The following is a 43,833-nucleotide window of genomic DNA, read 5'->3' on the forward strand; positions in this document are numbered from 1 at the left end:
CCGGTCACCGGCCTCTCCTGGTACCTGCGGCGCGGCCGCAGCCGAGGCGCCCACCGGCGGCGGGGCGGCGGCAACGCGGCCAGGCTCCGACACGGCCGGACCACCGAGTGGCGCGGTGCCACCCGGCGCAGCCGGAACCCCGGCCCCGGCGAAGCCGGGTGCGTCCGGCGCGGACGCCCGGTGGGCGGCAGGTTCAGCGCCGACGGGCCCCCCGGCCAGACGGTCCGGCTCGGGCGCAGGCGGAAGCCCCGACGCGGCGGCGTCGCGCGTCACCGGCGGGCCAGGTATGCCTGGAACGCCCGGTACAGCGCGTGGTTGGCCGTGCCCTCCAACGGTTTCTCCCATTCCCCCAGGGTCTCGACGACCTCTCCCCCGGTGCCGAGCTTCCAGCGCAGCAGTCCGTACCCGCGGTCGTCGGGGTCGAGGGTGGAGGGTACCCCGCGCATGTCGTAGACGTCGGCGCCGAGGGCGTGGGCGTCCTGGAGCATGCGCCACTGGAGCAGGTTGGAGGGGCGCACCTCACGGCGGTGGTCGGCCGACGCACCGGTCTGGTACCAGACCCGGTGACCGACGCGGACCATGGTGTGGGCGGCGAGCGTCTCGCCCCGGTGGCGGGCCAGGTAGAGCGTCATCCGGCCCGGTTCCTCGGCGTTGAGGGCCGCGTACTGGCGCTCGTAGTACGCGAGCGAGCGGCCGAGCCGGAAGCCGTCGCGCTCCTCGGTGATCCGCAGCAGCCGGTAGAACTCGGGCAGGTCCGCCGCGCTGCCCACCACCGTCTCGACGCCCTCCTTCCGCGCCCGGCGCACATTGCGCCGCCACTCCTGGTTGAGGCCGGACCACAGGTCGTCGACGGTCCGTCCGGCGAGCGGCACGCGGAAGACGTACCGGGGCTGGGCGTCCCCGTCCTCCTCGCCCCCGCACCTGTGCCAGCCCCGGGCGCGCAGCCGTTCGGCGACGGCCGTGCCCAGCGGGTCGACCTCCCGGGCGAGTACGTCGGCGAGCCGCCGGCCCGGCCCGGCTGCCGCCTTGAGCCGGGCGGCGTCCCAACTGCGGTGCGCGGGCGCAGGACCGATCCGTACGGCGAACGCGCCCGCGGTGCGCAGCAGCCTCAGCAGCGGGGTGAGCCAGGCGTCGATGCCGGGGTCGGCCCAGTCGGCGACCGGCCCCTCGGGGAGGTAGGCGAAGTACTTGCGGGTGCCGGGGAGTTGGCGCAGGAGCACCAGTGCAACGCCACTGAGCTCCCCCGCCTCCGGCCGGGGCCCCCACCCGACGAGGAGGGAACGCCAGCCCTCCTTCACCTCGCCCCAGGACGGGCACTGGAGGAAGCCGGGCCCGAGGGCGCTCCCGGCACGGGAAGCGAGGAAGGCGCGGTACGCCTCCTCGGTGAGGGGACCGAGCGGTGTTTCCTGGCCGCGGTCGGCCGGCACGAGCAGCGCAGACACGGTGTGGGACCTCTCTGTGTTCGCGGAATGCCGTGGATGCTCACAGCCGTCCGTGACCGGTCCACGCGGCGCATGTGACCGGACGATGACCGTTCGACCCCAACCGCCGTCACATCGCCCCACAGCCCCTCACCTGCGGGTTCCTCCGTCCTACGCTCGCCGCATCCCGTCTGTTTCGCGTTGCCGGAGGATCCGTTGACCCTGATACGTGTGCGCATCGCGGCGGCCGCCGTGCTGCTGGCCCCGCTCGCCGCCTGCTCCCCCGGCTCTCCCGATGCCCCGGCCGCCGACGCGAAGCCCGGTGCCCGTGCCGCCGATGACCGTCCGGCGACCGTGACGGTCTCCCCGACCGGGCGCGCGGTCCGGGCCGGTCAGCCGGTGAGGGTGACCGCCTCGGGCGGCACGCTCACCTCCGTCACCGTCACCGACACCGAGGGCCGGACGCTGAAGGGCTCGGGGGGCGACGGCAGTTGGCAGTCCGACCGCAAGGCCGTCCCCGGTGCCACGTACACGGTGAAGGCCACGACCCGTACCGCGCGCGGCACGGAACGCACTACGTCCACGTCGTTCACCACCGCCCCGGCCGGCAAGGTCAACAAGGTGGACTGGCGGCCCGGCGCGGCCACCACCGTCGGCGTCGCCCAGCCCGTGTCGCTGGTCTTCGACAACCCGGTGACCGAGAAGGCGGAGGTGGAACGCCAGTTGAGGGTCACCACCTCCGACGGCACCGAGGGCTCGTGGGGCTGGATGAAGGACTGGTCGGGCCGCGACCGGATCGACTGGCGGCCGAAGGCGTACTGGAAGCCCGGCACGAAGGTCACCCTGGACGCCCGGCTGAACGGCACCGACTCGGGCGCCGGCGGCGGCTGGTTCGTCCGTGACTACACGACGTCGTTCACGATCGGCGCCCGCCAGATCGTCAGGGTCGACCTCGACCACCACAAGCTGACGTTGGAGCGCGACGGCCGGAGCGTGCGGACCCTCCCCGTCTCGGGCGGGACCCCCGGCGGCGACAAGCGTTCGTGGCGCGGCACGACGGTGCTGATGTCGAAGGAGGGCACGATCAACATGAACTCCGAGACGGTCGGCCTCGCCGACGCCTACGACAAGATGGTCGACTACTCGATGCGCCTGACCTGGTCGGGGATGTACGCGCACGCGGCGCCCTGGAACGCCAAGTGGATGGGCAAGGCCAACAGGAGCTCCGGCTGCATCGGCATGAGCGACGCGGACGCCGCCTGGTTCTACGCACAGGTCCGACCGGGCGACCCGTTCGAGATCACAGGCAAGGACACCAAGGGCGTCCCCGCCCCCGGCAACGGCTTCGGCGAGTGGAACCTCTCCTGGGAGGAGTGGAAGGCGAAGAGCGCGCTGGGCGGGCCGGTTGCCTGAGCCGGGGAAGTCCCTTGCAGCACTGTGTGCGTCGGCTTCCCCGGCAGGACTGAGTCACCCGGCGCCCATCTCCCACATCAGCACCTCGGCCGCCTCCTCGGCCACGACCTCCAGCCCCTCCGCGTCGGTGATCCGCGCCGCGTCGCCCGGACCCAACCGCTCGTACCCGAGCGCCACTTCGCCCCGCACCGCATGCACGTACACGAACGGCGCGTCGGGGACGGCGGTCCGCTCGCCGGGGACGAGGCGGCGGACGTGGAGCATCGCCCCGGCCTCGGGGAGCGCGTACGGCGTGGAGTCCGCGATGCCGCGCACGATCTCGTACGACGGCTCACCGCCCGGGTCCTTCGGCGCGAGCCACATCTGCACGAAGACCAGCGGGTCGGGGCCGTCGTTGCGTTCGACGTGCCGCACGCCGCCCGCCGAGCTGAGGCGCTGCACGTCGCCGGGGCGTACGACCGTCGCGTGACCCGCCGAGTCGCGGTGGGTCAGCTCGCCCTCGACGACCCAGGTGACGATCTCGGTGTGGCTGTGCGGGTGCTCGTCGAACCCGGCGCCGGGCGCGAGGCGCTCCTCGTTGCAGGCGAGGATCGCGCCGAAGCGCAGGTTGTCGGGGTCGTAGTGGCGCCCGAAGGAGAAGGCGTGCCGGGACTCGATCCCGGTCGCCGGGTCGCCTCCCGGGTAGCGGTCGGCGGAGCGCCGGATGGAGGTCCGGATGGCAGTCACGCGGACCACCGTAGCGGGGCCGCGGTAGTACACGTCGCGATGAGAGGAACCCCGGCACTTAGCCCACGCGTCCTGATAAGGCAGTCTTGTCCCCGTGCCCGAACCTGCAGCGAACTCCTCCCATCCGCATTCCGCGACCCTGCGCCGCCTTGAGCAGTCCTCCGGCCGGCTGGCCGCGAATGCCATCGCCCGCATGGACGAGTCGCTGCCCTGGTACCGGGCCATGCCGCCGGAGAACCGGTCGTGGATCGGGCTGGTCGCGCAGGCCGGTATCGCCGCGTTCACGGAGTGGTTTCGGCACCCGGAGACCCCGCAGGCGATCTCGACCGACGTCTTCGGCACGGCTCCGCGCGAGCTGACCCGGGCGATCACGCTGCGCCAGACCGTGGAGATGGTGCGCACCACCATCGAGGTCATGGAGGCGGCGATCGAGGAGGTCGCGGCCCCCGGCGACGAGTCGGTGCTGCGCGAGGCGCTGCTGGTGTACGCGCGGGAGATCGCGTTCGCCACGGCCCAGGTGTACGCGCAGGCGGCGGAGGCGCGTGGCGCCTGGGACGCACGGCTCGAGTCCCTCGTCGTGAACGCGGTGCTGTCCGGGGAGGCCGACGAGGGCGCGGTGTCCCGGGCCGCCGCGCTCGGCTGGAACTCCCCCGAGCACGTGTGTGTGATCCTCGGCACCGCCCCCGACGGGGACAGCGAACTGACGGTGGAGGCGATCCGCAGGGCCGCCCGGCACGCCAAGCTCCAAGTGCTGACCGGTGTGCTGGGCGACCGGCTCGTCGTCATCGCGGGCGGCAGCGACAATCCGCTGCACGTCGCGAAGGCCCTCATCGGCCCGTACGCCGCCGGGCCCGTGGTCGCCGGGCCCATCGTGCCCGACCTGCTGGCGGCGACCCGGTCGGCACAGGCCGCCGCCGCGGGCCTCAAGGCGTGTTCCGCCTGGCAGGACGCCCCCCGGCCGGTTCTCGCGGACGATCTGCTGCCGGAGCGCGCGATCGCCTCGGACCCTGCGGCGCGCGAGCAGTTGGTGGAGGAGATCTACAGACCGCTGGAGGAGGCGGGCTCGGCGCTGCTGGAGACTCTGAGTGTCTACCTGGAGCAGGCCAGCAGCCTCGAAGGGGCCGCGCGGATGTTGTTCGTACATCCCAACACCGTGCGCTACCGGCTCCGACGTGTGACGGACGTCACCGGCTGGTCACCCTCTGATGTCCGCTCGGCGTTCACTCTGCGGATCGCCCTGATTCTCGGGCGTCTGGCCGACGCGGACAGCCAGCCCTAGACTTTTGTGGAACACCGACAATTCCCCTGACGGTTCTTCGTCCCTGTCCCCACGGGCGGGTACGGCCGTCCACAAGAGAGAGTGTGAGGGTGCTCGTACTCGTCGCTCCCGGCCAAGGCGCTCAGACGCCCGGCTTCCTGACTCCCTGGCTCGACCTCCCCGGCGCCGCCGACCGCATCGCGGCCTGGTCCGACGCCATCGGGCTCGACCTTGCCCACTACGGCACGAAGGCCGACGCGGACGAGATCCGCGACACGGCCGTGGCCCAGCCGCTGCTGGTGGCGGCGGGTCTGCTGTCCGCATCCGCGCTCGGTATCGAGACATCCGCCGCTGACGCGGCGGGCGCCCCCGGTGCGGTCGCCGGGCACAGCGTCGGCGAGATCACCGCCGCCGCGTTCGCCCGAGTCATCGACGACACCGCCGCGCTGCGTCTCGTACGCGCCCGGGGCCTGGCGATGGCCGAGGCCGCCGCGGTCACCGAGACCGGCATGTCGGCGCTGCTCGGCGGCGACCCCGAGGTGACGGTCCCTCACCTGGAGAAGCTCGGCCTGACCCCGGCGAACGTCAACGGGGCCGGCCAGATCGTGGCCGCCGGCACCATGGAGCAGCTGGCCGCGCTGGAGGCGGACAAGCCGGAAGGCGTCCGCAAGGTCGTGGCGCTGAAGGTGGCGGGCGCGTTCCACACGCACCACATGGCCCCCGCGGTCGCGAAGCTGGAGGAGGCCGCGCAGGGCCTCGACCCCGCCGACCCCGCCGTCCCGTACGTCTCCAACAAGGACGGGCGGACCGTCGCCACCGGTGCCGAGGTCGTCTCGCGCCTGGTCGGCCAGGTCGCCAACCCGGTGCGCTGGGACCTGTGCATGGAGACGTTCGCGGAGCTCGGGGCGACCGCCCTCATCGAGGTGTGCCCCGGCGGCACCCTCACCGGTCTCGCCAAGCGCGCCCTCAAGGGCGTCCAGACGCTCGCGCTGAAGACCCCCGACGACCTCGACGCGGCCCGCACGCTCGTCGCCGAGCACTCCGCAGCCTGACAAGGAGCCGTAGCGCATGTCGAAGATCAAGCCCAGCAAGGGCGCCCCGTACGCACGCATCATGGGCGTCGGCGGCTACCGTCCGACGCGGGTCGTGCCCAACGAGGTGATCCTTGAGACGATCGACTCGTCGGACGAGTGGATCCGCTCGCGCTCGGGCATCGCCACGCGCCACTGGGCCTCCCCCGAGGAGACCGTGACCGCCATGTCGGTCGAGGCGTCCGGCAAGGCGATCGCCGACGCGGGGATCACCCCGGAGCAGATCGGCGGCGTGATCGTCTCCACCGTGTCGCACTTCAAGCAGACCCCGGCGGTCGCCACGGAGATCGCGGACCGGATCGGCGCGAACAAGCCGGCCGCGTTCGACATCTCCGCGGGATGCGCGGGCTTCGGCTACGGGCTCACGCTCGCCAAGGGCATGGTGGTGGAAGGTTCCGCCGAGTACGTGCTCGTGATCGGCGTGGAGCGCCTCAGCGACCTCACCGACCTGGAGGACCGTGCGACGGCCTTCCTGTTCGGCGACGGCGCCGGCGCGGTCGTCGTGGGCCCCGCGAACGAGCCGGAGATCGGCCCGACCGTCTGGGGCTCGGAGGGCGACAAGTCCGAGACCATCAAGCAGACCGTGCCGTGGACGGATTACCGCGAGGGGTCCGTCGACAAGTTCCCCGCCATCACGCAGGAGGGCCAGGCGGTGTTCCGCTGGGCCGTCTTCGAGATGGCGAAGGTCGCCCAGCAGGCGCTCGACGCGGCCGGCATCTCGGCGGCCGACCTGGACGTCTTCATCCCGCACCAGGCCAATATGCGGATCATCGACTCGATGGTGAAGACGCTGAAGCTGCCGGAGCACGTCACGGTCGCCCGTGACGTGGAGACCACCGGCAACACCTCGGCCGCCTCGATCCCGCTCGCCATGGAGCGGCTCCTGGCGACCGGACAGGCGAAGAGCGGCGACACCGCGCTCGTCATCGGCTTCGGGGCGGGTCTCGTCTACGCCGCGACGGTCGTTACCCTCCCCTAGGCACCCGTACGGATCTTCCGGACGGCTCCAGCCACACCCTCTGATACACACCGAAGGAGCGCCAACATGGCCGCCACGCAGGAAGAGATCGTTTCGGGTCTCGCCGACATCGTCAACGAGATCGCCGGTATCCCGGTCGAGGACGTCGAGCTGGACAAGTCCTTCACGGACGACCTGGACGTCGACTCGCTGTCCATGGTCGAGGTCGTCGTCGCCGCCGAAGAGCGCTTCGACGTCAAGATCCCGGACGAGGACGTCAAGAACCTGAAGACCGTCGGCGACGCCGCGGACTACATCCTCAAGCACCAGGCCTGACACTGACGCGCTCGTCGCCGCCCAGCGGTGGCGCCGTGCAGATTCCGCACCCCCTACACGTGGAGAAAGAATTCCTGTGAACTCGACCAATCGCACCGTGGTCGTCACCGGTATCGGCGCAACCACACCGTTGGGTGGCGACAGCGCATCGACCTGGGAGGGCCTGGTCACCGGGCGGTCCGGAGTACAGCTCCTGGAGGGCGAGCGCTTCGCCGACCTCCCGGTGCGCATCGCCGCGACGGCCGCGGTGGACCCGGGCGAGGTACTGCCGCGCCCGCTGGCCCGCAAGCTGGACCGTTCCGCCCAGTTCGCCGTGATCGCGGCGCGCGAGGCGTGGTCCGACGCCGGCTTCACCGCCCCCGCGGGCGAGGACGCCGCCATTGCCCCGGCCCGGCTCGGCACCGTCATCGCCTCCGGCATCGGCGGCGTGACGACCCTGCTCGACCAGTACGACGTGCTCAAGGACAAGGGCGTACGCCGCGTGTCCCCGCACACCGTCCCCATGCTGATGCCGAACGGCCCCTCCGCCAACGTCGGCCTGGAGGTGAACGCCCAGGCGGGCGTCCACACCCCGGTCTCGGCGTGCGCGTCGGGCGCCGAGGCGATCGGTTACGCCATCGAGATGATCCGCACCGGCCGCGCCGACGTGGTCGTCGCAGGCGGCACCGAGGCGGCCATCCACCCGCTGCCGATCGCCGCGTTCGCCAACATGATGGCGATGTCCAAGAACAACGACGAGCCGGCGAAGGCATCGCGCCCGTACGACACGGCCCGGGACGGTTTCGTCCTCGGCGAGGGCGCGGGCGTCGTGGTCCTCGAGTCGGCGGAGCACGCGGCCGCTCGCGGCGCGAAGGTCTACTGCGAGGCGCTGGGCCAGGGCCTGTCCGCGGACAGCCACCACATCGCGCAGCCGGAGCCGACGGGCCGCGGCATCGCCGCCGCGCTGCGGCACCTGCTGGAGACGACGGACCTCAAGCCGTCCGAGGTGGTGCACCTGAACGCGCACGCGACGTCGACGCCGCAGGGTGACGTCGCGGAGGTCAAGGCGCTGCGTTCGGTCCTCGGGGACGACCTCGACCACGTCGCGGTGTCCGCGACGAAGTCGATGACGGGTCACCTGCTGGGTGGCGCGGGCGGCATCGAGACGGTGGCGACGGTGCTCGCGCTGCACCACCGCACGGCCCCGCCGACGATCAACGTCGACGACCTGGACGAGTCGGTGGACGCGGACATCGTCCGCGGTGAGCCGCGCGCGCTGCCGGAGGGCACAATCGCGGCGATCAACAACTCGTTCGGTTTCGGCGGCCACAACGTGGTGCTGGCGTTCCGCACGGTCTGACCTCGCTTCTGCCCGAGGCCCGCGCCCCTTCGAGGGGCGCGGGCCTCAGGATTTTCCCGGGCTGAGCGAGATCCGGCCCCGCCGGCGTTTGAGGCGCCGGGGGTCCGGGCGCGGAGCCCTCGGTTCGGGATGGGGGTACCTCCCACGGCCGCCAGGCCGTAGGGGGAGGGCGGGGTGGGGAACAGTCCGCGCAGCGGAACCCCCGGTCACACCACCTGGTGGAGCCAGCGGACCGGCGCGCCCTCGCCCGCGTAGCGGAACGGCTCCAGCTCGTCGTCCCACGGCTTGCCGAGCAGCTTCGCGATCTCCGCCTCGAGCTCGGTCTCCCCCTGGGACGACCGCGCCAGCGCGGCACGCAGCCGGTCCTCGGGGACCAGGATGTCGCCGTGCATGCCCGTGACCGCGTGGAAGATGCCCAGCTCCGGGGTCGCGCTGTAGCGCTCGCCCTCCGCCGTCGCGCACGGCTCCGCCGTCACCTCGAAGCGCAGCAGGTGCCAGCCGCGCAGCGCCGACGCCAGCTTGGAGGCCGTGCCCGCCTCGCCGCGCCAGGAGAACTCCGCTCTCCAGGTGCCGGGCGATGCGGGCTGGCGGATCCAGTCGAGCTGGACCCGTACGCCGAGCACTCCCGCGACCGCCCACTCGACATGCGGGCACAGCGCGCGCGGTGCGGAGTGAACGTACAGAACGCCACGTGTCGTCACCGGGACCTCCAGTGTGGGACGAGGATCACCTTCCCAGCGGCCTCAGTAAACAGCATCGGGCGCGGATCTCCGCAAAAGGGACAGCATGTGACGTGATGTAATTTACTGGCGCCGATGGGCGGGGTGCCTCTGGGTCGACGGGAAAAAGCTACCGTGCGGGGACCTCCGAAGGGTGACGTACTGTCGGTCCTGGGTCCGTACGCACGAAGCTTTCACTCGGCAGGAGTCGGACCACCGGGCCGAAGGAGGGGAACACGGGGATGCGGCAGCGCGCGAGGACCCATCGCAGGCGCGGGGCAGGGCTCGTCGCCGTCATGCTCGCGGGGCTCTCGGCCGCCGCGCTCACGGCATGTGACTCCTCGTCACAGGACAAGCGCCCGGACTCCGCGACCTCCCGGCCCTCGCCGAGTCCCAGCCCCACCTCCCTGTGGGACCGCACGCCGCGCTCCCTCGCCGCGGTCGGTGACTCCATCACGCGCGGCTTCGACGCCTGCGAGCTCCTCGCCGACTGCCCGGAAGCGTCCTGGGCCACCGGCACGGACGCCCGGGTCAACAGCCTCGCGCTGCGCCTGCTCGGCCCCGCGGGCGCGGCCGCCCGCAGCTGGAACCACGCCCGTTCCGGCGCCGACATGGCCGACCTTCCCGCACAGATGACCCTGGCCGCCGCGCACAAGCCGGACCTGGTCACAGTGATGGTCGGCGCGAACGACGCCTGCGCCGACACGGTCGAACGGATGACCCCCGTCGACACGTTCCGCACGTCGTTCGAGACGTCGATGGCCCGGCTGCGCAAGGACGCGCCCAAGTCCCAGGTGTACGTGTCGAGCGTGCCGGACCTCAAGCGCCTGTGGTCGGCGGGCCGCGCCGATCCGCTGGGCAGTCAGATCTGGAGGCTGGGCATCTGCTCGTCGATGCTGGGCGACGCGGAGGACGACAGCCGGTCGGCGCAGCAGCGCCGGGAGACCGTCCGGCAGCGGATCGTCGCGTACAACAAGGTCCTCGCGGACGTCTGTGCCGAGGACGACCGCTGCCGCTACGACGGCGGCGCGGTGTTCGACTACCGGTTCAGCGGCGAGCAGTTGAGCCGGTGGGACTGGTTCCACCCCAGCAGGAACGGGCAGGGGCGGCTCGCCGAGATCGCGTACCGCAACGTGACGGCGGCCGAGCCGCCGGCCTGAAGTGCCGGGCCCTTCACCTGTGCGGGGTGTCACAGCCCTCCGGCTCCGCGTTGCTCCGGCACGATCAGAATCGCGTCCCGCTGGACGTAGCGGGGCGCCTCGGCGGCGACCTGGAGCGTCCAAACGCCGGGCGGCCCGGTCAGCGTGCCGCGCAATGCACCCGTGCCGTCCGGGCGGAGCGCGGTCCAGGGGGCCGTCGCCAGGCCCGGGCCGGTCAGGCGGGCGCGTACCCTGCGGCCCTTGCCGCAGCGGAGCGCCACGACCTCGAACGGCGCACCCGCGGTAGCGGCGTCGGGCGCTTCGAGGCCGAACTCCCCGTCGTCCGCCAGCGTGAGGCGGGCGGGCTTGTCCTGACAGATCGCGGCAAGCTGCCGGCCGGCGGTCTGTTCGCCGTGCATGGAGGCGTGGCGGTGCCCGTACCAGAAGGTCTCGGCCGTCGTGCGGTGGGCCCAGGCCGGGAACGCCGACTCGGCCGGGACCGTGCCGTCGCCGCGCCACTGCTGGGCGGTGTCGAGGGCGTTCACGAAGGTGAGACCCTCCGGCCGCGCCAGGACGCCGTGGATCGTCGTGTGGGCGTTGCCGGCGAGGGAGTGCACCGCGTACGGCATGCCGTCGGCGGCCCGGTTGCGGGTGAGGGCGTCCTGCAACTCCCGGTGGAACGCGAAGGTGTCCTGGACCCGTGCGCTGTCGAGACCGTCGAGCGGGCATTCGGCCAGGGTGTGGCGGTGTGACGGGTCGCCGGGCCTGAACACGGCCGCGTAGACGGGCAGGAGCTGCCACACGGACGGGAACGTCCGGCACAGTTCCGCCACGCCCTCGCCGAGCCACCGCAGCGGCCGGTGGGCCCCGGCCGCGTAACCGGTGAGGAAGCGGACCGCCTTGGCCGCACCGCGGTGCGGGGTGCCGATGGTCGTCAGGCTGCGGGTGGTTTCGCGGCCGCCCTCGCACTCGACGGAGTACCGGGCGACCAGGCCGCCCATGGAGTGGCAGAGGAAGACGACCTTGGGGTCGTCCTCCATGTCCGGGTAGTGCGCGGCCGCCTGGGCGCGCCACGCGTCGAGGCGGGTCTCGACCCATGTCTTGAGCAGCCGGGCCGTCGTGCGGTTGGACAGCCGCCAGTCGTAGGCGAATTCGCAGTACTGCCCGGGGGCGAGGTCCGCCAGGACGTCCCGGGAGCGCGGGTAGCCGATGTGGCGCAGCAGTCCGGCCATGACCAGCGGCTCACGCAGCAGTCCGTCGGCACGGATGCCGGACGTGTCCGGGACGCCGTCGCCCATCCCCGGTTCGAGGGCGAGCCGCTCCAGCAGCGCCTTGGGACGCGTCAGCCGGCTCAGTGCCCGCAGGGAGAGCTCCCATACATCCCTGCCCTCGCTGTCCACCAGCCGGCTTCCGCCGATGCCGGGGACGAAGACGACCAGATCGTGCTTCACGGGTTCTCCTGTCTGCTGCGCTGTGCCGGGACGCCGGGCGTCCACCGGCGTGTGAACTGGGCGGTGCCGAGCCCCAGTCGGGCGGCGAGCCGGTCGCCGGGGAGCAGGAGCTGGTCGCAGCGGTTCCTGCCCTCGAGGACGACGAGGACATCGCGCCCGTCATACCCGGCGGCAATCGTCTCGACGTCGTAGCCGCGGTACGGGATCACCATGTCCGTCCAGCGTTCGCCCACGACGTCGAAGAGTGCCGCCGATGCCCCTGCGCCCGTGCCGCACGCGAAGACGAGCGGGTGGCAGGGCGGGCCGGCGACGGCGAGACCGGTGGGCTGCGGCAGCCCGTCGGGCAGCGGGGCGAGCAGGGGCTCGCGGCGGCCGGGTGCGGTGAGCCAGAGGTGGTCGTCGGCGGTGCCGGCGATCAGGGGCACGGCTCCCCGCGGGCCGCAGACCACGCCGAGCGCCAGACGGCGTGCCGCCGCAGGGTCGCCGGAGGGCAGGACGTACGGCTCGCCCGGCTGTCCGTTCCTCCTGTCGAGCTGCCAGAGCTTCACCGAGGTGGTGCAGTCGGCGGCGAGCCACACCCTCCCGTCCGGGGCGTGGACCGACGCGGTCCAGCGCGCGTGCACGGCGTCCCTGAGCCAGACCGGGGCCTGCCGCCGCCACTCGCGCCGGCCGGCGGGCGCGTCGGCCGCGGCCGAGAAGTGGTCGAGACAGCGCCTGCCCGGTACGAACCAGTGCAGCTCGGGGCCGACCCGGCACAGGCTCCCGGCGAGGGGCTCGTCGCCGTGTTCGCCGGGCAGGGCCAGTTCCGTCTCCGGGGCCGGCGGCGTGGCCGGCAGGGGCGGCCGGCCCGGCGTGCAGCTCACGCTCCACAGGCGCGCGGTCCGTTCGGCGGCGCTCGCGACGATCCATCCGCCGGGCGTCGCCAGCGCGGTGACCGAGCCGACGTCGTGGGGGTGGGGCAGTGTCAGGGGGGTCTGACTTTCGGCGCGATCCGCGCTGTGCGCGGTGAGCAGCACATCGGGTCCGGAGACCCGGCACAGCAGGTGGCCTGCGCGGCCGCCGTCCGCCAGGTGCACCACGGCAGCGGCCTTCTGGGGGCGGGCGCGGTGCGTCCGGCCGGTGTGTGCGGCGGCGTACAGCACATGGAGGTACTCGCCGTCGGCCACCGCCAGTCGGCCGGAGCCCGCCGGGTCGAAGGCGAGCGAGGCGTGTCCCTCCCGGGCCGGGAAGCCGAAGTGGGATTCCGCGATCGCGTCCGTGCCGATCCGCCGGACGGTGACGAGCCCGTCCGTGCCGTTCTTGACGGCGAGCAGCGGCACGCCGCCGGCATGGCCCAGCGCGATGGCGCCGGCCCGCACCGGGACCACGCCGACGCGTTCGGCCGCGGCGCCTGGGCTGCCGGCGCCGGTCAGCCGCCACACTTGGACGGACCGGGCGTCGGCCGCGGCAAGCCACACACCGGCCGGCCCCGTCTCCTCGGAGGGGCCGATGCTCGTGGCGGCCACCGCTGTCACGCCGGTGAGTACGCCGAGGTCGAGGCTGACGTCGAAGGTGGCACCGCCGGGCGCCGCCCGCCAGGCGAATCGGTGGATGCCGAGGCGGCCGTCGCGGCTCGCGAGCAGCAGCAGGGCGTCCTCGTCGGCGACGAGGGCCAGCCTGTGCCCGGTCACCGAGCGGCCGTCGGCGTCCCGCAGCGGCACCCGGGTCAGTGCCTCGACGGTCAGCGGGCTGTCCTCCCGCCACCGCCAGAGCATCGCCTGGTCGCCGTCGGAGGCGGCCAGGTAGGCGGACCCCATGAAGGCGGCGGCGGTCAGGCTCTCGGGACTGCCGCCCCAGAACAGCCGGTACCGCGGGACGCTCTCGTCGCCGTGCCAGAGCAGGACCGCGCCCTGGTCGACGGCGGCAACGGTGCGGCCGTGGCCGCTGCCGAGTGCGCGGACGGCCCGGATCGGGGCGGGGACGTCCCACGGGTCGGAGGAGCTGCGGTGGACCCGTGTGGGCCGCCCGGTCTCGGAGCGCCGGCTGACGACTTCGCCGCGCCCGGAGACCTGGATGAGGCTCTCGTCGTGTGCCGTCCAGTGAACCGCATAGGCGCCCCCGGCCGGCCCGGGCCATCTGAGGTGGGGCGGCTGCGGCGGGGCGTCGGTCCAGATGTCCTGCCACAGCAGGCCGGGGGCCGGCCGGTGCCGCTCCGGGTAATGGACGAGGGTCTCCGCCCGCAGCAGCGCGCGGCGGTCGTCGGCGGAGCGTCGCCGGCGGAACGCGTCGGCGACCCTGCGGTACAGCTCGTCCCGCCAGTAGGCGCGGGGCCCGGCGTCGACCAGGGGCAGCAGCACGGCGGGGTCGGCACGGACGAGGAAGTCCTCGTCGTCGAGCAGCCGCTCCAGCAGGTCCCGGCCGCCCTGGGCGGCGTGCTCGGGGAGATGGCGAAGGACGTAGGACGGGGCGGTGCTCCAGGACGCGCCGTACGCGTCGTGGAGGTGGTCGAAGATCCGGCGGTGGGCGTCTTCGGCGGGGCCCGTGCCGGCGAGCAGCCAGGCGGCGAAGCCGGGGTGCAGGAGCCGGTGGGTCTCCTGGTCGCCTTGCAGGAACCGGACCGTGAGGGCGCCGTTGCTGCGTTCCACCACGGTGCGTATCTGGTCCTCGGTCAGCTCCTCGGTGAACGGGTCCCGCAGGACGTCCGCCATGCCGAGCCACAGGTCCACGTCCTGGAGTCCGCCGCCCTGGGCGAGGGCGAGCGGGCGCAGCACCTCCCGGGCCCGCAGGCGGGGCGTGCCGTGGGACACGTCGCCGGGGGCGCCGGTGTCGGCGCCCGCGTCGGCGACGAGGCCGAGGGCCGCGAAGGGGTCGGCGGCGGGCGGGTCCGCGGTGGGCGACTGGCTCACGGCGGCGGGGCCGGGTGCGGCGGCGGGGTCGACGGCCAGCAACTCCCGTTCCAGCAGCGGGCCGAGGTCGCCGGAGACGCCCCGGTCGACGAAGCCGTCGATCGCCTCCTCGGGCAGCGGCTCGTCCTGGCGCGCGAGTTCGCGGGCACACAGATGGGCGACGAGGAAGATGCGGTTGCTGCGGGCGGCGACCCGCTCGGCTGTCCTCACCCGTAACTCCTCGGCGTCGGAGCGGGCGTAGGGCGAGCCGGGCGTCGTGGCCAGCACCTGGGCGACGTGGCGGGCGATGTCCTCCTCGCTGTCCTCCTCCTGGTCGAGGGCCAGGGGCGGCACGGTCTGCCGCAGTGCCTCGTGCAGCGTCTCGTCGGCGATGCGGCCCGGCAGACTCCGGCGGGGCTGCACCCGGGTGCCGACGACGACCTTGACGCCGCGCAGGGCCGCGAGCGGGTTGACGAGCTCGCGCGCTATCTCCAGGGACTGTCCGGCCGCTGCCTCGTCGAGGCCGTCGACGACCACCGTGACACCGCCCGCACGCGGGACGAGCCGTGCCACCCAGGCCACATGGTCGCGCAGTTCGGCCCCGGGGCCCGGCGGCGGCTCGGCGTCCGGTGCGTCGCCGGCCAGGGGGACGAGGGCCCGGCACAGCTCCGCGGCCAGATCGTGCGCGGTCCTGCCGTCGCAGTGCAGCGCGGCGTGCACGGATCCGAGCCGGGGCCGCACGTCCACGCGCGGCGGAGCCGCGAGACCGGCGACGAACGCCCGGACGGTGAGGTGGACCAGGTAGCTGAGGAACATCGTCTTGCCCGACCCGGCCGGGCCGGTGACGGCGAGCAGTCCGTGGTCGTGGGCCTCCAGCCAGCGGGCCGCCCTGGCCAGTGCCTGCTCCCGGCCCGAGAACGTCTCCAGGCTGCGCCCGCCGGCACCGGGGGCCGAGGTGCGCAGGGTGTCGGCCCGCAGGCCCCGGCCCAGCCAGGTGCTGTCGTCTTCGGGCCTGCGCCGGGCGGGCAGCAGCAGGTCGCCGTGGAAGTGGGGGTTGCGGAGGAAGCCGCGGCGCAGCCGCCGTATCTCGGCCCCCACCGGCAGTTGGGCGTCCTCCGGGGCACCTGCGTCGCGGGCGCGGTCCTCGATGGCGTCCAGCAGGTCGCCGAACGCGATGAACTGCGCCGTCGGATGGAACAGCCGCTCCTGGTTGGCCAGCCGGGCATCGGGATTCCGGACGAGTTCGTCCAGCCAGTCGACCCAGCGGCCGGGCTCCGCGGTCTGGTCGGCGCCCGCTGTGCAGATGATCGCGAAGCCGGGGCCGGAGCCGGAAGCAGCGGCGGAAGGGTCCTCGTGCCTCGTCCGCTGCTGGTGGATCAGCTGCTGGGCACGGAAGACGTCGAGCGTGTCCTCGGCGAAGCAGGCGTCGACGATCAGGAGCACGTCGGCGGGGTCCTGGGACAGCTGTGCCGCGAGATCGGTGAAGGAGCAGGTGCGCCTGTTCAGTTCGCCGTCGGGGGTGTAGCCGTCCGCGTAGACGAGTTCGTAGCCGGCCGGGGTGACGGCGCCGTGCCCGGACCAGTAGAGGATCTTCCGCTCGGCCGGCGTGGCAGTGAAACGGCTCAGTCCCTCCTCGACGTCGGCGCGGGTGCCACCGCCCTCCAGCCGCTGCGGAACGCCGAACCCGAGCGTGCCGGCGAGCTCGGCGAAACGGGCGACCGCCTCCGCCACATGGGGCCGGTTCTTCTCCTCGCAGGCATAGGTGCTGATGCCGACGGTGCCGACGAGACCTCGCGCCGCCTGCTCCTCGCGATCCAGGAATGACCTCAACTCGCCCTCACCCCCGTCTATATGATGAAGCATCAGCGCGAGATCGACACCGGCAAGAGGAGAAGTGATCCATGGCGGTCCGGGACAGGTTCCGGCTGGTCGGCAGGGAGACGGACTGCCACATCTTCGAGGGCGACGGGACGCGTCCGATCCCCGAGGAGAACGTCCGGGTGCTCTACGAGCCCGGGCCGGTCGCCTTCCCGCCCGAGATCGCCGCCTGGCGCAGGGAGATCGAGGAGAAGCAGAAGCGCCTGGAGGCCGCCGGGCAGCCGCACGCGTGGAACAACGCCCGGTTCGCGCTGACGGGCATCGTGATCAGCCGGACGCATACGCGCGAGGAGCCCGTCGCGTCGCTGTCGCTGTGCGACGCGGACTACTACGACTTCATGGCCACGTCCCACAACCTGGACCGGGTCCGCTCCAACGGGCTCACCCTGCGCCAGGAGTACCTGGAGCAGAACGATCCTGTCGATGCTCCGCCGTTCATGACCTGCAGTTTCGGCGTGAACGTGGCCGTGGAGACGGGCCGGGACCGCAAGATGATCCTGTCGTTCCGCAGCGCGCACGTGGACGGCCCGAACCGGCGCCGGTGGAACTCCTCGGCCAACGAGGGCATCGCCTACGAACACGATCTGCCCAAGGACGGCAGCCCCATGAGCCTGCACGCGGTGGCCCGGCGCGCCCTCAAGGAGGAGCTGGCCGTCCAGTCCACCGACACGGTGGACCTGGAACTCCTCGGCTTCGGGCTCGACCTGCGCAACCACCAGTGGGCCGCGTTCTTCCGGGCGGTGCTCGACGACCTGAGCGAGGACGACCTGCGGGACCGGTGGAGCAAGGGCGTCGACGACAAGTGGGAGCACGAGAAGCACGAGTTCGTCGACGCGTCCCCCGAGTCGCTGCTGGGCTTCATCGCGGACGAACCGGCCGCGGCGTGGACGCCGTGCGCCCCGGCGCTGTTCCATCTGGCGCTGGTACGTGCGGCGGTACGGGCCCGGGCCGGGGACTCGGCGGCGCGGCTGGACGTCGAGGCCGCGGAGCGCGCGGTGATGAGGAGCCGCGTGTAGAGGCCGCAGGCCCGCCGGCACGGTAGCGACACCGGCGCCCCGCCCGCGATACTTCCGCCCACCCGACGGAAGGATTCCCGTGTCCCGCATACGCGCCCGCCTGGACGTGCTCGGCGTCGCCCTGCTCGCCTCCGCATCCCTCGCCCTCACCGTGTCGCCGGCCGCCCCGGCGCAACGCGCCGACGGGGCGCAGCCCCTCACCGTCGAGGAGCAGCGGCTGGAGCGGGCCGTTCCGCAGGAGATCCTGCGGCGCAGCGGGTTCGACGGTGTGGCGCCCGACTTCGGCCGGGCGCTCGCGGACGCCCGGTCCTTCGGGCAGGCCGAGAGGACGGTCGTGCGGCAGGGCGCGGCGCTGTGGGAGCGTGCCGTGGACCGGGCGCAGGGGCGCGGGCCCGCGCGGGGCGACCTGAGCCGCGACGACGACCGTCCGCTGTACTGGGCCCGGCTCGGCATGACGGCGCATCTGCGCCAGTGGGAGCCGTCGTTCGGTTTCGACGACGCGCAGCGGGCGCGCCTGCTGGACCGCCTGGAGCGCACCTCGCGCGGCCAGGACTCGATGGACTTCCCCGCGGGCAAGGGGGTCGAGCGCATCGTGATGACGGGCTTCGACCCGTTCACGCTGGACCGGGACATCCGGATCAGCAACCCGTCCGGGGCCACCGCGCTCGCGCTGGACGGCACCTGGATCCGCACGGCGGACGGCCCGGCGCGGATCGAGACGGCCGTCTTCCCGGTGCGCTGGCAGGACTTCGCCGACGGCACGGTCGAGCGGACGCTGCGGCCGCGGCTGCCGGAGGCCGATCTGTTCACGACGGTGAGCCAGGGCCGGGTGGGCCGCGTCGACATCGAGCGGTTCAACGGCGCCTGGCGGGGCGGCTTCCCGGACAACGACAACGTCTCCCGTACGGAGACGGTGCCGGTCGGCGACCCGGCGACCCAGCCGCAGTGGACGACGACCACGCTTCCGTATGCGGCCGTCACCGCTGCCGACACGGGCCGTTTCCCGGTGTACGACAACACGTCGGTGACCGAGGTCCCGGCGGGCGGGGGCGCCGCGGTGGTGCGGCCCGACGGGCCGACGCCCGGATCGTCGGCGCGCGCCGGGGGCGGCGGCAACTACCTCTCCAACGAGATCGCCTACCGCGCGACGCTGCTGCGCGACCGGCTGGGACTGACGATCCCCGGCGGCCATGTGCACACGCCGGTGCTGCAGTTCGGGGCCGGCAACACGACGGAGGTCACCGACCCCGCGTTCGTACGCAACCGGCTGGACATCATCGCGCAGGTGCGGGCGATCATCCGCGTGTCGGCGGAATCGACCGACTGATCCCGGGGGTCCGGCACCGCCGGGTCCGTGATGGCGCCGCCGGCCCGCACCGCCGCAACCGCGATGCGGGCCGACGGCCGCTCCGCGAGGGGCCGTTGCCCGGCCCTGACTAGACATGTACCGTTCAACAAAAGACCGCCCGCCTGTGCGCCGGCCGCATTTCTACGCGCGCAGACTCGACGCCCGCACCGCCTCTCCCCCCGCCTTCAGGAGGTATGCCGGATGCTCGGACCCAGACGCCCCCGACGCGGACCCGCCCGTGTCCTCGCCCTGTTCACCGCCGCTCTGGTCGTCGCCGGAGCCCTCCAGGCCGCCGGCGCCCCCACCGCGGCGGCCGCGGAACCGCACCGCGTCCTGTTCGACAACAGCAAGGCCGAGACGGCGGGCAACGCCGACTGGATCATCAGCACCAGTCAGCCGGACCCGCTCGGCCAGAACCCGTCCCCCTCGACGGAGACCAGCTGGACCGGCGCCATCTCCGCCTGGGGCGTGGCCCTCCAGAGGACCGGCGACTACGCGCTGAAGACCCTGCCGCCCGGCAGCACCATCAGCTACGGCTCCGGCGCCGCCCTGGACCTCGCGAACTTCGACACTTTCGTGCTGCCCGAGCCCAACGTGCTGCTGACCGCGGCCGAGAAGACCGCGGTCATGCGCTTCGTGCAGAACGGCGGCGGCCTCTTCGTCATCCCGAACCACAGCGGGGCCGACCGCAACAACGACGGCTACGACGGCGTCGAAGTCGTCAACGACCTCATGAGCAACAACAGCGTCGACAGCACCGACCCGTTCGGCTTCTCCGTCGACTCGCTCAGCATCGGCAGCGAGAACCCGAAGGCCATCAGCAGCAGCACCGACCCGGTCATCAACGGCCCCTTCGGCAAGGTCACCGGCAGCATCATCCGCAGCGGCACGACCGCGACGCTCAAGCCGTCCGCCAACTCCTCGGTCAAGGGCCTGGTCTACCGGCCCGGCCACTCCGGCACCACCGGGGCCTTCTTCGTCACCAGCACGTTCGGCAGCGGCCGGGTGGCGTTCTGGGGCGACAGCTCACCGATCGACGACGGCACCGGCCAGTCGGGCAACACCCTCTACGACGGCTGGAACGACCCCGCGGGCACCAACGCCGCCCTCGCCCTGAACGCGACCGAGTGGCTTTCCGGCGGCACCGGCGACGGCGGCGGAGGGGGCGGCACCTGCACCGCCGCCCAGCTGCTCGCCAACCCCGGCTTCGAGTCCGGCGCGACCTCCTGGACCGCCACGAGCGGCGTCATCACGAACGACCCCGCCCGCCCGGCCCGTACCGGGTCGTACAAGGCGTGGCTGAACGGGTACGGCTCCGCCCACACCGACACGCTGGCCCAGTCGGTGACGGTCCCGTCGGGCTGCACGTCGGCGGCATTCACCTTCCACCTGCGCGTCGACACGGCGGAGACCACGACGACCACGGCCTACGACACCCTCAGGGTGCAGGTCCTGGGCAGCAGCGGCACGGTCCTGTCCACCCTCGCGACGTACTCCAACCTCCATGCCTCGAGCGGCTACGTGCAGCGCGGATTCAGTCTCGCCGCGTACGCGGGGCAGACCGTGACCCTCAAGTTCACCGGCACGGAGGGCTCCCGGCTCCAGACGTCGTTCGTCGTCGACGACACGGCGCTCCAGGTCGGCTGACCGTCCGCGCACCAGGCCCCGTCCGGCGTCCCGGGCGGGGCCTTCGCGCTCAGCGGGCGAAGCCCAGCGAGACGCCGAGGCCGACGAGCACGGAGCCGATCGCCCGGTTGAGGGCGCGCTGGCGGCGCAGCAGGGCGGCACGCAGCCGCGACTGCGAGAAGAAGAGCGCGACGAGCCCGAACCAGCCGAGGTGCGCCACCGACATGAACAGCCCGTACCCGGCCTGCTGCCAGGTCGCCGTATCGGGACCGACGACCTGCGTGAAGGTGGAGACCACGAACAGGGTCGTCTTGGGGTTGAGGACGTTGGTGAGGAAACCGCCGCGCAGCGCGCCCAGGGGGGTCAGCCCCTGCTTCTGCGCCTGAAGGTCGACGGTGACCTCGGTGCGGGCGGTGAAGGTCCGGAAGCCGATGTAGACGAGGTAGGCGGCCCCGGCGATCTTGATGGCGGTGAACAGCTCGGTGGACGAGGCGATCAGCAGTCCGACACCGAGCATCGTGTACGTGACGTGCACGAGCACGCCCGCGGCGACACCCGCGGCGGCGAACAGGCCCGTGGTGCGGCCGTACAGGCAGCTGTTGCGCACGACCATGGCGAAGTCGGCGCCGGGGCTGATGACGGCGAGGACGGTGATGACGGCCACTGCGATCACTTCGGTCATACGGCGATGTTGACGAGCGGCGCCCGGGCGTTCAACCCGTCCGGACTTTTCTCCCGGATGATCCGGGGTTCCCTCCCGGCCGGCGAGACCGGGATGATGACCCGTATGAAGATCGCAGCAGCGCAGTTCCCGGCCGTTCCCGGCGACGTCGCCGCCAACATCGGCAGCATGGCAGATCTGATCCGTGAGGCTGCCGGGCGGGGCGCCCGGTTCGTGGCCTTCTGCGAACTCGCCGCGCAGGGCTACGCCCTGGCGCCGATCGCCGCGGACCCCGGGCTGTGGCTGGCCGAGGACGACCCCCGGCTCGCACCGGTGCGGGAGGCGTGCCGTACGACCGGGACGGCGGCCCTGGTCGGCTGCGCGGCCCGCACGGGCGGCGACCGGCCGGCGATCACGGCGCTGGTGATCGGCCCGGACGGCGAACTGCTCGCCCGCTACGACAAGACCCACCTGTACGGCGAGGAGCTGGAGGTGTTCGCGGCGGGCACCGGGGAGGGCCGTTTCGTGCTCGACGGGGTCCGCTTCTCCGTCGCCATCTGCTACGACAACCGGTTCCCGGAGGTGGCCGCGTCCGCGAAGGCGGACGACTGCCGGGTGTACGTGGCGAGTTCGGTGCTGGAGGCGGACAACGACTCGTTCGAGAAGGTGTATCCGGTGCGGGCCCGGGACAACGGCCTGTACGTGCTGCTCGCCAATCAGGTCGGCACCTGCGAGGTGGGCGAGTGCCGGGGCGGCAGCGCGGTCTGGGGCCCGGACGGCACGCTGCTCGCGGACGCGGGCCGGGGCGGACCGGGCCTCGCGGTCGTGGAGCTTCCCGTGGACACGGCCGCCGGATAGGGCGGACAGCCCCTAGGGTCTTTCGTTTGGATCAGGCCGGATCAGTGGGCCCGCGAACCCGGCATGATCCAAACGAGAGGCCCTAGCCCTTGCGGAGCCCGTACGGGGCCTGGCCAGCCGCGGGGGCGGGGCCGCTTCCGGGGGTGTGGCCGGGGCCGCGGTGCGCCGGTCCCGTCGCGGGGGCGGCGTCGTCCCCGTCCGGCGGGGACACCAGGTCGCGCGCCATGAGCGTCGCGCCGGCCACCGCGCCCGGCATCAGGAGCACCGCCACGAACGGGATCAGGAACGCCAGGGTGAGCGGCACGCCGAAGCCGAGCGTGAGCAGCCGCCGGCCGCGCAACAGCCGGAGCCGCTCCTTCAGTTCGATGCCGCGCCGCTGGAGCGCGACGGCGGTCAGCTCCTCGGTGAGGAAGAAGCCCGAAACGCAGAAGCCGGCGACGGGCACGACGGTCTGACCGATCACCGGGATGAAACCGCAGGCGAAGAGCAGCACTCCGAAGCACGCGACGCGCAGCAGGACCCGCACCGAGTCGCGTGCGGAGATCCACAGTTCGCGCCACAGCGGCAGTCCGGACGTCGGCACGTCGCCGCCCTCGGAGCGGTCGACGTGTTCCGACAGGGACTCGTAGAACGGCTGACCGACCAGCAGGGTCACGGCCGTGAAGGTGATCACCGCGAGGAAGAGGCCGAAGACGAACGTGAGCGCCGTCAGCGTGCCCCGCAGGACGCCCTGCCAGGGCGAGGACCAGTCGTCGGCGAACGGCGTCGCCCACGCGACGAGGTCGTCCGCGCCCCAGGCGAGTCCGGCGAGCGCCGCCGCGTACAGCACCAGCGTCATCAGGCCGGGCAGCAGTCCGAAGCCGAACCAGCGGCCGTGTCGGCCGACCCATCGCTGGCCCTTCATCAAATAGCCGAAGCCCACCCCGATATCGCGCATACGCACACCTTATCGGTGTGGCTCTTGTTGTTCGGGAGCCGAACCGGTAGACCTCGCGTACTGATCGTGTACCGATTCCTTCCGGCATTCGAAAGGTCCGTACCGCATGGGATCATCCCGACCCTTACTGATCACTGCCACCCTCGCGGCCACGCTCGCGGGCACTCTGCTCGTACCGCCCGCCGCCACCGCGGTCCCGGGCCGGGACGAGCCGCGGCCGCACCCCGTGCGGGAAGGCGGCGGGCGTGACACTGGCGCGGCCACGGCTCCCGCGTCGGCCGCCGCCAACGCGCTGGGCACGGCGTCCGACCGGCATACGCGAACCGGCGGCTATCCGCGCGAGACGACGCTGGATGTCCCGCCGGTGAATCCGGACGACAAGTCGATCAAGCTGGGCCTGGCCCCGTACCACGCGATCGCGCCGCGGCTCAACGCACTTCAGAAGATGGGCGACCGCGTCAGCGTCGAGGTCGCCGGGCACTCGGCGGGCGGCCGCGAGCTGTACCTGGTCACCGTGACCGCCCCGGAGAGCGCGGACGAGGCGCGCGAGCAGGAGCGGATGCGGGAGCGGATCGAGAACGCGCCCGCGGCCGCGGCCGGGGACCCGCGCATCAGGTCGGCGTACAAGACGCCCGTGTTCATCAACAACAACATCCACGGCAACGAGTGGGAGGGCACCGACGCCGCGCTGAAGCTCATGGAGGATCTGGCGACGGCGAAGGACGAACGGACCGCCGACCTGCTCGAGAAGAACCGCATCTACCTGAACGTGACGGCCAACCCCGACGGCCGCGTCGCGGGCACCCGCGCCAACGCGGGCGGCTTCGACCTGAATCGCGACTTCATCACCGCGACCCAGCCCGAGACGCGCGCCATCCGGCAGATCGCGATCGACAAGCAGCCGGCCGTCATGCTGGATCTGCACGGCTATGTCAACGGCACGCTGATCGAGCCGACGACGCCGCCGCACGGCGAGAACTACGAGTACGACCTCTTCCTGAAGAACGCCTATGCCAACGCCCTCGGCATGGAGAAGGCGGTCAACGGCCTCGGCTACACCGTCGAGAAGGACGGCGTGCGGCCCGCCGTGATCCCGTTCCGGGACGAGAAGGAGGGCTGGGACGACTGGCCGCCCATCTTCACCCCGCAGTACATGCCGTTCCAGGGCGCGGTGGCCTCGCACACCATCGAGTTCCCCATGCAGGTCAACAACCGCAGCTACGACACGCTGCCGACCGCGGAACTGCGCCGGCGTGCGGCCGTCAACACCGCCATCGCGGGTGCCGCGATGCGGGCGACGCTCGACTACACGCACGAGCACCGCACCTCGGTGCTCGCCGACCAGATCGAAACGTTCCGGCGGGGCGCGGCGGGCGAGGCCCAGCGGCCGGTGTCGGAGAAGACCGTGCCGGGCGTGCCGGGCATCGGCCCCGAGGACGTGTACACGACGACCTTCCCGCGTGCCTACGTCATCCCGGCGGGCCGCTCGCAGAGGTTGGCGGTCGCGGCGGGCCGCCTGGTGGACCATCTGGTCGCCAACGACGTGCGCGTGGAGCAGGCCCGCAAGCCGTTCCGGCTGGAGGGACGCTCCTACCCGGCCGGTTCGTACGTCGTCGACATGCACCAGCCCAAGCGCGGTCTGGCCAATGTGATCCTTGCCGAGGGACGCGACATCAGCGCGGACGTCTCAGTCATGTACGACATCTCGGGCTGGAGCCTCGGCCTGCTGTGGGGCGCGACCGTGGACCGGTCGGTGTCGGCGGCGCCGCGGGTGCCGACCCGCACGGTGCACGCGGCGTCACCGACCGGCCGGGTCGCCCCACGCGGCGACCTGCGACTGCGCCTGGCCGACCCGAAGGAGATGGCGGCCCTCAACTCCCTGCTGGCCCAGGGCGTCCCGGTGCGGCGGACGGCGGACGGTTCGGCCGTCGTGCCGGGCTCGGCACGGGGTGCGGCACGGGTGCTGGCGGACCGGCTCGGCGTCGCGTTCGAGGCGACGAAGGAGAAGGGCACGGCCGCGCTGCACCGCACCAGGGTCGCGGCGGCCGTCACTCCGGGCGAGCTGTTCGGCCTGCGGGAGATGGGCTTCGCGGTGGTACCGGTGTCGACGGAGACGCTCAACGCGGGCTTCGACTGGTCCACGGTGGACGTCCTGTACGTCTCGTCCGGCCTGGACCACGCGAGGCTGACGCCGGCCGCCCGGGCGGCGTTCGGCGCGAGCGGCGTCGGCGTGGTCGGGCTCGGCGAGCAGGGGGCGGCGTTCAACGCGGCGGCCTCGCTGCTGGACGTGACCGCGGTGGCGGGCAACGGCGACGCCAACGGCGTGGTGCGGGTGACCAACGCGGGCGGCACGATCACGGGCGGCGCCCCGGCCCACACGTTCGTCTACTCGCCGGGCTGGTTCACCGGCCTCGGCAGCGGCGTGCGCGTCGAGCAGTCGTACGGCTCCGGGAACCCGCTCGTGTCCGGCCACTGGCGTGCGGCCGAGGACGGCAAGGGCGGCCCGGAGGACGCGGCGGGCCGGGCGTCGGTCGTCTCGGGTGAGTCGAAGGCGGGGGCGCCGGTGGTGCTGTTCGGGACGGAGCCGATGTTCCGGGCGCACCCCAAGGGTGTGTTCGCGCAGATCGGCCGGGCGCTGCTGACCCGCTGAGAGCATGCGACGAGGGCCGCACCCCGTACGCGGGGTGCGGCCCTCGGTGATGCAGGTCACACGGCCAGGTCGACCGTGATGTTGCCGCGGGTGGCCTTGGAGTACGGGCAGACCTGGTGGGCCTTCTCGATGAGGTCCTTGGCGGTGGCGGCGTCCACGTTCGGGATGCTCGCGGCGAGCTTGACGATGAGGCCGAAGCCGTCTTCGTTCTTGCCCAGGCCGACCTCGGCGGTGACGGTGGACCCGGAGATGTCCGCCTTCTCCTGGCGGGCGACGACCACGAGGGCCTGCTGGAAGCAGGCGCTGTAGCCGGCGGCGAACAGCTGCTCCGGGTTGGTCCCGGCGCCGCTGCCGCCCATCTCCTTGGGCGGGGTCACGACGAAGTCGAGGGTGCCGTCGTTCGTGGCGACGCGGCCGTCACGGCCGTTCTCCGCGGTGGCGACAGCGGTGTAGAGCACCTCGGACTGCTGGATGGACATGAAGTCTTCCTCCTGCTGGTTCGCCGCGACTCGCGCCCACGATCGCGACGGCTGGGGAAGAGCCTAACGGGTGACGTGTCAGGCGAGAGAAACGATCATCTTTCCGGTGTTCTCGCCGCGCAGCAGACCCGTGAAGGCGTCGTAGCCGTTCTCGATGCCCTCGACCACGGTCTCGTCGTACTTCAGCTCGCCGGAGGCGATCCAGCCCGCGACGTCCTGGACGAACTGCGGCTGGAGCGCGGAGTGGTCGTTCACGAGCATGCCCTGCAGGCGCAGCCGCTTGCCGATGATCAGGGCGAGGTTGCGCGGGCCGGGCGTCGGCTCGGTGTTGTTGTACTGGGCGATCATTCCGCAGATGGTCGCGCGGCCGCCGACGTTGAACGAGGAGATCGCGGCCTCCAGGTGGTCGCCGCCGACGTTGTCGAAGTAGACGTCGATGCCGTCGGGGGCGGCCTCCTTCAGCTGCTGGCCCACCGGTCCGTTCTTGTAGTTGAACGCGGCATCGAAGCCGTACTCCTCCACCAGGCGCTTGACCTTCTCGTCGGAGCCGGCCGAGCCGATGACGCGCGAGGCGCCCTTGATCCGGGCCATCTGGCCGACCTGGCTGCCCACGGCCCCGGCGGCGCCGGAGACGAAGACCGTGTCGCCCGCCTTGAAGGACGCCACCTCGAACAGGCCCGCATAGGCGGTGAGACCGGTCATGCCGAGCACGCCGAGGTACGCGGAGAGCGGCGCCAGCGACGCGTCGACCTTGACGGCGTGCTCGGCGGGCACGCTCGCGTACTCCCGCCAGCCGAGGCCGTGCAGCACGTGGTCGCCGACCGCGAAGCCCTCGGCGTTCGACGCGACGACCTCGCCGACCGCGCCGCCGTCCATGGGGTGGTCGAGCTTGAACGGCGGGACGTAGGACTTTACGTCGTTCATCCGGCCGCGCATGTACGGGTCGACCGAGAAGTGCAGATTGCGCACGAGGACCCGGCCCTCGCCCGGCTCGGTGACCTCCGCCTCACGCAGGGCGAAGTCCTCGGCCTTGGGCCAGCCGTGCGGTCGCGCGACGAGGTGCCATTCACGGCCGGACGCGGGAAGAGCGGACATGCGGGTGCCTCCTAAGAATGCTTCATTACCTGAAACAACCATGCTCCTGGATATTTCAGGTTGTCAAGTATCCGGGTATCCTGAGACCCATGGCCACCCCAGGAACAGACCCCCTCACCCGCGAAGTCGTCGAGCTGATCGGCTCCGTCGTGGCCCGCTACCACGACGAGTACGAGCGGGCGGCAGCCGAGCACTCCCTCACCGGTGCCCAGGCCCGCGTGCTGGGGCTGCTCTCCCTGGAGCCCCTGCCCATGCGCCGCATCGCGCACCAGCTGAAATGCGAGCCGTCGAACATCACCGGCATCGTGGACCGCCTGGAGGCCCGCGGCCTGGTGGAGCGGCGCCCCGACCCGGGCGACCGCAGGGTGAAGCTGGCCGCGGCCACCGAGGAGGGGCGCGGCACGGCACGGCGGCTGCGCGAGTCGCTGGACTTCGCGCGCGAGCCGCTGGCGGAGCTGTCCGCGGAGGAGCGGACGGCACTGAGGGACCTGCTCAGGCGGATGCTGGGCGAGCAGCCCGAGTCGTAGAGCGCGACGCGGGACGCGTCACAGACACCACCACAGGAAGCGGTCGCAGGTCTCGGTGGGCGAGGGCTCAGGCGGCGGGGGCTCCTCCTGCGACGGCGGCTCCGAGCCGCCCGGGTCGGAGGTCGGCCGGCCGCTCCCGGTGGGGTCGGCCTCGCCGGGCGGGCCGTCCGACGCGGACGGGGACGCGCCGTCACCGGGGGACGCCGAGGCGGAAGGCGCCGGCCCCTCGCCGTCACCGCTGCCCGTGGCCTCGCCCGCACCGGGCGCGCCCGCGCCCTCCTTCGCCCCGGTGGCACTCCTGTCGGGGCGCGGGGAGCCGGACGACATCACCGGCCGCTCGCTCACCTCGCCCGGACCGTCCGGGGTGTCCTCGGGGGCCGACGGCTCGATCGTCTCCGTCTCGACGACGTCCTGTTCCTTCACGGTGGTGGCCGCCCCGTCACCGCCCGACCCCTCGGTCGCCAGCTCCGCGAGGCTCAGCGCCCCCGCGGCCAGCACCAGGCAGAACGTCCCCATGACCACCTTGCGCCCACGCCTCTTGCGCCCCCGGCGTCCGGCGGGCGCGGCCTTGCGGCGCGACTGCGCCTGACGGCGCGCGGCACGCGGCCCGGGCGGCGCCGGCTCGGGCTCCACGTCCAGCTCGTAGACGTGACCCGGCTCGGGCGCGCTGGTGGAATAGCGACGGAGTTCCTCGACGGGGGTGCCGCACCCGGCACAGGCCAGCGCGCCGTTGAGGTGCCGTCCGCACGGGTGGCAGTAATCCATGGCTTCCGGAGAGTATGCGTCACCGGGGTACGTGCGGTGGATCGAGCTGTGAGGATCTTGTGTGGACTCTTCACTTCCCCGGCGCGCCCGCTCGCCTGTGACGTCGCATCCCGCGGGCAGGATGTCGGGCATGAGTACACCCGCCCCCTTCGGACCGCTCGACTTCCAGCTGGTGCTCCTGCGCCGGATGGCCGACCACCAGCCGGACCTCGTCGACGACGCGCGGCGGGAGCTCGGCGTCTCCCTCGCGCAGATGCGGGAGGCGAACCGCCGCTGGCAGGCCATGGTCCGTTCCCCCCGAGCGCGCGCCCAGGTCAGCCGCTACCGCTCGGTGCTCGGCACCCCGGAGTCGGTCGAGCACCGGCGTATCGGCGACCTGGAGTGCGACGCGCTGCTGTGGCCGGTGCCGCTCTGGCCGGACCTGCGCTTCGAGGTCCTGGCGGCGAAGAACGGGGCGGTGTGGAACGAATGGCTCGTACGGGCACCGGGGGCGGCCGGCCCCGAGCTGCGTACGACCGCGGACCTGCGGCCCTGGTCGTGCACGGTCGACGAGGTGGCGAGGGCGTTCGCGCCGGCCCGCCCGCTGGAGGGGTCGGCGCCGACGCGATGGCGGCTGGCGTTCACACCGCCCGGCGAGGGCGAGCGGATCGCCGAGTTCACCTGGGGGCTTCTCCAGCGCCTGATCTGACGGTGCGTGAGCAGCGCCCGGGGCGGCACACCACCGGCGCGCCCGGCACCCGCACGCGCCGCGTCCGGGACACACACCGCCCATCTGGCGGAGTGTCAGGCCGCTGGGCCCCCGACCGGCGCAGCCCAGCGCGCGCACGGCCCCGGGCGATCGGACGATGCGATCACGTACCGCACTCGGGAGGATCTGCCGTGACCGTCAGCCTTGAGCAGCTGCGCCGTTGCCATGTCGCCGTGGACATGGGCGCGGCCAGGACCCGTGTCTTCGTCAAAGGCGCCGGCCTCGTCGTCGACGAGCCCAGCGTGGCCGCCGTGAACACCCGTACCGGCGCGCTGATCGCGGTCGGCACGCTCGCCGAGAAGATGACGGGCCGCACCCCCGACTACATCCGCGTCGTCCGGCCCGTCACCGGCGGCACGGTCGTCGACATCGAGATGGCGCAGCGCATGCTGCGCCATCTGCTCGGCGAGAAACTCCGCCGCCAGCTGCGCCGCAAGCCCCGGCTGCGCGCCGCCGCGAGCACCCCGCACGACTCCGACCCGCTCGCGCAGCGCGCCACCGTGGAGACGCTGGTCGGTCTCGGCGCCCGCCGGGTCGAGCTGGTGGACACCCTGATCGCCGCGGCCGTCGGCTGCGGGCTCCCGGTCGAACAGCCCACCGCGACCATGATCATGGTGTGCGGCGCGGCGACCACCCAGATCGCGGTCCTCTCGCTCGGCTCCATCGTGACGGCCGAACGCATCCCGATCGGCGGCAACGCCATCGACTACGCGGTGATTCAGCACCTGCGCCACCAGCACGAGCTGATGCTGCCCAGCCAGTCCGTACGCCCCCTGCAACTGGCGCTGCGCGGCAACGGCCTCACCCCGCAGGGCCCGGTGTCCACCGAGATCCACGGCCGGGACGTGGCCACCGGGCTCGCCCGCTCGGTGCGCGTCGACACCGCCGCCGTACGGGAGGCCATCCACACGCCGCTCACCTCGGTCCTCGACGGCATCGGCAAGGTGCTGCGCAACTGCCCGCCGGACCTGGTCGCCGACCTCGTCGACAGCGGCATCATGATGGTCGGCGGCAGCGCGCTGCTGCCCGGCCTCGACCAGATGCTGCGGGACGCGACCGGCATGTCGGTGCAGATCGCCGAACGGCCCGACACCTGCACGGTCCTCGGGCTCGGCGCGATGCTGGAGGGCAAGATCCAGCCGCTGGTGCTGGACCCGCTCGCCGACTACTCCGACCCGGACACCGACTCCGGCTCCGACGGCACGAGCACGTATGCGCACGGGCTGCCAACGGTCAGGGCCGCGTCCCGCTCGGGGGCGGACCGCGCGGACGACGACGCGTCCGGCGCCGATCCGGCCCCCGGCGACATCGGCCGCTGAGAAGCGGCCCCATGAGCCCCGGTGACGAGGACGTCCCGGCCCCGCCGGGGGCCGACGACGCCGCACCGGGGCTTCCGGCGCTGCTGGAGGCCGTCCTCGGCGTCGGCAGCGACCTCGAACTGCACGCCACCCTCCAGCACATCGCCGACACCGCGGCCGCACTGACCGGTGCGCGGTACGCCGCGCTCGGCGTACTCGATCCCGAGCGCGCGCGGATCACCGAGCTGTACACGTCCGGACTGAGCGCCGAGGAGCGGGAACGCATCGGCCGGCTGCCCAGCGGCGAGGGCGGGCTTATCGGCGAACTCGTCCGCAACCCGGAGCCGTTGCGGCTGGACGACCTGACCGGCGATCCGCGCTCGTGCGGAGTGCCGGAGCGGCATCCGCCGATGCGGTCCTTCCTCGGCGTCCCGATCCGCGTCCACAACGAGGTCTTCGGAAACCTGTACCTCACCGAGAAAAGCGGCGGGACCTTCACCGGCAAGGATCAGGCGATGCTGCGGGTCCTCGCCGCCCAGGCCGGCATCGCGATCGGCAACGCCCGGCTGTACGAGACCGCCCGCCAGCGGGAGCGCTGGATCGAGGGCGCCGCGGCCGTCACCACCGCACTGCTCTCCGAGGACGGCACGTCGGACGCGCTGATGACCGTGGCCGAACAGGCCCGCATCCTCGCGGGCGCGGCGGCGGGCGTGGTGCTGCAGCCCACCGACGACGGAGGCATGGAGGTCGTGGCGGCGTCCGCGCCGGACGACCCGGGCGACATCATCGGCACCACGATCGCGCCGGGATCGCCGGTGCTCGTCCAACTGCTCGGTGGAGAACCGGTGTTCGTCGAGGACTCTGCGACGGACCCGCGGATGACGACGCATGTGCGCGGCCGGTTCGGCCCGTCGATGATGCTGCCGCTGCAGAGCGGTGGCCGGCTGATCGGCACGCTGGCCCTGCCCCGGCACCGGCACGGCCGCCCGTACACGGCGGTGGAACGGCTGATGGCCTCGCAGTTCGCCTCGCAGGCGGCCCTGGCGCTGGTGCTCGCCGACGACCGCTACAACCGGGAGCGGCTCGCGGTCTACGAGGACCGCGACCGCATCGCCCGCGACCTGCACGACCTCGTCGTCCAGCGGCTGTTCGCCACGGAGATGATGCTGGAGTCCACGCGCAGGCGGGCGGAGGCCGGGGAGAGCGGCGACAGCGGGGAGAGCGGGGAGCTGATCGGGCGGGCGGTCGACGAGCTGGACGCGACGATCCAGGAGGTACGGACGGCGATCTTCACGCTGCAGCAGCCGCCGTCCGATGCGCCGACGACGTTCCGCGGCCGGGTGCTGCGCGAGACGCGCGGCGCCGCGGTGCTGCTCGGTTTCCCGCCGTCCGTCCACTTCACCGGGGCCGTCGACACGCTGGTGCGCGAGCCGGTGGACGAGCATCTGCTCACGGCGCTGCGCGGCGCGCTGGCCGCCGCCCACCGGCGGCCGGGCGTCTCGCGCATCGAGGTGGAGGTCGACGCAACGGTGTCGCTCGCCCGAGGGGTGCCGGGGGTGCGGCTGCGGGTCACCGACGACGGACGGCGCGAGGACGGCGGCCGGCACACCACGGTCACGTGGGAGTCGCCCCGGTAGGGGCCCGCGCGTCCCGCAGGGCGATGCGGGTACTGGACTGGGCGACGCCGGCATCCCGTTTGAGGGCGCGCAGCAGCCGGTCGAGCTCGGCGGCGTCGGCCGCCGTGGCCCGTACGAGATAGTCGTGCGCACCCGTGACGTGGACGACCTCGGTGATGCCCGGCAGCTTCAGCACGACCCGCTCGAACTCCTCGTTCGTCGTGTCGAGGCGCAGCGTGATGTCGATGAACACGACGAGGCCGGGGCGGGGGCCGGCCGTCGGGTCGACGATGGTGGTGAAACCGCGGATGACCCCGTCACGGACCATCCGGCGAACCCGGTCGGCGGCGGCGTTGGCGCTCAGACCGACCCGGACGCCGAGATCGCGGTAGGAGATCCGCGCATCCGCCCGGAGCACACCGAGGATTTCCCTGTCGAGACGGTCCATACCGCGATTGTCGCAGCCACGGCCGGAATGCGGCCGCGAGAGCACCGGTCGGGGCACCACGGTGTGCCCATGACGGAGATCTGGACGACGGCAGCCGCGGGCGCGGTGGCCGGACTGGGAGTGGCGGTACCGGTGGGCGCGGTCGGCGTCCTGCTGGTCCAGGAGGCGATGCGCGGCCGTGCCACCGCGGTGGCCGCGGCATCCGCGGTGGCGGTGGTCGACATGGTGTACGCGGCGGTGGCCACGGCACTGGGACCGCTGGTGGCCTCGGCGCTGTCGGGGGTGGAGGCGTGGGTGCGGCTGGCGTCGGCCCTGATCCTGGCCACGATCGCGGCGCACGGCCTGTGGTCGTCCCTGCGCCGACCGCCCCAGCCGCCGGCGCCGGACGCACGGACGGAAGCGGGTGCGGGTGGAGGTGCGGGGCCGCGGCCCGGCGGGGTGTTCGCCCGGTTCGCCGCCGCGGGTGTGGGTGCGGAGCCGCGGCCCGGCCGGGTGTTCGCCCGGTTCGCCGCGCTCACCGCCGTCAATCCGACCACCGCGCTCTACTTCGCCGCGCTCACCACCGCGCAGGGCGAGGCCCTGCGGGGCGGCGCGGCCGGGGCAGTGTTCGTCGGCGGCGTCCTCGTCGCCTCCCTCCTGTGGCAGCAGTTCCTCGTGGCCGCCGCGGGCTACGCCGGTGCCCGGATCTCGGACACCTCCCGGGCGTGGACCTTCCGCATCGGCTTCGGGCTCGTCGCCGTCTACGCCGTGAAGATCGCGCTTCCGCTGCCCTGAGCATCCGGCGCGCACCCCCGTGCGGAGCGGTTCGGCGCGGCGACGCCCCGGTCGCGTCCCGGCGGCAGGGCTCTCCGGTTCACGCCACGCTCGGGTGCCCGTCTCCTCCCGGGGAGAGAATGAGGCGACGGGAAGCACTGCCATGAGCCTGCCCAGTGCGGCACGCGACACCAGGAGGTCGACGAGTGAGTTCCCTGTTCCCGGCGCTGACGGCCACGGCCGGCGGTCCCGATCACGGCGACCGGGTCGCCCTGCGGTTCGGCGAACGGTCCCTGACCTACGGACAGCTGGCCGGTGCCGCCGGAGCTCTCGCGGCCCGGATCGGCACGGCCGCGGCCGGCGGGCGGGTGGCGCTGTGGGCAACGCCGGCGATGGAGACCGCGGTCGGCACGGTCGCGGCGCTGCTCGCCGGCGTCCCCGTCGTCCCCCTGAACCCGAAGACCGGGGAGCGCGAGCTCGCGCACATCCTCGCGGACAGTGCGCCGTCCCTGGTACTGGCCGCCTCCGGCGACGAACTGCCCGCTGCCCTCCGGTCGTTGGAGCGCGTCGACGTGAAGATGACGGGCGAGGGCGAGGTGCCGGCCGGCGAACCGGGGCCCGGCGCGCCCGCGTTCGTCGTCTACACCTCGGGGACCACCGGCCCGCCCAAGGGCGCCGTCCTGCCGCGCCGCGCGGTCGCCACGACGCTGGACGCGCTCCAGGACGCCTGGCAGTGGAGCGCGGACGACGTCCTGGTGCACGCGCTGCCGCTGTTCCATGTGCACGGCCTGATCCTCGGCATCGTCGGCCCGCTGCGGCGCGGCGGCGAGGTACGGCACCTGGGCAGGTTCACCCCCGAGGGCGTGGCCCGTGAGCTCGGCCGGGGCGGCACGATGCTGTTCGGCGTACCGACCATGTACCACCGGCTCGCGGAGGCGCTGGACGACGACGCCGAGCTGGCGAAGGCACTGGCGGGCGCCCGCCTGCTGGTGTCGGGGTCGGCCGCGCTGCCGCTGCCGGACCACGAGCGGATCGCCGCGGCGACGGGCCGCCGGGTGATCGAGCGCTACGGCATGACCGAGACGCTGATGAACACGAGCGTGCGGGCCGACGGCCCGGCGCGGCCGGGCACGGTCGGCGTGCCGCTGCGCGGGGTCGCGCTGCGGCTGGTCGAGGAGGACGGCACGGAGATCACGGCGTCGGACGGCGAGACGATCGGCGAGATCCAGGTGCGCGGCGACCATCTGTTCACCGAGTACCTGAACCGGCGGGACGCGACGGCGGCCGCCTTCGACGGGGACTGGTTCCGTACGGGGGACATGGCGGTGCGCGACGCGGACGGATACGTACGGATCGTGGGCCGCAAGGCGACCGACCTGATCAAGAGCGGCGGCTACAAGATCGGCGCCGGCGAGATCGAGAACGTCCTGCTGGACCACCCCGCGGTGCGCGAGGCCGCGGTCACGGGTGAGCCGGACGCGGACCTGGGCGAGCGGATCGTCGCGTGGATCGTGGCGGCCGATCCCCAGGCGCCGCCGTCGGCCGAGGAGCTGGCGGCGCATGTGGCGGCCCAGCTCGCCCCGCACAAGCGGCCGCGCGAGGTGCGGTTCCTCGACGTCCTGCCCCGCAACGACATGGGCAAGATCATGAAGCGGGCGCTGCCTGCCTGAGCGGATGACCGCCCGTGAGGCGATCGCGCTGGTCTGCGACGACTTCACCGAGCACGAGGTCGCCGAGCTGCCCCGCACGGGCGACGGCCCTCCCCCGCAGCCTTCGGCGCGGGAAGTACCCCCAGCTGGGAGGGGTACGGCGCCGCGCGCGAGATGGCGGCGCGGCGACTTCTCGGTGATCGCCCCGGAGCTCGCCGCCGCGATCCTCAAACGCGCCCCCACCCGGATCCCCCACACGGCGACCCAGCTCCGGCTGCGCCCCGAGGATCTGACGCAGCTGGGCGTGATCCGCGGCATCGTGGGCGCTGCGGACCGCGTCTAAGTGGTCGCGTAGAGCTGGGTGACGGCGTCGACCAGGTCGCCCAGGCCGTAGGGGTGGTGATCGCGCCACCATGCGAGTCCGACGGGGATGCGGGGGCCGTCCTTGATCGGCCGGTAGGTCACTCCGGGGCGCGGGTGGTGGTGCGCGGTGGCCTCGGCGGTGGTTCCCACGCCGCGCCCGGCGGCGATGGCGTCGAGCCAGCTGTCGACATCGGTGGATTCGATGAACCGGGGTGGATGGTCGGCGCCGCTCCACAGCCGGCTGCTGGTGGTCCCGACCCGGGGATCGATGATCACCGTGCGGTCGGCGATCTCGGCCATGCTCAGCCGGCGCCGGCGCGACCACTGCGGGTCGTCGGAGGCGAAGGCGACCAGCCGGCGTTCCAGCCCCACCACGAGGGAGTCGAATCGCTTCTCGTCGACCGGTCTGCGCACGATCGCCACATCGCACAGGCCCTCGGCCAGGCCCGCGGTGGGCGAATTGTGCCGGACCAGCTCCAGCTCGATGGCATCGTGGCGCTGAGCCCAGTCCCTTTGCAGGCGCGCGGTGTGCAGCCCGAGAGCCGCCCACGCATACCCCAGCCGCAGGACGCCGTGGCGCGAGTTCAGGAACTCGGTGAACCTCGCAGCCTCGGACAGCACCCTCCGCGCATGAGGCAGGACCTGTTGTCCGGTACTGGTCAGCTCGCACCCTCTCGGCACCCGCCGCAAGAGCGTGTCCCCGACGGTCTTCTCCAGGCCCGCGATCGTGCGCGAGACCGCCGCCTGCGAGACGTACAACTGCGCGGCGGCATCGGTGAACGACCCCGCCTCAGCGGCGGTGACGAAGAACCGCAGCTCTCGAAGGCTCCAATCCATAACCCAAGCGTATGGCAGCGTCACAACATGCATTAGGTTTATGCGGCGCCGTGATCCTACCGTCGGCGTATGGACACCCTTGAGACCACAGATCGCACGCAGAACGCGCCTGCCGGCGGCCGGCAGCTCCCTGCTGCGGCGGCGACCTCGCGTCAGCGCGGTGTCGGCATCGGGATGATGCTCACCGGCTCGGCGTCGAACCAGACCGGCGCCGCCCTGGGTGCGCTGGCGTTCCCGGCCATCGGTCCGGTGGGCGTGGTCGCGATCCGTCAGCTCGTCACCGCGATCGTCCTGACGCCGATCGTGCGCCCGAGGCTCCGTGGCCTGCGCAAGGACCAGTGGTGGCCGATCCTCGGTCTGGTGGCCGTGTTCAGTGTGATGAACCTCAGCCTGTATGCCGCGATCGACCGGATCGGGCTCGGCCTGGCCGTCACCCTCGAGTTCCTCGGCCCGCTCACCGTCGCCGTCGCCGGCTCACGCCGTGCGCTGGACATCGCCTGTGCCGTCCTGGCCGGAGTCGGCGTGGTGGTGCTGACCAACCCCGGCCCCACCGCCGACATCATCGGCATCGTCCTGGCACTGCTCGCCGCGACGGCCTGGGGCTGCTACATCCTGCTCAACCGCACCCTCGGCCGGCGTCTTCCCGGCCTGCAGGGAACCGCTGTGGCCGGCCTCGTCACCGCCGCCGTCTGGGCCCCGATCGCCGTGACATGGTTCGCCTTCCACACCCCCACCGCCGCGGCCGTCGCCCTCGCTGTCGCCTGCGGACTGATGTCCTCGATCGTGCCCTATGTGGCCGACCTGCTCGCCCTGCGCCGTGTACCGGCCCGGGTGTTCGGCACATTCGCCGGCATCAACCCCGTCTGGGCGGCCCTGGCCGGCTGGGTCCTGCTCCACCAAAGCCTCGACCTCAACGAATGGATCGGCACCGGGTTGATCGTCATCAGCAACGTCGTGGTCTCCGCACGGGGATTCACCCCGTCCAAGGACGTCACGGGCGGTAGGTGATCGTGGTCATCATGCCGGATTCCGAGTGGTAGATGTTGTGGCAGTGGAGCATCCAGTGGCCCGGGTTGTCGGCATCGAAGTCGAGGACGAGTTTGTTGTGGGGCAGGACGATGGCGGTGTCCTTGCGCGCGCCGTGGGAGTCGATGCCGGCCAGGGCGAAGGTGTGGCCGTGGAGGTGGACGGGGTGCCACATGTCGGTGGCGTTGATGACGACGAGTCGTACGCGTTCGCCGCGCTCGATGCGGTGGACGGCGTCGGGTGAGTAGGGGACGTGATCGGTGCCCCAGTCGTAGTCCTGGATGTCACCGGTGAAGGTGACCTTGACGATCCGGTCGGGCCTGCGCCGGTCGAATTCGACGGATTCGTGGGGCCGGAGCCGGCGTGCCGAGGGGAGGACGGCTCGATCGAGCTCGGCGGGGCGGGCGGTGGGGCCGGGGAGTGCGCCGCGTGCCGTGCGCAGGACGGCCATGCCGGCGCCGTTCTTCCCTTCGGCGAGAGCGGTGAGCGGGAAGAGCCCGTCCTTCGCGGTGACCAGTGCGTCGTACCGTTCGCCCATGCCGATGAGCAGCGCGTCGGTCCGGTGGTGACGTACGGGGAAGCCGTCGCTGTGGGTGATCGTCATCCGGTGGCCGCCGAGTGCCACGCGGAACGCTGTCTCGGCGCCCGCATTGATGAGGCGCAGTCGGATCCGGTCGCCCGGTTTCGCTCTGAACTGGGCCGGATCGTCGGGTGTGCGTCCGTTGATCAGGTAGTGCGGGTAGGCGACGTCGCCGGCATGGCCGCCGAGCAGTGGGCTACTGGCCCCCTTCATCAGCAGGTTGGGGTCCTTTTCCGCCTTGGGTGAGGGCGACGCGTCGCTCCGCTCCGGCGCGTGGGCTCCGGGCGGCCCGTAGCCGGCCGGGACTCCTCCGGAGGGTTTGGACCGCACGGGCCGGCCACCGCGGTCGTGCCCGTGGTGGCCGGAGCCGTGGCCCATGGCGGGCTTGCCCTTGCGGAGCTGGTCGAAGACGTCCTCGGGGGTGGAGCCGTCGATCCCGTCGAGCCAGTCGTCCATCAGGACGATCCACTCCGCGTCGTAGTCGAGGGGCTCGTTGGGATCGTCCACGATCAGCGGCGCGTACATGCCGCGGTCGATCTGCAGGCCCAGGTGCGGGTGGAACCAGTAGGTGCCGGGGTGCGGCGTCCGGAAGCGGTACGTGAACTCTCCGCCCGGTTTGATGGGCGGCTGCGTCACGTCGGGCACGCCGTCCATGTCGTTGCGCAGGGCGATGCCGTGCCAGTGCACCGTGGTGGGGTCCGGCAGGTGGTTGGCGAGCGTCAGCTGGAGCGTGTCACCGGCGGTGATCCGCACCTCCTTGCCGGGCAGTTCGCCGTTGTACGTAGAGGTCCTGACAGTGCGTCCGCCACCGATCTCGACCGTTGCCGGTGTGGCTGTGAAGGTGAGGCCGCGGAGCTTCCCCTCCGGGCTGGGTGTCCACGTGGGCCGGACCCTCTTGCCGTCCCCGCCGGAACTTCCGGGTCCGGGGAGGGCGGCCTCCTTTCCGGCGCCGCCTGTGGGGTCCGCGCCGCCGCCTGAGCATGCGGTGACCAGTGCGGATCCTCCTGCGGCGATCCCGGCGCCGAGCACGGCACGCCGGGTGGGAGGGGTGGGACGGGATCGATCCTGCCTGTACATGGTCCTCCGGTCGTTCGCACCTGTGGAGCACAATGCCAAAGGCCATGCGGCTCCAGCCGCTCAACACGACGGTGCCGGCGTTCCTCTCGCGTTGTTCTTCGCACGGGCCGGATACGTCCGGGCACGAGGGCAGGCGGGCCCTGCGGGCCCCGTCGGTCCCGCCGTCGGCGCGGCGGCCGGCCGGGTCGCGGTCCCGGCCTGGGCCGCGGATGCCACCGGCCGGCCCTCGCCACCGGCGCGGGACGCGGCGACAGCGCCGCGCGCCAGGGTCACGTCGCCGGGGTTCGTCGCCAGGCGGAACTGCTGCGCCTGGCGACGAACCCCAGGGCCCAGCAGGCGGCGGAACCGCTCCGGTTGCGGCCGGTCCGCCCGGCTAGGGCCTCTCGTTTGGATCATGCCGGGCTCGCGGGCCCTGGCACGCTCCCCCGCAGCCTCCGGCGCGGGAGGTACCCCCACCCCCGTAGCCCTTCGGGCACGGGAGGTGCCCCCACGCCGCGTTGTCGTCGGTCGCCATGGCTCCGCCATTGTCTCCTCCCCCTACGCCTTCGGCGTGGGAGGTACCCCCACCTCCGCCTTGCGATCGCACGCACCAGACCCTCCCCCTACGCCCTGCGGGCGTGGGGGGACCCCCACTCACTGATCCGGCCTGATCCAAACGAAAGACCCTAGTGCGCAGACGCTCCACCTGTCGCCACCGGCAAAGGCGCGAGCAGTACGGGGGTCAGCGCCGGGCGGGTGGGGCGGGTCGTCTCCTCCGGGGGCGGGGAATCGTCGCTCACACGGCGCAGACTGCCCTCGGAGGGCTTCTGCGACGGCGCGGCCGTCGCCCCCGGCGGGGGCGCCTCGCAGGTCTCCGGGACGCAGCGCTCGCCGCCGGGCGGCGGGCCGCCCACTTCCTCCGCGTAGGGGGCCGACTGCTGAGTGGCGCCCGTGCGGACGCTGTCGGTCGCCCAGACCTGGCCCGGTGAGTCGTCCCGTACCTTCACCACCACGGGCGACCCCGGATCCGTCGATGCGGGCACCACGGCGAGCCGTTCGTTCCAGCGCGGGACGACGTGGCCCTGGATCGTCAGGTCGTACCGGACGTCGCCGGAGTCGGGCGCCGTGCGCGCCGTGCAGGAAGTGGCGACAACGATCCCATCGAGCCCGTGCGAGTTCAGGCACAGCTCGGGCGCGGCCGCACTGCGCAGCCGGCCGTCGCTCTCGTACACCCACTGCTGCGTCGGCGCCGACGAGCACGCCGCCATCAGGATGTCCACGTCCTTCTTCGCCTCGCGCCCGGCGAAGTCGACGCACAGGTCGGCCTCGACGTTGCGCAGTCGCGTGGTCAGCGGGCCGCCGGGGTGGCCCGCCGAGGTGGCCGAGGGCTGCGGCGACGGTGCGGTCGGCACGGTCGCGGACGGCAGGGACGCCGACGGCGCCGGCGCGGACGGCACGGCTTCGCTCGCGCCGGGCGCGGGCGGGGCCACACCGGTGACCGCCCCGCTGGGGACGGCCGGTCCCGCGTGGTCGCCGTCGTCGGACCACAGGGTGGCCACGAGGGCGACGGCCAGCACCCCGGTCGCGGCGACGGCGGCGCCGAGGCCGAGGGCGGTCGGTGTCGCCCTCTCCACGGCGGCCCGTCTGCCGCGCAGCACCAGGGCCGGCAGGGCCAGCGCCCGCCCGCCCCTGGAGTGCCGGCCGGTCCCCCGGCCACCGGGCGCCCCGGGGTGCACCCGGCCCTCCCTCAGGCCGGCGCGACGGCGTCGGCCCGGCCGGGACGCGAGATAGGACTGCGCGGCCCCGCCCAGGAGTGCCTCGGCGAGCAGGACGCCGAGCCGTCCCTCGGACTGCCGCAACTGGTCGGCGGCGTAACGGCAGTACGGGCACTCCGACAGGTGCACCTGGATGTCGGGGATCAGCGCCCCGCCGCGGCGCAGCGATATGTCGAGGAGGCGGTTGTAGTGGCGGCATTCCCCGGTGGGCGCGTACTCCCGGTGCACCCGTACGCAGACCTGCCGGAACTGTTCGCGCGTCTGCTCGAGTTGGTCGGACGCGACGCGCGGATCAATACCCAGCAAACCGGCCGGTATGGATATGCCCTCGGCCTCCGCCTCCGCATGCCAGAGCAGTACCTGGGCGGTCATCGGCATTGTGTGGAAAGCGCGGGAGACCAGCTGCCTATTCTCGGCGGGCGGTTCGGGAATCGACAGCCCCGGGAGCAGGGCGGTGATCCGCTGGTCACCGGCCCAGCTCTTGGCGATATGACGGGTGGTCACCAGCAGATGGGGCCGCAGGGCACCGGCCGATGCGCTCCCCGCGAGATTCTCCAGAAGTTGCGCGAATGCCGCCGTCGCCAGCATCGAGGCGATTTTGGCCGAGGGCGCACAGAGGGAGGCGTAGTCGAACACGGGCTGCCAGTGCCGGGCCAGCAGGGTGGCGACGGGGTGGGCATCCTGACCCGCTCCCCCGGCGCGCAGTGCGGCGGCAAGCTCCTCGTCGGAGACCCCGGGTATGCGGCCGGCCTGCGAAGAAGGCACGTTTCCGGGCGTGCTGGGGTGCTGCATGGGCGTCTTTCCATCCATGGCATTGCGGTGGGGGGTTGCTGAGTGGCCATCGGCTCGAGGTCGATGGATGCCGACAGCCGGCCGTCAAGGAGCGGACCTGTTTGGTCCATACCATCCGGTGGCGATACCGCTTCTTTTGGAGAGGCTCGCCCACAGAGAATTCGAACGGTTGATCAGAATGGCGTTTGTTCGGGTGTGAGGGGGCTCACCCTTGCACAACTTCCCTGCCAGGAACAAGAGTTCCGGATCTCCCGCGATTAGGGGCGCCGGAGTCAAGCCATCTCCCGGCCGGGAGACACCGCTTTCTGGAACACGAGTAAGTACAACAATGACGAGCGATTGCCGCACCACTCCTTGACGCATGCCCGAAATCGGCCCGCGCCGCCCGTGTTACCGCGCGAAACACCACCGCATACGGAACGGCCCCGGACACGCACGGTTCCCCTCAGCCGCACGGCCGCTACGGGGCTACTCTTCATTCCTGACAAACCGTCACGAAAGGATCATGCTGTGGCCTCTCGTCTCAACCCGTACATCAGCTTCTCCGGCGAAGCCAAGCAGGCCGTGGAGTTCTACAAGGACGTCTTCGGCGGCAATCTGAGGATCAACACGTACGGCGACTTCGGCTCCGAGGCGCCCCCCGGATTCAACGACAAGGTCATGCACAGCATGCTGGAGACCGACAAGGGCTTCACGCTGATGTGCGCGGACACCCCGCCCGGCGCCGAGTACAAGCAGGGCAACAACATCGCCGTCAGCGTGAGCGGGGAGAACGCCGACGAGCTGCGCGGCTACTGGGAGAAGCTGTCCGCCGGCGGCAACGTCACGGTCCCGCTGGAGAAGCAGATGTGGGGCGACGTCTTCGGCATGTGTACGGACAAGTTCGGCATCGCCTGGATGATCAACATCAACCAGGGCCAGGCCTGACCCCCCCAGAGCCCCCGGCTCCGAAGGCCCCGGCCGTCCCCGGGGCCTTCGTCGTGCCGGTCGACGCGCGCACCGCCCCGGACGGGGGCCGCCCGCCGGGTCGCCTTACGATGGCGGGCATGCGGTGGCAGCCACGACGTACGACCCGGCCCCATGGGGCGCTGGCTGTTGCGCTGTTCGTGCTGGCCGTCCTCACGGGTGTGGTGGCCATGCACGGACTCGGCCCCGCGATCGCGGCCGCACATCCGGGCACGCAGGCCGCGTCGCCTCACGCCGCCTCGCCCGCGGCCCATCCCGAGCCGTCGTGCGCGGCCCATGCCCATGCGGAGGACCCGCGCCCCGCGGACCCCGACCGCGCGGCCTCTTCCCTCGCGCACCACGAGCACGGCGCGTCCGGCGCGTCCGGCGGTCATGTCGAGCACGCGGACGGCACCTGCGCCGCGAGCGGCATCGCCGCCGCGCCCACCCTCCCGGCCCTGGACCGGACCGTCGCGGCCGCCGCACCCGCGGCCGCCCCGCCGGCCGCCGACGGACCCCGGCACCCACGCGAGTCGCGTCCGCCGTCCCTGAGCACGCTCCAACTCCTGCGCATATAGGGCGACCCCGAGGCTGCCGTCCCCACGGACGGCCGCCCGCTCCCGCACGCCCTCTTTCCCCTCTCCCAGCACAGGAGCAGCAGCACCATGACCGCATACTCTTCCCTGCCCCGCCGCGCCGCCGCCCTGGCGGCCGCCGCCGGCGCCGCTCTCGTCCTGGCCGCCTGCGGGTCCGGCTCCGGCGACGGCTCCACCGGACACGGCGGCCACAGCAGCGGCAGCCCCAAGCCCTCCACGTCCGCCCCGGCCGCACAGGGCGAGCACAACGCCGCCGACGTCGCGTTCTCCCAGGGGATGATCCCGCACCACCGCCAGGCGGTGGAGATGGCCGACCTGGCCGACACCCGCGCCGCCTCCCCGGAGGTGAAGAAGCTCGCGGCCGAGATCAGGAAGGCACAGGACCCGGAGATCAGGACGCTCTCCGGCTGGCTCACGTCCTGGGGCGAGCAGGTCCCCGAGGAGGGCGCCGCGGACGAGCACGCCGGCCACTCGATGTCCGGGATGATGACGGCCGGGGACATGGGGAAGCTGGAGAAGTCCTCCGGCAAGGAGTTCGACACCGCGTTCCTGACGATGATGGTCGAGCACCACGAGGGCGCCGTCGAGATGGCGAGGACCGAGCAGGCGGAGGGCTCGTACGGACCCGCCAAGGACATGGCCGGGGACATCATCACCTCGCAGAGCGCCGAGATCACCAGGATGAACGAGCTCCTGAAGGGCTAGTGACCTGAGTCGGAGATCCGTCGTTGGTTGGGTATGAGTCGTCCGGGTCCGAAGATTCCGCCGTTGTCGTTGACTCACGCCCAGCGGGCTG

At 72.6% G+C, this 43,833-nt stretch carries 36 protein-coding genes and 1 pseudogene; 23 read left to right on the forward strand and 14 right to left on the reverse strand.

Annotated features, from left to right (window positions below):
• Positions 1-269: 269 nt before the first annotated feature.
• Positions 270-1,442, reverse strand: a complete 1,173-nt coding sequence (locus ACF08N_RS14960) for a lipid II:glycine glycyltransferase FemX (RefSeq protein WP_392325011.1) — start codon at positions 1,440-1,442, stop codon at positions 270-272.
• A gap of 195 nt (positions 1,443-1,637) precedes the next feature.
• Between ACF08N_RS14960 and ACF08N_RS14965 the strand changes: the two genes are divergently transcribed.
• Positions 1,638-2,834, forward strand: a complete 1,197-nt coding sequence (locus tag ACF08N_RS14965; RefSeq protein ID WP_392325012.1) for an Ig-like domain-containing protein — start codon at positions 1,638-1,640, stop codon at positions 2,832-2,834.
• A gap of 54 nt (positions 2,835-2,888) precedes the next feature.
• On the opposite strand, the gene ACF08N_RS14970 is transcribed toward ACF08N_RS14965, so the two are convergent.
• Complete coding sequence (locus ACF08N_RS14970) at positions 2,889-3,560, reverse strand: pirin family protein (RefSeq protein WP_392325013.1); 672 nt, start codon at positions 3,558-3,560, stop codon at positions 2,889-2,891.
• Positions 3,561-3,654: 94 nt separating this feature from the next.
• Here ACF08N_RS14970 and ACF08N_RS14975 point away from each other — a divergent pair, with 94 nt between their 5' ends.
• From ACF08N_RS14975 to ACF08N_RS14995, 5 genes are all read left to right on the forward strand, one after another.
• Positions 3,655-4,839, forward strand: a complete 1,185-nt coding sequence (locus ACF08N_RS14975) for a PucR family transcriptional regulator (protein ID WP_392325014.1) — start codon at positions 3,655-3,657, stop codon at positions 4,837-4,839.
• 89 nt (positions 4,840-4,928) lie between these two features.
• Positions 4,929-5,870 (forward strand): ACP S-malonyltransferase, encoded by a 942-nt coding sequence (locus ACF08N_RS14980; RefSeq protein WP_392325015.1) that lies wholly within the window; start codon positions 4,929-4,931, stop codon positions 5,868-5,870.
• 16 nt (positions 5,871-5,886) lie between these two features.
• Positions 5,887-6,888, forward strand: a complete 1,002-nt coding sequence (locus ACF08N_RS14985) for a ketoacyl-ACP synthase III (protein WP_392325016.1) — start codon at positions 5,887-5,889, stop codon at positions 6,886-6,888.
• A gap of 66 nt (positions 6,889-6,954) precedes the next feature.
• Positions 6,955-7,203 (forward strand): acyl carrier protein, encoded by a 249-nt coding sequence (locus ACF08N_RS14990; protein WP_392325017.1) that lies wholly within the window; start codon positions 6,955-6,957, stop codon positions 7,201-7,203.
• A gap of 76 nt (positions 7,204-7,279) precedes the next feature.
• Entirely contained in the window at positions 7,280-8,542 is a 1,263-nt protein-coding gene (locus tag ACF08N_RS14995; RefSeq protein WP_392325018.1) for a beta-ketoacyl-[acyl-carrier-protein] synthase family protein, read from the forward strand.
• A gap of 206 nt (positions 8,543-8,748) precedes the next feature.
• On the opposite strand, the gene ACF08N_RS15000 is transcribed toward ACF08N_RS14995, so the two are convergent.
• Entirely contained in the window at positions 8,749-9,243 is a 495-nt protein-coding gene (locus tag ACF08N_RS15000; protein WP_392325019.1) for a DUF3145 domain-containing protein, read from the reverse strand.
• A gap of 260 nt (positions 9,244-9,503) precedes the next feature.
• Between ACF08N_RS15000 and ACF08N_RS15005 the strand changes: the two genes are divergently transcribed.
• A complete protein-coding gene (locus tag ACF08N_RS15005; protein WP_392325020.1) occupies positions 9,504-10,421 on the forward strand; it encodes a GDSL-type esterase/lipase family protein in 918 nt (305 codons plus the stop codon).
• Between the two features lie 29 nt (positions 10,422-10,450).
• On the opposite strand, the gene ACF08N_RS15010 is transcribed toward ACF08N_RS15005, so the two are convergent.
• Together ACF08N_RS15010 and ACF08N_RS15015 are read right to left on the reverse strand one after the other, a co-directional pair.
• Positions 10,451-11,851 (reverse strand): esterase/lipase family protein, encoded by a 1,401-nt coding sequence (locus tag ACF08N_RS15010; RefSeq protein WP_392325021.1) that lies wholly within the window; start codon positions 11,849-11,851, stop codon positions 10,451-10,453.
• Positions 11,848-16,545 (reverse strand): AAA family ATPase, encoded by a 4,698-nt coding sequence (locus ACF08N_RS15015; RefSeq protein WP_392325022.1) that lies wholly within the window; start codon positions 16,543-16,545, stop codon positions 11,848-11,850. The genes ACF08N_RS15010 and ACF08N_RS15015 overlap by 4 nt, the downstream gene beginning before the upstream one ends.
• 71 nt (positions 16,546-16,616) lie before the next feature.
• Between ACF08N_RS15015 and ACF08N_RS15020 the strand changes: the two genes are divergently transcribed.
• The 3 genes from ACF08N_RS15020 to ACF08N_RS15030 all read left to right on the forward strand — a co-directional run bounded on the left by ACF08N_RS15020 (position 16,617) and on the right by ACF08N_RS15030 (position 20,604).
• Positions 16,617-17,609, forward strand: coding sequence for a translation initiation factor 2 (locus ACF08N_RS15020; RefSeq protein ID WP_392325023.1), 993 nt, complete (start codon positions 16,617-16,619; stop codon positions 17,607-17,609).
• 79 nt (positions 17,610-17,688) lie between these two features.
• A complete protein-coding gene (locus ACF08N_RS15025; RefSeq protein WP_392325024.1) occupies positions 17,689-18,936 on the forward strand; it encodes a pyroglutamyl peptidase in 1,248 nt (415 codons plus the stop codon).
• 222 nt (positions 18,937-19,158) lie between these two features.
• On the forward strand, positions 19,159-20,604 hold the full coding sequence (locus ACF08N_RS15030) for a hydrolase (protein ID WP_392325025.1): 1,446 nt from the start codon (positions 19,159-19,161) through the stop codon (positions 20,602-20,604).
• Between the two features lie 49 nt (positions 20,605-20,653).
• Here ACF08N_RS15030 and ACF08N_RS15035 read toward each other — a convergent pair whose 3' ends face one another.
• Entirely contained in the window at positions 20,654-21,265 is a 612-nt protein-coding gene (locus ACF08N_RS15035; RefSeq protein ID WP_392325026.1) for a LysE family translocator, read from the reverse strand.
• A 105-nt stretch (positions 21,266-21,370) separates the two neighbouring features.
• Here ACF08N_RS15035 and ACF08N_RS15040 point away from each other — a divergent pair, with 105 nt between their 5' ends.
• Positions 21,371-22,102 (forward strand): carbon-nitrogen hydrolase family protein, encoded by a 732-nt coding sequence (locus ACF08N_RS15040; protein ID WP_392325027.1) that lies wholly within the window; start codon positions 21,371-21,373, stop codon positions 22,100-22,102.
• A gap of 82 nt (positions 22,103-22,184) precedes the next feature.
• Here the strand turns inward: ACF08N_RS15040 and ACF08N_RS15045 are convergent, their stop codons facing one another.
• Positions 22,185-23,039 (reverse strand): EI24 domain-containing protein, encoded by an 855-nt coding sequence (locus ACF08N_RS15045; protein WP_392325028.1) that lies wholly within the window; start codon positions 23,037-23,039, stop codon positions 22,185-22,187.
• A 106-nt stretch (positions 23,040-23,145) separates the two neighbouring features.
• On the opposite strand from ACF08N_RS15045, the gene ACF08N_RS15050 reads away from it, so the two are divergent.
• Positions 23,146-25,689 (forward strand): M14 family zinc carboxypeptidase, encoded by a 2,544-nt coding sequence (locus ACF08N_RS15050; RefSeq protein WP_392325029.1) that lies wholly within the window; start codon positions 23,146-23,148, stop codon positions 25,687-25,689.
• A 56-nt stretch (positions 25,690-25,745) separates the two neighbouring features.
• Here the strand turns inward: ACF08N_RS15050 and ACF08N_RS15055 are convergent, their stop codons facing one another.
• Both ACF08N_RS15055 and ACF08N_RS15060 read right to left on the reverse strand, forming a co-directional pair.
• Complete coding sequence (locus ACF08N_RS15055) at positions 25,746-26,168, reverse strand: organic hydroperoxide resistance protein (RefSeq protein ID WP_392325030.1); 423 nt, start codon at positions 26,166-26,168, stop codon at positions 25,746-25,748.
• A 78-nt stretch (positions 26,169-26,246) separates the two neighbouring features.
• Complete coding sequence (locus tag ACF08N_RS15060) at positions 26,247-27,263, reverse strand: NADP-dependent oxidoreductase (RefSeq protein WP_392325031.1); 1,017 nt, start codon at positions 27,261-27,263, stop codon at positions 26,247-26,249.
• Positions 27,264-27,352: 89 nt separating this feature from the next.
• Here ACF08N_RS15060 and ACF08N_RS15065 point away from each other — a divergent pair, with 89 nt between their 5' ends.
• Positions 27,353-27,790, forward strand: coding sequence for a MarR family winged helix-turn-helix transcriptional regulator (locus tag ACF08N_RS15065; RefSeq protein ID WP_392325032.1), 438 nt, complete (start codon positions 27,353-27,355; stop codon positions 27,788-27,790).
• 18 nt (positions 27,791-27,808) lie between these two features.
• On the opposite strand, the gene ACF08N_RS15070 is transcribed toward ACF08N_RS15065, so the two are convergent.
• A complete protein-coding gene (locus ACF08N_RS15070; protein ID WP_392325033.1) occupies positions 27,809-28,555 on the reverse strand; it encodes a hypothetical protein in 747 nt (248 codons plus the stop codon).
• Between the two features lie 130 nt (positions 28,556-28,685).
• Here ACF08N_RS15070 and ACF08N_RS15075 point away from each other — a divergent pair, with 130 nt between their 5' ends.
• From ACF08N_RS15075 to ACF08N_RS15085, 3 genes are all read left to right on the forward strand, one after another.
• Positions 28,686-29,243, forward strand: a complete 558-nt coding sequence (locus ACF08N_RS15075) for a hypothetical protein (protein WP_392325034.1) — start codon at positions 28,686-28,688, stop codon at positions 29,241-29,243.
• A gap of 191 nt (positions 29,244-29,434) precedes the next feature.
• Positions 29,435-30,622, forward strand: coding sequence for a rod shape-determining protein (locus tag ACF08N_RS15080; protein WP_392325035.1), 1,188 nt, complete (start codon positions 29,435-29,437; stop codon positions 30,620-30,622).
• Between the two features lie 11 nt (positions 30,623-30,633).
• A complete protein-coding gene (locus ACF08N_RS15085; protein WP_392325036.1) occupies positions 30,634-32,238 on the forward strand; it encodes a GAF domain-containing protein in 1,605 nt (534 codons plus the stop codon).
• On the opposite strand, the gene ACF08N_RS15090 is transcribed toward ACF08N_RS15085, so the two are convergent.
• Entirely contained in the window at positions 32,216-32,665 is a 450-nt protein-coding gene (locus ACF08N_RS15090) for an Lrp/AsnC family transcriptional regulator (protein ID WP_392325037.1), read from the reverse strand. The two genes, ACF08N_RS15085 and ACF08N_RS15090, sit on opposite strands and share 23 nt — an antisense overlap.
• 69 nt (positions 32,666-32,734) lie before the next feature.
• Between ACF08N_RS15090 and ACF08N_RS15095 the strand changes: the two genes are divergently transcribed.
• The 3 genes and pseudogenes from ACF08N_RS15095 to ACF08N_RS15105 all read left to right on the forward strand — a co-directional run.
• On the forward strand, positions 32,735-33,439 hold the full coding sequence (locus ACF08N_RS15095; protein WP_392325038.1) for a hypothetical protein: 705 nt from the start codon (positions 32,735-32,737) through the stop codon (positions 33,437-33,439).
• 185 nt (positions 33,440-33,624) lie between these two features.
• Positions 33,625-35,088 carry an acyl-CoA synthetase gene (locus ACF08N_RS15100; protein WP_392325039.1) on the forward strand — a complete coding sequence of 488 codons (1,464 nt, stop codon included), beginning with the start codon at positions 33,625-33,627 and terminating at the stop codon, positions 35,086-35,088.
• Between the two features lie 139 nt (positions 35,089-35,227).
• Positions 35,228-35,410, forward strand: a pseudogene (locus ACF08N_RS15105) (acetyl-CoA carboxylase); the annotation flags it as partial.
• On the opposite strand, the gene ACF08N_RS15110 reads toward ACF08N_RS15105, so the two are convergent.
• Positions 35,407-36,267: a LysR family transcriptional regulator gene (locus ACF08N_RS15110; RefSeq protein WP_392325040.1), complete on the reverse strand. Its 861-nt coding sequence runs from the start codon at positions 36,265-36,267 to the stop codon at positions 35,407-35,409. The pseudogene ACF08N_RS15105 and the gene ACF08N_RS15110 sit on opposite strands and share 4 nt — an antisense overlap.
• Positions 36,268-36,336: 69 nt before the next feature.
• Between ACF08N_RS15110 and ACF08N_RS15115 the strand changes: the two genes are divergently transcribed.
• Complete coding sequence (locus ACF08N_RS15115) at positions 36,337-37,275, forward strand: DMT family transporter (protein WP_392325041.1); 939 nt, start codon at positions 36,337-36,339, stop codon at positions 37,273-37,275.
• Here the strand turns inward: ACF08N_RS15115 and ACF08N_RS15120 are convergent.
• Complete coding sequence (locus ACF08N_RS15120; protein WP_392325042.1) at positions 37,259-38,950, reverse strand: multicopper oxidase family protein; 1,692 nt, start codon at positions 38,948-38,950, stop codon at positions 37,259-37,261. The genes ACF08N_RS15115 and ACF08N_RS15120 overlap by 17 nt on opposite strands.
• Positions 38,951-39,615: 665 nt before the next feature.
• Positions 39,616-41,496, reverse strand: coding sequence for a ricin-type beta-trefoil lectin domain protein (locus ACF08N_RS15125; protein ID WP_392325043.1), 1,881 nt, complete (start codon positions 41,494-41,496; stop codon positions 39,616-39,618).
• A gap of 510 nt (positions 41,497-42,006) precedes the next feature.
• Between ACF08N_RS15125 and ACF08N_RS15130 the strand changes: the two genes are divergently transcribed.
• From ACF08N_RS15130 to ACF08N_RS15140, 3 genes are all read left to right on the forward strand, one after another.
• Positions 42,007-42,423, forward strand: a complete 417-nt coding sequence (locus tag ACF08N_RS15130; protein WP_392325044.1) for a VOC family protein — start codon at positions 42,007-42,009, stop codon at positions 42,421-42,423.
• Between the two features lie 119 nt (positions 42,424-42,542).
• A complete protein-coding gene (locus tag ACF08N_RS15135; RefSeq protein ID WP_392325045.1) occupies positions 42,543-43,019 on the forward strand; it encodes a DUF6153 family protein in 477 nt (158 codons plus the stop codon).
• A gap of 87 nt (positions 43,020-43,106) precedes the next feature.
• Positions 43,107-43,742 (forward strand): DUF305 domain-containing protein, encoded by a 636-nt coding sequence (locus ACF08N_RS15140; protein ID WP_392325046.1) that lies wholly within the window; start codon positions 43,107-43,109, stop codon positions 43,740-43,742.
• The last annotated feature ends 91 nt before the right edge of the window (positions 43,743-43,833 follow it).

Source organism: Streptomyces sp. NPDC015127 (genome assembly GCF_043080095.1).
Lineage (GTDB): Bacteria > Actinomycetota > Actinomycetes > Streptomycetales > Streptomycetaceae > Streptomyces.

Coding starts and splice junctions, on each gene's coding strand:
- ACF08N_RS15135 (WP_392325045.1), top strand. CDS start 42,543: ATGCGGTGGCAGCCACGACGTACGACCCGGCCCCATGGGGCGCTGGCT.
- ACF08N_RS15075 (WP_392325034.1), top strand. CDS start 28,686: ATGAGTACACCCGCCCCCTTCGGACCGCTCGACTTCCAGCTGGTGCTC.
- ACF08N_RS15005 (WP_392325020.1), top strand. CDS start 9,504: ATGCGGCAGCGCGCGAGGACCCATCGCAGGCGCGGGGCAGGGCTCGTC.
- ACF08N_RS15035 (WP_392325026.1), bottom strand. CDS start 21,265: ATGACCGAAGTGATCGCAGTGGCCGTCATCACCGTCCTCGCCGTCATC.
- ACF08N_RS15030 (WP_392325025.1), top strand. CDS start 19,159: ATGCTCGGACCCAGACGCCCCCGACGCGGACCCGCCCGTGTCCTCGCC.
- ACF08N_RS15120 (WP_392325042.1), bottom strand. CDS start 38,950: ATGTACAGGCAGGATCGATCCCGTCCCACCCCTCCCACCCGGCGTGCC.
- ACF08N_RS15050 (WP_392325029.1), top strand. CDS start 23,146: ATGGGATCATCCCGACCCTTACTGATCACTGCCACCCTCGCGGCCACG.
- ACF08N_RS15140 (WP_392325046.1), top strand. CDS start 43,107: ATGACCGCATACTCTTCCCTGCCCCGCCGCGCCGCCGCCCTGGCGGCC.
- ACF08N_RS14985 (WP_392325016.1), top strand. CDS start 5,887: ATGTCGAAGATCAAGCCCAGCAAGGGCGCCCCGTACGCACGCATCATG.
- ACF08N_RS15055 (WP_392325030.1), bottom strand. CDS start 26,168: ATGTCCATCCAGCAGTCCGAGGTGCTCTACACCGCTGTCGCCACCGCG.
- ACF08N_RS15065 (WP_392325032.1), top strand. CDS start 27,353: ATGGCCACCCCAGGAACAGACCCCCTCACCCGCGAAGTCGTCGAGCTG.
- ACF08N_RS15045 (WP_392325028.1), bottom strand. CDS start 23,039: ATGCGCGATATCGGGGTGGGCTTCGGCTATTTGATGAAGGGCCAGCGA.
- ACF08N_RS15040 (WP_392325027.1), top strand. CDS start 21,371: ATGAAGATCGCAGCAGCGCAGTTCCCGGCCGTTCCCGGCGACGTCGCC.
- ACF08N_RS14990 (WP_392325017.1), top strand. CDS start 6,955: ATGGCCGCCACGCAGGAAGAGATCGTTTCGGGTCTCGCCGACATCGTC.
- ACF08N_RS15115 (WP_392325041.1), top strand. CDS start 36,337: ATGGACACCCTTGAGACCACAGATCGCACGCAGAACGCGCCTGCCGGC.
- ACF08N_RS15125 (WP_392325043.1), bottom strand. CDS start 41,496: ATGCAGCACCCCAGCACGCCCGGAAACGTGCCTTCTTCGCAGGCCGGC.
- ACF08N_RS15095 (WP_392325038.1), top strand. CDS start 32,735: ATGACGGAGATCTGGACGACGGCAGCCGCGGGCGCGGTGGCCGGACTG.
- ACF08N_RS15090 (WP_392325037.1), bottom strand. CDS start 32,665: ATGGACCGTCTCGACAGGGAAATCCTCGGTGTGCTCCGGGCGGATGCG.
- ACF08N_RS15070 (WP_392325033.1), bottom strand. CDS start 28,555: ATGGATTACTGCCACCCGTGCGGACGGCACCTCAACGGCGCGCTGGCC.
- ACF08N_RS15085 (WP_392325036.1), top strand. CDS start 30,634: ATGAGCCCCGGTGACGAGGACGTCCCGGCCCCGCCGGGGGCCGACGAC.
- ACF08N_RS15110 (WP_392325040.1), bottom strand. CDS start 36,267: ATGGATTGGAGCCTTCGAGAGCTGCGGTTCTTCGTCACCGCCGCTGAG.
- ACF08N_RS15060 (WP_392325031.1), bottom strand. CDS start 27,263: ATGTCCGCTCTTCCCGCGTCCGGCCGTGAATGGCACCTCGTCGCGCGA.
- ACF08N_RS15020 (WP_392325023.1), top strand. CDS start 16,617: ATGGCGGTCCGGGACAGGTTCCGGCTGGTCGGCAGGGAGACGGACTGC.